The sequence below is a fragment of the Thermanaeromonas toyohensis ToBE genome, assembly GCF_900176005.1.
Classification (GTDB): Bacteria; Bacillota; DSM-521; order Neomoorellales; family Neomoorellaceae; genus Thermanaeromonas; species Thermanaeromonas toyohensis.
In genome coordinates, this window is the sequence record NZ_LT838272.1 from 229174 (window position 1) to 286844 (window position 57671).

Consider the following 57671-nt stretch of genomic DNA (forward strand, 5'->3'; position numbering starts at 1 on the left):
CTACCTAGGTATAGGGATAACTATACTTTTACGTGCTCATACCCTTATGCCTACTTTTCCCTGGATAGTGGGGGGAACTTTTCTGGCCTTTAGCCTTTACCGTTTGTACTTTATCTGGCGATATTTCCGTTCTTGGAAAATGTTGAGGAGGGATGAACGGTGACCCCCGTGTCCATCCATCCTTTAGGCGCATTACTAGCTTTGATTTTTGTGGTTAGCATGAGCTCCCTCCTTTGGTGGATGCTCCATTTACCTCCTGTGGTACCTTATGAGGTAGCTCGTATAACAAGCGAAGTGCAGGCTATACGCCGCATACTAGTACCCGTGGTAGATACTGATTATTCCCGGCGGGCTATTGAGCTGGCCACCCGCTTAGGAGCAGAACAGAAAGCGGAAATAGTGCTCCTTTATGTTTTAGAAGTACCTTTTACCCTCCCCCTGGGTGCTGCCCTTCCCGGGGCGGAAGAAAAGGCGCACCATATACTGAAGCAGGCTCAAGAGATAGTAGCTTTCCACCATTTGCCTTATCGTTCGCGTATCATGCGGGCCCGCACAGCAGGTAGCGGGATCCTAGAGGCTGTAAAAGAGGAAGAAGCCGATATGGTAGTGATGGGGGTCCGGCCACCGCGGGGGGAACACATTCCTTTAACCCGCACGCCCGAATGGCTTCTTAAATATGCCAACTGCGAGGTTGTGATCGATAAATTACCTGCTTAAGGAGGAGAAAAGGATAGGTATGCGCGTTCTTATAGTAGGTTGTAGCCGTTTAGGGAGCCGTTTAGCCAGGATTTTGGCGAACTCTGGTCATCAAGTAACTGTGATCGATTCTAAAGCGGAGGCGTTAGAAAGATTGGGTCCAGATTTCCCGGGGGAGATGGTTAAAGGCGTAGGTATAGATCTGGGCGTGCTAGAAGAAGCTAATATTTCCCAAGCGGATGTGGTTATCGCTACCACCGATAAGGACAGCACCAACCTGGTAGTGGCGGAGATAGCCCATGAGAAGTACAAGATACCTCGGGTGGTGGCCCGCCTTTATGATCCGGAAGCTGCGGAAGTTTATCGAAAAAAAGGGTTAGCTATCTTCTGCCCTACTACCGCAGGAGTAGAGTATATCTTGAGCTTAATAGGAGATCAATCCCAAGGAGGCAAGGCTTAAGATGTACATGATTGTCGCAGGCGGAGGGAAAGTAGGCTATAATTTAACCCTTACCTTGCTTAAGAACGGGCACGAAGTTACCCTTATAGAGAAAGATTCCCAGCGCTGCCGCTGGCTAGAGGATCATCTGGGAGATATAGTGGTACATGGCGATGCTACTGAGGTAGGTACTTTAGAGGCAGCCGGGGCTAAGCGAGCTAGTATACTGGCTGCGGTCACCGGTTCGGATGAGGATAACATCCTTATCTGCCGCTTGGCCCAGGACATTTTTGGGATACGGCGAGTCATAGGCCGCGTTAATTATCCCCAAAATGAGGACACCTTCCGCCTTTTAGGGATAAATAACCTGGTTAACAGTACTCGTCTGATATATCACCTTATGTTGCAAGAAGTAAATATATGCGGGCTAGTACCTTTGCTCACCTTAAAAGGCGGCGAATTTGAGTTCGTGGATGTAAGGCTCGCTCCAGGAGCTCCTGCTGCCCATGTAGCTATCAAGAATCTTATTCTGCCCGAACGCTCCTTACTTTTAGCAGTTTTGAGGGAGGATGAGCTCATTTTTCCCAGGGGTGATGTGGTTTTGCAGCCCGGTGACCACATTATAGCCATTACGGTGACTAGCGAAGCCGAGGCCTTACGGCGGGCTTTGGTGGGCGAGGTTGAAGAGTAAAATATACTACGGCAGGTAACGCCTGGCACCCAGGTAGCCCTGGGCAAAGAGGGGCTCCGAGAGATAGCTTATGACTACGCCCTGGCGGGAGCGGGAGTTGATAAACTTATCATCGCCAAGGTATATGCCTACGTGGGTAGGAACTGAACCCGAGCCTTCGGTGTTGAAAAAGACCAAATCTCCAGGGCGAAGCTCTGCCCTTTCTACCTTCAGGCCCACCTCAAATTGCTGGTCGGCATCCCGGGGAAGCTTAATGCCGTTTATAAAGTAGGAGATGTAGGTTAACCCCGAACAGTCGATACCATAAACACTTACGCCGCCCCAGAGGTAAGGTGCACCCAGCAATTTTTCTGCTGTTTTCACCACGTCAAGGCCGCTCCGCTGATCTGTAGGTCTTCCTTGAGGCCAGATCTCCACATCCTGTCTCAATAGCCAAGCTGTTTTACGGCCAGGAATCCAGACTTCTACCCAGCCCGGCTTCTGGCTTACTAGGGGGAGATCTGTACCCAGCACAGCTTCCCCCATCACGGGTGCCGTGGTCGTCGACTCCTGATAAAGCTTGGTTAAGGGGACAGCGACAACCGCTAGTTGTTTTCCTCCTGGGGGTATATCTTCTATCACTTCGCCGGCTTTAAGCCACCCGATATACCCATCCGGTACCTGGCCTTTGAGCCACTGGCTGTTTCCTTTAGATAATACCTTAACTTCATCGCCCAGGAGGGCCTGGGTAACTAGTTCTGCCTCGGTGTTAGCTTCAGCGCGAACGTCGGCCACCGCGATCCCCACATAATAGCCTTTGGCTTGGGGAACAGGCCGTTCCTTCCTTGGGTTTTCCAAAAGTAAAGGCGGCAGCCTTAGCGCTTTATTATACCCTAAAAAGTAACCTCCCGCTAAGGCGACCGCCACAAGTAAGATGAATAAACTTAAAGGACGGCGTGCCAATATTGTTTATCACCTCATTATTAGAATACCCAAACGGAGCGGTCGGCTTCCTCTCTAACCCATTTTGCTCCTTTATAGCCTTTTGGTAGGTGGCTCGCTTACCCCTAAGTGTTCTTCTAGGTTTTTTGAGGGCAGGTGGGGCTTAGTGGAAGATGCTTTTAAGCGTCACCTTTGCCTTGGGCTTAAGCGTTACACTTTGGGCAGGCAGGCCAGGCCTTGCTCAAGCATCTCTTGAGTGTATTCTACGTCCTGGAGCTTGCCAGCAAAATAGTCTTCGTAGGCGCTTAAGTCAAAATGGCCATGCCCGCTTAGGCCGAAGAGGATAGTTTTAGTTTCCCCAGTTTCCTTACATTTCATCGCTTCATCTATGGCAGCCTTGACAGCGTGGGCGCTTTCTGGGGCAGGAAGGATCCCTTCCTGCTGGGCGAAGAGGACAGCGGCAGCGAAGACCTCATTTTGATGATAAGCTTGGGCTTTAATTAACCCATCGGCATAAAGGCGGCTTACCAGGGGCGCTGCCCCGTGGTAGCGCAAGCCTCCAGCATGGATACCAGGCGGGACGAAGGAATGGCCTAGGGTATACATCTCAAGCAGTGGGGTCAACCCCACGGTATCGCCGTAATCATAGGCTAGCTTACCTTTGGTCAAGGTGGGGCAGGCGGCGGGCTCGACAGCTATAACTTTTACTTTTTTGCCTGCAAACACATCCATAAGGAAGGGGAAGGAGAGTCCGGCGAAGTTGCTGCCCCCGCCGTGGCAGCCGATCACTACATCAGGATAGAGGCCTTCTTGCTTAAACTGCTCCTTGGCCTCCAGGCCTATGATGGTCTGGTGGAGAAGGACGTGGTTTAATACGCTCCCTAAGGAATAATTGGTATCTCTATGAGTGGCAGCATCCTCTACAGCTTCGCTTATGGCTATACCCAAGCTCCCCAAGCAGTCTGGGTCCTGGGCTAAGATTTTGCGGCCAGCCTCTGTACGGTTGCTGGGGCTGGGTATGACCTCGGCACCATACACTTGCATAAAAGAGCGCCGGTAGGGCTTTTGCTGGTAACTTATCTTTACCATATAAACTGTGCAATCTAGGCCGAAGAAACGACAGGCTATACTTAAAGCTGTACCCCACTGCCCAGCTCCGGTCTCGGTGGTCAGGCGCTTTATGCCCGCCTGGCGGTTGTAAAAGGCTTGGGCTAGGGAAGTGTTCAATTTATGGCTTCCAGCAGGGCTTGTACCCTCATACTTGTAAAATATTTTGGCCGGTGTCTCCAAAAACTGCTCCAGCCGCCGGGCCCGACGCAAGGGTGTAGGCCGCCAGAGGGCGTATAGATTTAGGACTTCTTCGGGGATGTCTATCCACCTCTGGGTGCTCATCTCTTGCTCGATAAGGGTTTCCGGGAAAATGACGGCTAGTTCTTCGGGTTTAATAGGCTTTCCTGTAGCGGGGTTTAAAGGCGGCGCAGGTCTTTTAGGGAGGTCCGCCTGGATGTTGTACCACTTGCGGGGTATTAAGTTTTGGCTCATCTCCTCTAGGCTCTCCTCTCTCTTAAGAAGTTGACCGATAATTTCATTTTACTTTAGCTTTTAAGCCATGTCTATTATTTTTATGGTAAAATTAAAGGGCTGGCAAATCACTAAAGGTAAGCGTTAGCGGCCGAATTTCTAAAAATGAGTAGAAAGGTGGGGAGAAAGTAGTTGGAATAACGAAGAAAAGGATTATAATAGCGGTAGGGTTGCTGCTCGTTCTAGGCTTTATTCTATCCGCAAAGCTTGTCTGGCCGGCTACCCGGTTGCTTTACGAGATAAAACGAGCCGAGCACGTGGATATTGTAATATATGGTGGAGGATTGGCGGCCTGCGCTGCCGCTTGGAAAGCCGCCTCATTTGCCTCTGATAAGCGTGTAGCGCTGGTGGTGCCCTATATAGCGCGGCAGTACGGCGGTTTAGCTACAGTAGGGGGGCAGAATTTCTGGGATGTGCGTTATTGGTCCCGGGATGGCCGGCTACCTCAGGGTGGAAGCTTTGCTCATTGGTTTTATCATACAGGGCCCTTTTACAGCCCTGCCGAGCTGGCGAAGCTTATAGCTAAAGAATTAGAGAAGCTACCTAATCTTGTAACCCTTTGGGGCCTAGACATCACGGCCGTATATGCCGATGCTAAAGGGGAACGGCTTAGGGCTTTAGCCCTCCGCTCCCTGGAACGGGGCCCGGAAGGGTATGTGCACTGGAAGGGCAAGGAGAAGTTACTTAAGGCCAAGCAATTTATCGATGCTTCTGAAGATGGCCGTTTGAGTTTCTTAAGCGGTAGCGGTGTGACCGTAGGCCGTGCTGATTGGCCTGCCGTTTTACTGCCAGAGGTAGAGGACCCTCTAGGTACTTCCGCTTCTAGGTGGAAGGAAGAGGCGGCAGGTTACTTGCTACCAGAAAAGCTGGGATTTCCCCGAAACTGGATAGAACTTTTTACTAAAGACGCAGTAGGGAGGGTTTTTAGGGAAAGGATTTTACAGTTAGGGGGGTATCAGGAGCTTTCTCCTAGTATTTCTCCAGGTAAGACTAACAGGGTAGCTCGCCAGCAAGCTGCTACCTTAATGTTTAAGGTAAAGGGTGTGCGGCCTGGGCTTTATAAAGATATGGTTTTTATCCGGAGCCCGCAGGGTGTGTGGGGTGCTTATGGAGGCCTACGTACCTACAGGGAGAATCCAGTAGTCACCCACTTCAACAAAACCTATGGCCCTCAGGGTTTTGCCCTTAAGCCCTTAAATGCTGCCCAGGACGGCCGGGATAGCCCTGAATGGTGGGTTAACAGTTTACTTATCTTTAATGTGGACGGTCGGGCCCACTTCCGGGACCGAGGAAGCAGCCGTTATCCCCTAGACAAGCTACCCGGTACCCTGGAAACCGATGAGGCCTGGGTGGCAGCAAGGCAACTTCTCCTTAAGCCCGACTTTATACACGCCTTACGGCAGTTTCCGGGATTTGAAGAAGCGGATCTGGTGAAAGATTCTACTGGGCAGCCGGTTACAGGCGATATCCTTTACCTCCGGGAGACTGTGCACCAGCTCCGGCGAGGAGGGGGGGTAGGCAAGGAGGCTGGGGATGGCGATTATGCAGTTACTGCCCTAGAAGTTTACTTGGCTGGGCGGGGACCGGGAGAGGGAGCAGATGCTGATAATTATGTAAACCGTATAGGTTTAGGGTTTTATTGGCTGGACATAAATGGCTACCGTTTTGAGGACTTGCAAGGGGAGGATGGGGCTTTCCGCTGGCCCGTAATTTCTTACTTACGCCCCGATTTTGGGCAGAGCTTGCCCGGTTCAACGGCGCGGCCGGAAAATCCAGTGTACCTACCCTTTGAAGCTATCTTGAGCCCTCGTTTTAGTAACCTCCTGGTACCGGGGGTAGCTGCAAGCATTTCTTCCCTGGCCTGGGCTGAGCTAAGGGTTCTGCCCAACCAGGCTGTGCTGGGTGATGCGGCCGGGGTCGCGGCAGCTTATGCTGTAGAGCAGGGTATAGATCCTGCTACTTGGGGACCTGGGGAGATAGACGAGATACGGAGAATCTTAGTGGAAAAATATGGGGCGCGGGTAGACAAGGAGTTTCTTTAGGCTAAGGCAGGTAAAGGATGCTAAAGACCCCTAACAGCAGAAAAGGCAGGTGAAAATATCTTAAAGCATGGCTGAGATAAAACCCTTCCGGGGGTGGCGGTATTCTCCTGGGGTTGGTCCCCTGGACCGTTTAGTAACCCCACCTTATGATGTTATTGATGCGGCTGCCCAAGAAGAGTATTATCGCCGTCACCCTTATAACATTATCCGCTTAGAATACGGCAAGGTTTACCCCGAGGATACAGAAGAAAATAACCGTTATACCCGGGCTGCTGCCTATTTTAAGGCCTGGCGGGAAGATAAAGTGCTGGTACCCGAGGACCAGCCTGCTTTATATCTTTATGAGCAGGAGTTTACCATTAAGGGATCTAGGCTTACACGTACCGGGCTTATTTGCCGGGTTAAACTGGAGCCCTATAAGAAAGGGATAATATTGCCCCATGAAGAGACCCTCCCCCGGCATAAGGCGGATCGCTTAGCTTTGCTTAGGGCCTGCGAGGCCAATTTTAGCCCTATCTTTGGGCTTTATATGGATCCGGAAAGGCAAGTGGAGGAAGTTTTGCGCAGAGCCTTAACTTATGATGGGGGCATCCGAAGGCCAGATGTAGAGTTTACAGATGAAGACGGCCAGGTTCACCGCCTGTGGGTGATTATGGATCCTTGGGTTTTAAATCAGGTCGAAGAGCTCCTGGCTCCTAAGCGTATTTTCATAGCTGATGGTCATCACCGTTATGAAACAGCCCTGGCCTATCAAAGGGAGAGGAGGGAACAGGAAGGCTTCTCCACAGGCGAGCGTCCTTATGATTATGTATTGATGACCTTAGTTAATCTTTACGATCCTGGGCTCGTGATCTTACCTACCCATCGCCTGGTCCGCAACCTAGAAAATTTGGATGAAGACAGTTTACTGGAAGGAATTAAAGAACATTTTACCATAGAGCCTTTCTCCTTAGCTCCCGACTACAGCAATTTTAGCGAGTTCCTAAAGAAAATGGAGGAGAAGGGGGGGCTCCTACCCGAAGGGGTCGCCGAAGAAAAGCTTTTTAAGTCCCCATGCTTTATGCCCCATGGCCATGCCTTCGGTCTTTACTGTGGTGAGGGCCGTCTCTATCTTCTTACGCTGCGGGAGGAAGGAGACCTTTCTTCTCTCATGCCCCCAGGACCTTCGCTAGCTTGGAAGGGATTAGATGTATCGGTTCTCCACTGCCTTATTTTGGAAAAACTTTTAGGTATCGGTGGGGTGGAACGAGCCGAGGAGAAACATTTAGCCTATACCCGTGAAGAAGAAGGGGCCTTGCGGGCTGTGGATAGCGGAGAGTACCAGTTGGCTTTCTTCTTAAATCCCACGCGGGTAGAGGAAGTCAAACTTGTGGCCGAAGCTGGCGAGAAGATGCCTCAAAAGTCCACCTATTTTTACCCTAAGCTCATTACTGGGCTGGTGATTAATAGCCTGGAGGAATAAAGAAGGGAAAAACCTCCTTTTGCCGAATAGCTAAGGGAGGGCTGCTATTCGGAAGGGAGGTTTTTATAATTTATGCCCAAGAAATTTATGGCTAAGGGGAAAGATTGGCTATTTACCTTTATCCTTGGAGCTGCGTTAATGGCTTTCTTATTTGCTTTTCTTTTAGGAAGGCCTGCCCCGGCCTTGGCCAGAGAGGGGGACTCTTTCTGGCCCCTGCTCTTTGAAGTCCGAGAGCTAATAGAGAAACACTATGCCGGCGAGATAGACCCTTATGCCCTGGAAGAAGGAGCTATTCAGGGGATGCTAGAAAGCTTAAGGGATCCTTATAGCGAATATTTTAGCCCTCAGAAGATAAAGCTTTACCAGAAAGCTTTGGAACAGGAGTATTCAGGGGTAGGCCTGGTCTTACAAGAGGAAGGAGGGATCTTTACCATTGTAGGAATTATCCCTTCTTCTCCGGCGGCAAGGCAGGGTTTAAGGCCAGGAGGGGTGCTTCTTAAAATTGATGGTCAACCTGTACAGGGGCGCACCCTAGAGGAAGTGAAAGGGCTTTTACAAGGAGAAGTAGGTACCGAGGTGCTCTTGGAGATAGCCTGGCCTTGGGAAGGGGTACCCAGAACCTTTACTTTAAAACGCGAGTTTTTGCGTCAGCAGGTAGTTAGAGCTCAGGCTTTAGATGGCCAGCTCGGATACCTAGGCTTAACTTCCTTTACCACTTGGATGCCAGAGGAAGCTGCCCGGGCTCTGGATTATTTTAAGGCTTCTGGGGTTAAGGGGATAATACTGGACCTCCGAGGCAATTCCGGTGGGTACCTGCAGGCCGCTGTAGAAGTAGCCTCCCTCTTCTTACCTCCGGGAGCTCCAGTGGCCCAGGTAGTAAATAAGGCTGGCCAGGTGGAGATATTACGCTCGGCTGGTCCAGGATTGGATTTACCTCTGGTGGTCCTGGTGGACAAGGATACGGCTAGCGCAGCGGAGCTTTTGGCTGGTGCCTTGCAGGATGCTGGTTTAGCTTATCTCGTAGGCACCCGTACCTATGGTAAAGGTAGTATCCAGAGTATTATACCTTTAAGCAACGGCGGGGCTTTAAAACTTACTACTGGCCATTATCTTACCCCGGCGGGCCGGGAGATCGAGGCCCAGGGGCTTAAGCCTGATAAGGAGATAGAAGACCGTGAGGAGCAATTTAGATATGCCCGGGATTTGTTACTCAAGCAGGAAAGACCCGCGGCGTAAAAAGGGATGATCCTTAGTAAGACTTGCCATGGGGGAAGATATAGGGACTTCCTAGCATAGGGTTTTTGTGTGTGGCTCAGGAGGTTCGGCCTTCCTGCGTTATTGAGCTGGAAAGGCGGAAGAGGCAGCATGTGATTTTAAGGGACAAATTAGCTGTAAAAGATTTAAGGTTGCGTAAAATTATTGCGATTTCTGTCCGGCTTATGATAAATTGTTGTAAGGATTTATTTCTCCTGGAGGTGAGAATCCCAGGTGGCTGAAGTAACATTGACTATAGACGGACAACAAATTACTGTACCAGAGGGCGTTACAGTCTTAGAAGCGGCGAGAAGGGCAGGGATTTTTATTCCCACCCTCTGCCAGGACGACCGGCTTTCCCCTTGGGGTGGTTGCCGGCTTTGCGTAGTAGAGATCAAGGGTATGCGTGGTCTACCTGCTTCCTGCGTAACAATGGTGGCCGAGGGCATGGTGGTAGAGACAGCTTCTCCGGCTGTGATTGAAGCCCGAAAGGAGATACTTTCCCTTCTACTTGCTAACCATCCCCAGGATTGCTTGACCTGTAGTAGGAATGGTGACTGCCGCCTGCAGGATTATGCTTACCTGTATGGAGTGCGGGGAGGGGAATACGAAGGGGAACGGCATACGTATCCCCTGGAAGAGGACAACCCCTTCTTTATCCGGGATATGAACAAATGCATCCTGTGCGGCAAGTGTGTACGGGCCTGCGCGGAGGTGCAAGGCAGGAGTGCTATAGATTTTGCTTATCGGGGCTTTAATACCCGGGTGGTCCCGGCCCTGGATGTCACTTTAAGAGAATCCGGAGATTGTGTGTTTTGTGGGAATTGTGTGCAGGTTTGTCCGGTAGGTGCCCTTATTGAGAAGGAGCGCCTCTGGCAGGGGCGCGAATGGGAGTTTAGAAAGGTGCGTAGTATTTGTTCCTACTGCGGTGTAGGATGCAATATAACCTTGTATGTTAAGGACGGCCGGGTGGTCAAGATTACGGGGTATGAGAACCCTGAGGTGAATAACGGGTGGCTATGTGTCAAGGGCCGCTTTGGCTTCGATTATATCCACAGCCCAGATAGGCTCACTCGTCCCTTAATCCGAGAAGGAGAGAGGGGTTCCGGTCGTTTCCGGGAAGCAAGTTGGGAAGAAGCCTTAAGCTTGGTAGCAGAGAAGCTTAAAGGGATAAAGGAATATTATGGACCTGATGCCTTAGGCTTCTTGTGCTCGGCTAAGTGCACCAACGAAGAGAATTATCTTTTGCAGAAGTTAGCCCGGGGGGTGTTGGGCACTAATAACGTTGATCATTGTGCCCGTCTCTGACACTCCTCTACGGTTGCCGGTCTGGCAACCGCCTTTGGTAGCGGGGCTATGACCAATTCCATAGCGGATATAGCCCAGGCTGATTGCATCTTTATCATTGGTAGCAACACCACGGAGAATCACCCGGTTATCGCCCTTAAGGTCAAGGAAGCTGTCCGCCGGGGGGCCAAACTTATAGTTGCGGATCCCCGGTATATAGAGCTGGTAGATTGGGCTTACTTGTGGCTCAGGCAAAGGCCGGGTACAGATCTCGCCCTTCTTAATGGTCTTTTGCATGTTATTGTGAAAGAAGGGCTCTATGACCAGAAATTTATCGGGGAGCGGACAGAAGGCTTTGAGGAGGTAAAGGTAGCTTTAGAGGAATATACTCCAGAGAAAGTAGAAGAGGTTACTGGCGTCCCAGCCCAGGATATTATCGAGGCGGCCAGGACTTATGCGCGGGGCCCACGTTCCAGCATACTTTACGCCATGGGCATTACCCAGCATGTGACCGGTACAGCTAATGTGATGGCCCTGGCCAATCTGGCCATGGCTTGTGGGCATATAGGTAAGGAAGGTAGCGGAGTTAATCCTTTACGTGGGCAGAATAATGTCCAGGGCGCCTGCGATATGGGGGGGTTACCCAACGTTTTGCCCGGCTACCAGCCAGTGACGGATGCCGAGGTTCGCCGGAAATTCGCCTCAGCCTGGGGGGTAGAGGAGCTTCCGGCTGAACCAGGGCTTACAGTGGTAGAGATGATGCGGGCAGCAGAGGAAGGGCGGCTCAAAGGGATGTATATCCTGGGTGAAAATCCAGTCTTGACGGATCCCGATGTATCCCATGTAGAGAAAGCCCTACGGAATCTAGAGTTCCTCGTGGTCCAGGATATATTCCTGACGGAGACAGCCCGCTTGGCGGATGTTGTTTTGCCTGGAGCAGCCTTTGCTGAGAAAGAAGGGACCGTGACCAATACAGAGCGGCGGGTGCAACTTATGCACAAGGCAGTTGAGCCGCCAGGAGAGGCTAGGGCTGATTGGGTTATTTTATGCGAGATCCTAAAGCGGCTAGGAAGTCAGGACCAGTATTCATCACCAGAAGATGTGATGCGGGAGATAGCCCAGCTCACCCCTAGCTATGCCGGTATAACTTATGGGCGGTTGGAAGAAAAAGGACTACAGTGGCCGGTACCCTCTCCAGATCATCCCGGCACGCCCATTTTGCATAAAGAAAGGTTCACCAGGGGAAAGGGCCGCTTCCACGTGGTACATTTCCGGCCGCCGGCCGAAGAGCCGGATGAAGAATATCCCTTCTTGTTTACTACGGGCCGTCTCCTTTATCACTATCATACGGTTATCTCCCGGAAGGCTAAAGGCTTAGAGGAAATATGCCCTGAACCCGAGGTGGAGATAAACACAGCGGATGCTCTTTCTTTAGAGATACGGGAGGGCGAAATGGTAGAGTTAATTTCCCGCCGCGGGCGGGTGAAAGTTCGAGCCAGAGTGACTGAACGTGTGCCTAAAGGGGTAGTGTTCATGAGCTTCCACTTCTGGGAGGCAGCTGCTAACCTCTTGACCATAGCTGCCTTAGACCCGGTGGCCAAGATACCTGAATATAAAGCTTGTGCTGTGAAAGTAAGAAAGCTAGCCTAAAGGCGAAAAGAAATTTAATGTAGGAGAAAAATAGGTTTTAAAGTGAAGAGATAGTTTAAAAAAAGGAGCCTTGGGGTGGATGAAGGAGGCCCCCTATAGCGACCTGGTAGTTACCCTCTTTGAACGAGGGGAGGCGCGAAAGGCCGAGGATGCTGTTATTGCTGAATTCCCTTTAGAAGTCATAATTAACGGCCAAAGCCTGGTGAACCTCCTATGTACCCCTACAGATATGGAGGATTTGGTGGTAGGATTCCTATATTCTGAAGGGATCATTGGAGATCTTAGGGATATAACAGAACTTAAAATAACAGGAAACCGGGCTGAAGCAAGAATAAAGGGCGAGTTAAAGGATAACAGTAGCGGGGTGGCTTGGCTCACTTCCGGCTGCGGGCATTACATTACCTGGCGGGGAAGGCAGGAGGACTGCATCTACGAAGTTAAAGTGGATTCTCCCCTAAAAGTTTCGGCTGCTGCCCTTACCCAGCTTGTAATGGGGCTGGAGATAAAGGGTACTTTGTACCATAAGACTAGAGGGGCCCATGGTGCAGCCCTGGCTTCCCCCAACAAGGGGATCTTGATATTACGGGAAGATATAGGTCGGCATAATGCCGTGGATAAGGTGGTGGGCTGTGCCTTGCGGCAAGGAATAGAGACTTCTGATAAGCTCCTCCTGACTACTGGGCGTATTTCCTCGGAGATACTTTACAAAGTAGCCAGGATGCGGTTCCCCTTTGTAGTCTCCCTGTCAGTGCCCAGCGATTATGCTGTATGGCTGGCTGACCTTTTGAGGATCACCATTGTGGGATTTGTGCGCGGGAAAAGGTTTAAGGTTTATAGCCATGCGTGGCGGGTGCTTTAAAGGATTTAGAAAAAAGGGACAACGCGAGGAGCTTAGGGCCGACCAGGCTGGAACCTGCTATGCTGGCTTTATAGTGTAGGTATGGGCAAGCCCTTGGGGAGAAGAAAGTAGGAGGTGACAAAAATTTGAGCAATTGCAACTGCCATCAGGAAGAAGGTAAGAGGGAGGCTTTGGAGAGGGCTTTTGAGCGTTACGCAGGACAGCGGGGGGCCCTCATTCCTTTGCTCCAGGAGGCACAAGAAATTTACGGGTATCTCCCGGCGGAGGTCCTGCGAGAAATAGCTCGACGCTTAAAAATCCCCTTTAGCCAAGTTTTTGGGGTAGCTACCTTCTATGCCCAGTTTCATCTTAAACCCCGTGGCCGTAATGTTATCCGCATCTGTCAAGGTACGGCTTGCCATGTTCGAGGTGCCTCACGGGTGTTCGAGGCTGTATCTCAAGCTTTAGGTGTGGGACGTAACGAAACTACCCCTGACCTGCGTTTCACCTTAGAGACGGTGGCTTGTCTAGGCTCCTGCGGGCTGGCACCGGTGATGATGATAAACGAGGATACCTACGGGAGACTAACCCCCGAAAAAGTATCCGGAATTCTAGAGAAATACAAATAGGTAAAGTTGGAGAACACCATGCGCATTAACGCAGGGATGCTCATTTTAGATGTCTAATGTGGAGGATTTACCGCTAGTGTTGTGTTGGGTTGCGGGAGGGGATAAAGGTGAGAAGCTTGGCTGAATGGCGTGCCTCTATACAGGAAGCGCGTTTAAAGCAAAAACTTAAGCCTAGGTTGACTGTGGGACTGGGCACCTGTGGTATAGCAGCTGGGGGGGAAAAGGTCCTTACGAGTATCAGAGAGGAAGCCCAGCGGCGAGGATTAGATTTAGATGTAGGGTTCACCTCTTGTGTGGGTATGTGTTACGCCGAGCCCATTGTGGAGGTGGCCTTACCGGGTAAACCTCGGGTTTTTTATGGTGATATTTCCCCAGCTAAAGTGGGCAAGCTCCTGGAGGTTCATGTGGGTTCTGGCCAGCCAGTCGAAGAATGGGCTCTGATTCAGGTTACGGATGGGGCAGAGCCTTATCCAGGTATACCCCGCATGGAGGATAGCCTTTACTTTCGCCAGCAAGTGAGGGTGGTCACTTCCCGGCTAGGACTTACGGACCCGGAAAGCTTAGAGGAATATATAGCTACAGGTGGGTATGAGGCGCTAGAGAAGGTCTTAAGCCAGATGACCCCGGAACAGGTTATCGAAGAAATTAAGATTTCGGGTTTAAGGGGGCGGGGAGGGGCTGGATTCCCTACCGGCCTTAAGTGGAGCTTTACCCGTAATGCGCCGGGAGATAAAAAGTATGTAGTATGTAATGCGGACGAGGGGGATCCGGGGGCCTTCATGGATCGGAGCGTTTTAGAAGGGGATCCCTTCTCGGTCATTGAAGGTATGACCATTGCGGCTTACGCTATTGGTGCTGATGAGGGATATATTTACTGCCGGGCTGAATATCCCCTGGCCCTTAAACGGTTACGAGGAGCTATTTCTAAAGCTAGAGCCCACGGCCTCCTGGGCGATAATATTTTAGATTCCGGTTTTAGCTTCCATCTCCATATTAAGGCTGGAGCGGGGGCTTTTGTCTGCGGAGAAGAAACGGCCCTTCTGGCCTCCATAGAGGGTCGGCGGGGGATGCCCAGAGTGCGGCCTCCTTTCCCAGCCCAAAAAGGGCTCTGGGGTAAGCCCACTAACATCAATAATGTGGAGACCTACGCCAACGTGCCTTTTATCATCCGGCGGGGTGGGAATTGGTTTGCCTCCATGGGCACGGAGAAAAGCAAGGGTACCAAGGTTTTTTGCTTGACTGGAAAGGTAAAGAAGACCGGCCTTATTGAAGTGCCCATGGGTATTACCCTACGGGAAGTAATCTTCGGGATAGCCGGAGGTATCCAGGAAGACAGGAAATTTAAAGCCGTGCAGATAGGCGGCCCATCTGGAGGATGCTTGCCTGAGGAGAAGCTTGACCTCCAGGTGGATTATGAATCCTTGACTGCCGCGGGCGCCATTATGGGCTCTGGCGGTATGGTGGTCATGGATGAAAATACCTGTATGGTGGATGTGGCCCGCTTTTTCTTAAACTTTACCCAGGCGGAATCCTGCGGCAAGTGTACCCCATGCCGCGAAGGGACAAAGAGGATGCTAGAGATCTTAACCCGTATATGCGAAGGCCGAGGCCGGATGGAAGATTTGGATACTTTAGAGCGTCTTGCGCGGGTGATCAAGAATACAGCCCTGTGTGGATTAGGGCAAACCTGCCCTAATCCCATACTTTCTACCCTTCAGTATTTCCGCCACGAGTATGAGGCCCATATTAGGGATAAGCGCTGTCCAGCCCATGTGTGCCAGGCCTTATTGGTCTTCTCCATCTTAGAAGATAAATGTACTGGCTGCGGTGCTTGCCGGGTAGCTTGCCCGGTGGGCGCTATAAATGGTGAGCGGAAGCAACCCCACCATATTGATACTTCTCGTTGTATCAAATGCGGAAGCTGCTTAGAAAAGTGCAAGTTTGGGGCTGTGGTGAAAGTATAAAGAAAAGTATACAGTGGTGACAGGTATTGGGGGAAAGGCAGGAAAGCACAGGGGAGGCAGAGTGCTAACAAAGAGGTTAAATAAAAATATCGGGCAAAAGATATGGGTCAAAAATAGGCGGGGGTAACCGATTTTTAACCTCCGCCTATTTTTTGCCGGCAGGGGAAGAAAAGGAAAAAACGAAAATTTAATATTACCTTGTATTACCCATGTTACATCTCTGTAACATAGTAATCTTACAAAGGGGAGGGCTGGTTGTGGCTGAAATAGCCTTTATTGCTCCTTATGAAGATTTGGCTCACGTAGCCCGTCAGGTGAGCCAAGAGTTGGGATTGGAATTGGATATATATGTAGCACGGATGGAAGAGGGAGTTAAAGCTGCCCAGGAGGCAGCGCGGAAGGGTTGCCAGGTGGTGGTGAGTCGCGGCGTAACAGCTTGGCTTATCCAACAGTCAGGCCTGGATCTACCAGTGGTAGATGTCCCTATCGGTGGCTATGATATCCTGCGGGCCTATTACCAGGCTAAACAGTTCGGCGGGCCTATCGGGATTGTAGATATTCCCGATGTCATCCAGGGCCTGGAAAGCCTAGAGAATATATTAGGGGAGACTTTCATCAAATATACCCTTAAGGATCAGGGGGAAGATATCCGGCGGGGGATCCAGGCTGTAAAAGAGGCTGGAGCGGAAGTGGTCATAGGTAAAATCGCCATGGCCAAGGAAGCCCGCAACTTTGGCCTTAACAGTGTCATAATAACTTCGGGCAAGGAGACAGTATACCAGGCCTTAAAGGAAGCCCAGCGGGTTCTTCAGGTACGCCAGCAGGAAAAGCGGCGTTCAGAGCAGTTAAAAGCAATACTAGACTTTACCTATGATGGAATTCTCGCCTTAGATGAAGAGGGCCGTATTACTGTATTTAATCCAGTGGCAGAGAAATTATCAGGTTGGCGGGCTGAGGAGGCCATTGGCCGGCCTGTGACCGAAGTTATTCCCGAAGGAAAATTTCACCTTCTTCTCCAAACGGGCAAACCTGAGCTAGGCGAGATTTTGGAAATCGGCAACACCAGGGTCGTGGCCAATATGGTACCTATAGTGGTGGACGGGAGGACAGTGGGTGTAGTTACTACTTTTCAGAACATAAGTAGCTTCCAAAACTTAGAGCATAAGGTACGGCGCATGTTATCTGGCCGAGGGCATGTAGCCAAATATACCTTTCAAGATATTTTGGGTCAGAGCCCGGCCCTTTTGGAAGCTGTGTGCCTGGCCAAAGAATACGCGGCTACTAATTCTACAGTTCTGATTTATGGGGAGACAGGTACTGGGAAAGAGATGTTCGCCCATGCCTTGCATCTAGCTAGCCCCCGCCGGCAGGGACCCTTTGTGGCTGTAAACTGTGCAGCCCTACCCGAGAATCTCCTGGAAAGCGAGCTTTTCGGCTACGTAGAGGGCGCCTTTACCGGGGCGCGTAAAGGGGGGAAACCGGGCCTTTTTGAGCTAGCTCATAGAGGGACCATTTTCTTAGATGAAATTGGAGAAATGTCTCCACGCTTGCAAGCGCGGGTCCTGCGGGTTTTGGAAGAAGGGGAGATTATGCGGCTGGGTGATGATCGCGTAATTCCTGTAGATGTGCGGGTTATCGCTGCCACCCACCGGGATCTCAAGGCTATGGTCCGTGAGCAGGCCTTCCGGGAGGATTTGTATTACCGGATTAATGTGCTGAATCTTACTTTGCCTCCTTTAAGGGAACGGGGGACAGATATTCTCCTCCTTGCCCAGCATTTTCTAGAGGAATTTTGTCGCAGTTTAAAAAGGCCAGTGGCAAGACTTACTCCAGAGGCTTGCCGGGAGCTTTTGCTTTATCCTTGGCCGGGGAATATTAGAGAGCTACGTAATACTATGGAGCGCCTGGCCCTAAGATGCCATGGCGGTGAGATCGGGGCTAAAGAAATACTTCAAGCGCTGGAGCTGGAAACTGGGAAGAAAATGAAGGAGAACGGAGGTACGGAAAAGGATGAAGGGGGTTCACAGCCTATAAAGAGTAGCTCTTGCTCAGGGCATGTGTTTTTGACTGCACAGGTAAAAAAAGTAGAGCGCGGGTTAATTGAGAGGGTACTTTGGGAAACAGGGGGAAACAAAGCGGAAGCTGCCCGTCGGCTAGGTATAAGCCGGACCACTTTATGGAGGAAATTAAAGAAGGGTTAAATAATTAGCTTCGCTTTAACTGTTACTAGAAGTTTTAGTAAAAACCCTTCGGGCATAAGAAAGAAGCTAAACCGGCCGCAACTTTAGCTGCGGGGCTAAAAGAGGGATAAAAAGAGGGATAGATTATAGATTATTGTAACGTTACATCGATGTATCTTCCGTTGCAATAATGTAACAAAAGACTTCTCCAGTTTATTGGCAAGTTTACTTTGCTTTTTAGGCCGAAGCCTTGTTTTTCTTACCGGTTTTGGCTTTAGGACTATAAGGGAATAAAAAGCTATAGATCTGGCACATTTCTTGCATAGATCCTTATGGATAGAGATGACTATGGTTACGGAGAGATACGAATTTAGGAACAAATACGAAGTAAGCAGATACGCAAGATGCCAGGAAAAGGACGGGACTGTAAAATTTTAGAAGGGAGGATAGCCTTGGCTTTAAAGAATCTCCCTGTAGTCCCTTCAGCTCCACCCGGGACTATGGCCTTAAAGCCGGTGGCGGCTACTTGGCGCGAAAGATATCCCCGGATAATCCGGGAACGTTGTAACGCTTGCGGTGAGTGCTTGTACTTTTGCCCGGAGGGAGCTTTAAGGCTAAAGGAGCATGAATTGGAAATAAACTTGGATTTTTGTAAGGGTTGTGGCATTTGTGCCCATGAATGTAAGAAGGATGCTCTGCATATGGTAGCTGAATATACAGGGCCCAAGGGATTGCTGGGATAAAGGTATAGGGGAAGGGAGAAAAGAATAGATGCGGCAGCTCCTAGATGGGAACGAAGCTACTGCTATGGCGGCGCGGCTTGTGCGAGTGGAAGTTCTTGCTTCTTACCCTATCACTCCAGCCGCACCAGCCATGGAACGGATCACCCGTTTTATTGCCGAAGGGACTCTTCAGGCTAAGTTCATCCGGGTAGAATCTGATCACAGCGCCTTGGCTGCCGCTGTAGGCGCAGCCCTGGCAGGTGCCAGACCCCTGGTTATCACCAACTCCCAGGGTTTAGCCTATATGAGCGAGGTATTATACCATGCCTCGGGGCTCAGGCTGCCCATAGTTATGGCTGTAGTGAACCGGGGCTTAGCAGCACCCCATACCCGTTTTCCTGATCATGGAGATGCGGTAGCCCAGGAAGCTTGTGGGTGGATACAGCTCTTTTGTGAGAACAATCAAGAGGTTCTAGATACTTTAATCCAAGCTTATCGCCTAGCGGAGGATGAACGGGTGAGACTCCCGGTAATGGTGCATTATGAAAGCTATATTCAGTCCCATACCCGCGAAGTAGTGGAGGTTCCGGCTGCAGAAGATGTAGATAAATTTTTACCTTTATACCGCCGGCCGGCTCTAGATGTTAATAACCCGCAAGCAGTAAATGTAGTCACCGGGCCCGACTTGTATATGGACTATAAGTACCAGCAGGATAAGGCCCTACAGGATGCTGCGGGAGTGCTTCGTGAGCTAGATCTTGCTTATGCTGAATTAACTGGCCGGAGCTGGGGGGGAACGTTAAAGGGTTACCAGTTGGAAGGTGCACTGCATATCTTCGTTACCATGGGATCGCTAGCCAGCACATGCCGCGAAGCGGTAGATGTTCTACGGGGAGAGGGTTTACCAGTGGGGCTGTTAAAGGTACGGGCCTTCCGCCCCTTCCCCAGGGAGGAAGTGCGGTTCCTTTTAAGGGAGGCTCGCTCGGTAACGGTTTTGGATAAAAACATTGTTTACGGTTCGGGAGGAGCCTTGGCTAGGGAGGTGCGGGCTTCTCTGTACGGGCTAGCCCCAGGACCTTCTGTCTATAGTTACATTGCCGGTCTCGGTGGCCGGGATGTAACTTTAGAAGATGTAATCCGCATCTACAAGAGAGTAGAGGAAAAAGTTAAAGCCAACCAGGAACCTGTATCCTACGAGTGGTATGGAATAGAGTAACAGGAGGTAGCTTAAAGTGGATTTATTTACAGGGGGACATATGGGTTGCCGCGGATGCGGGGCGGCTATTGCTGTGCGCCAGGCTATGGAGGCCCTGGGTCCGCGTACTATTATTGTGATACCCGCCTCTTGTATGGCCACTATAGGGGGGTCAGGGTTAAAGACCGCCTGGCGTATCCCCTTCTACCATTCCCTTTTTGAGTGCGCTCCAGCGGTGGCTTCTGGTATCCGGGCGGCTTTAGAGGTGCAGGGAATAAAGGGGGTAAACGTGGTTTCTTGGGCGGGAGATGCCGGGACGGCGGACATCGGATTTCAATCCTTAACTGGTGCTGCTGAACGGGAGGAGGATATAATACACGTCTGCTACGATAACGAAAGTTATATGAATACTGGCGGCCAGGCAGGGGGGACTACACCCTTTAGGGCTTGGACTCCTGATACGCCTTCCGGCAAGACGACACGGCATAAGGATATGCTGGCCATCATGGCTGCCCACCGGCCAGCCTATCTAGCTACGGCTTCTATCGCCTATCCGCAAGATTTCATAGACAAACTCAAACGGGCTAAAGAAATCAAAGGTTTCCGTTATATTCACGTCCTGGCTCCCTGCTACCGTGGCTGGGGAATAAAGGAAGAGGAGACGGTAGAAATGGCTAGGCTAGCGGTGGAATGCGGTCTCTGGGAACTATACGAAATTAGGGCGGGGGAGCGACGGGTCACCGTAATCCCGGAGCGCCGGGTACCAGTGCGGGAATACCTCCTCAGGCAGCAACGCTTCCGTACTCTTAGTGAAGAGGATTTAGCTTTCTTCCAGGTAGAGGCAGGCTTTTTAACCAACTTGTCAGGAGGGGAAGGTGCTCTTTAACCTCCATCCCTATAGTTGCAAAAGTCTACCTCAAAGTTAGTGGATAACACCGGAGGCTCTTTTTAAGGGAGGCAGGAGGATGATAGAAATACGTTTTCACGGCCGTTATGGCCAGCCAGTTACACCTTGGGCCATGGCCATAGCGGAGAAGGCCTTAAAACAGGGATATTATGTTCAGGTGTTTGAAAACTTCGGTGCTTTCCGTCCGGGAGCGCCCTTGCATACTACGGTTAGAATCAGCGATACTTTCATTTACACTCGTTCCTCGAATAAGACTACACCCGATATAGTAGTGGTGCTGGATAACAGCCTTTTTAACGTTGTCGATGTTACCCAGGGGCTTAAAAAAGGAGGAGTAGTAATAGCTGCTGGGCTGTCCCAAGAAGTAGCCGGGATGGGGGGTTATAGATTCCTTTCGTTAGAATTACCTCCCGGTGCAGAGCTTAAAGAGCGCGAGGCGAGTTTATGGCAGGCTTTAGCCGGACTGTTAACTTGTAACATGTGGTGAGGCTTCAGGCTATGCATTTCATCCACCGTATATTAGCTGTAGCTGCTGGCCGGGAAAAGGTAGAAAGCGGCGAAGTTATTAAGGTACCAGTAGATCTAGCTTTGGGGCATGACGGGACAGCGGAGAAGGTGCTCACCCATTGGCCTCCGGGTGGTAAGGTAAGCATCCCCCAAAAGACTGTGTTTACTTTAGATCATCTTTTACCGGCCCCTACTGTAGAAGCGCGGGAGTTGCACAGGCGTCTTCTAGAGTTTGGACGGGAACAAAATATATATGTATTAGCCCGAGGTGAAGGAGTTCTTCATCAGGTAGTAGCGGAACAATTTACTCCCCGGCGGGGATGGATAATAGCCGGTGCTGATGGCCATGTAGCTACGTCCGGGGCTTTTGGCGCCTTAGCCTTTACCGTTAAACCCGAAGAATTAGTAGAAGTGCTTTTAACCGGTAACCTGTTAGTACGGGTACCTCCGGTATATACGGTAGAAGTTGGGGGCCGCCTGCCAGCGGGGGTAACAGCACGGGATTTAGCCCTAGAAGTATTGAGGAATTTAGACCGCGAAAGAATCCAAGGGGCGGCTTTGGTCTTTCAAGGAGAAGGGGTGTGGACTTTAAGTACCGCTAGCCAGATGGCTTTATGTAACCTTATAGGGGAAACAGGTGCAACGACGGGGTTAGTGATACCACCAGAAGAAGTAGAGGTGGGAAGGGAGCCTGAACTGAAGGTAGAGGTGAGCAACCTTAAGCCCCTAGTAGCTTGCCCACCTTCCCCTTTTAACGTACGGCCCTTGGAAGAACTCGAGGGGTTGCCCATTAGCCAGGGGGTAGTAGGTGGGTGCTCCAGTGGACGGCTGGAAGATATAAGGGAATTGCTCTTAGGACTTGCTGGACATACAGTGCATAAGAATGTAACCCTTCTAGTTACTCCGGCTTCTCGGGAGATTTTAACTACTATGGAAAGGGAGGGTTTGACCCAAATTTTACGGGAGCAAGGTGCCCTAATACTTCCACCGGGTTGCGGACCGTGTCCGGGTAAGCATTTAGGGCTTTTAGCTCCAGGAGATCGGGTTTTGGCTGCTACAGTACGGAATACTCCTGGTCGTATGGGTGCTAGTACGGCAGAGATCTACTTGGCTTCTCCCCGGGCGGTAGGAGCAGCGGCTGCCGTAGGGTACCTCGTTAGTCCAGGGTAGCAAAAGATTAGCTTATTGTGCCTACAGGGTATGAGCTCTGGTGAAAGGGTTCATCGGTCCAGGGGGTAAAAGGCTTAACCTGTTCAAGGGTTCATCCCAATAGTGAAGGTAAGGTTAAAGCAAGGAGGTGAGGAGGGGAATTTTAGAGAGAAGGGGGTTTTACGGTTTAATAGGTTGCTTGGTTTTTAAAGTAAATTTTTTAAGGTAAATTTTAATCTAAACATTAAGGAGGGACTTTATAGAGGATGTCGGTGCCTGTAATTTCTTTGTTAGCCCTGATTTTTGTAATTGTTATTAGCTGTATTTTTCCTCTGAATATCGGCGCCATGTCCCTGGGATTATCCCTTCTTGTGGGGCATTATCTAGGTGGTGTTAAAATAGCCGAGATAATCAAAGGGTACCCCACGAATATATTCTTGATGCTAGCTGGTACTACGTATTTATTCGCCTTAGCCCAGGTGAATGGTACTTTAGAAAAAATTGTTAAGTACGCTATAAAGGGTGTACGGGGTAATGTAGCTATCCTTCCCATTATCTTTTTCTTCCTCGCCTTTGCCCTTTCCTCCATGGGCCCAGGCCAAATAACCATTGCTGCCTTGATGGCACCCATGGCCATGCTTTTGGCGGAGGAAGTAGGTATCAGCCCCTTGCTTATGGCCATTGTAGTGGGAAACGGTGGGCAGGCTGGCGCTATGTCGCCTATCGCTCCGGCGGGGGTTATAACGGCAGGGTTAACTAGCAAGATGGGCCTTTCTGGAGTAAGCGGTGTCTTGTGGCTAAACCAGCTCCTGGGGCACTTTATTGTATCTGTGTTAGCTTACATCATTTATGGAGGGCTAAAACTATGGAAGGCTAAAGATACCGGCGAGCGGCAGGTCCTGGCTAACTTAGAGATCGAGCCCTTTACCCGCAACCAGTGGATAACCTTCATAGCCATTTTAGTGTTCGTTATAGGCGCCCTCTTCTTTAAGATGGATGTAGGACTGGGCGGCTTCCTTATCGGTACTATCCTCGCTCTATTTAAGATAGCTGATGAAGGTAAAGCCATTAAGCAAATGCCCTGGGGTACCATCTTATTTGTATGCGGCGTTACGGTGCTTATCGAGCTGATGAAGAATATCGGTGGTATGGATCTTTTTGCCGGAATTATAGCTAGTGTTTCCACACCCTTCACCCTTACCTTAGTCACGGGTTTCCTGGCTGCGCTGATCTCTGCTTACGCTAGCACTATAGGTGTTATTTTACCAGCTTTCATCCCTATGGCTCCCATGTTGCTACAGAAGGTCGGGGCCCCTTCTACAGAGCTCATACCCTTGCTCTCTACTATTGTGGTTTGCGGCTTCCTTACCGATCTTAGCCCCCTTTCTACCACTGGCGCTATCTTTTACGCCAATGCGGGCGAGAAGACCAACAAGCAAAAGCTCTTCCGGGATATGCTTATCTGGGGCTTATCCATGTCAGTAGTGGGAGCGGTGATAAGCTGGCTAGCCTTTACAGTCTTGCGGTTGCCGTAAAAAGTTAAAGATGCGCCGGGGAAAAAGAAAACTGGCTTGGGCAAACTTAAAGGTAGTAGTCTGCGCTGTGGAGAGAATTCCACAGCGTTTTTTTAATTTATTTTCCCCTGGTCTCAAAACGGAGCACTATCCGTGGCCGCTTAAGATTCGCCTTAGGTTCGGAGGGCGTTCCTGAGGGAATATAAAGAGAATGAGAACAGGAAGGGTCAATTTTCGGAGGTAACGCCTGGGGAGAAATTGGGCTTCCCGTAGGTGGTGCTGGAGGTGCTTCCGGGAGAGGAGGTATTTTTGGCGGTCTAGGTGGGGCAGGTGGATATAGAGGTAGCGGCTGAGTTCCGGGAAGAGGAGGGCGCTCAGGCGGATGCCTCGGGGCATGTACTATGGTTAGGCTGTTTAGTATCATCTCTTCCTCACACCTTAGCTTCCCTTCCCGGTAAGTCCGTCGGCGGATCTCTGCCCGGGGGATATATGCAGAAACCTCATGGGGCCAAGGGAGGCTAAATTTTCTTGTCATCTTCATCACTACGTGGCCTATTCTAATCTTTATTTCATCATAGGTAAAATGGCCCATTTTTCTCCCCCTTATTTATTGTATGCTTATTTAACTTAAGCTTCCCCCTAAAGCCTTGATCACTCCCTGGCCTTCTGTTACAATATACCTGGCTTAAGGGCTGCTCCATGTGTGAGAGGGGCTATTTTTTTGCCCTTAAGTTTCCCGAAGGAGGGGAAGAAGTGACCCAAAAGTATGATGTTATAGTTGTGGGTGCCGGGCCTGCCGGTATATTCGCGGCATTGGAGATGGTAAGATATGGGAGCGGCCTGAAAGTGCTAGTCCTGGAGAAAGGCCATGACTTGGAGCGGCGGCATTGCCCGTCTAAAGAGGGGGGGGTAGCCTGCCGCCATTGTTCACCCTGTTCTATGGTCTCCGGGTGGGGTGGTGCAGGAGCCTTCAGCGACGGTAAGCTTACCCTATCCCCTGAAGTGGGCGGCTGGCTAAGTGAGTATATACCGGAAAGGGAAGTAGAGTGTCTTATTGACTATGTAGATGGTATCTACCGTTCCTTTGGGGCACCGGAGAAAGTGTACGGTGGGCCGGAAGATGAGCGGATCGCTGAAATACAGAGGAAGGCAATACTTGCTGATCTTAAGCTCATTCCAGCTCCCATACGCCATCTGGGTACTGGGCGCACCCAGGAGATCCTCAAGGCCATGAAAGATTATCTCCTGGAAAAAGGGGTGGAAATAAGAACTGAGGAACCGGTAGAAGAGATCCTTATTACCGAAGGCAGACGCATAAGAGGTGTGGTTACTAGGGCCGGTGAGGAGATAACGGCCCGTTATGTTGTACTTGCGCCAGGTCGACAGGGAGCGGATTGGCTGAGGAAGGTGGCTAACCGGTTAGGATTGGAACTGGCTGTCAATCCCGTGGATGTAGGTGTCAGGGTGGAAGTTCCGGCTGTGGTTATGGAACATCTAACTGATGTCATTTATGAATCGAAATTTATCTTTTATTCCCGAAAATTTGATGACCGTGTACGTACCTTTTGTATGAATCCCCATGGTGAGGTGGTATTAGAAAACAACGAAGGGCTGGTGACAGTTAACGGCCACTCCTATGCTGACAAAAAAACCGATAACACTAACTTCGCTCTTCTAGTAAGTAAAACTTTCACTGAGCCCTTTAAAGAGCCCATCGCTTACGGCCGCTATATAGCCGGGCTGGCTAACCTCTTGGGAGGAGGGGTATTGGTACAGCGGTTAGGGGATCTCCTCTCTGGTCGGCGCACTACCCATGACCGCTTAAGCAAGGGGTTGGTAACTCCTACCCTCAAAGAAGCTACCCCGGGAGATCTCTCCTTGGTCTTTCCTTATCGTCATTTGACTGCTATAGTAGAAATGCTGGAAGCCATGGACAAAATAGCTCCAGGAGTTTATTCTCGCCATACCCTTTTATATGGGGTTGAGGTCAAGTTTTACTCCTCGCGCCTTAAATTGAACTCCAACCTCATGACAGAGGTAGAAGGATTGTATGCTATAGGCGATGGGGCAGGGGTGACGCGGGGTTTGGCCCAGGCTTCCGCGGCCGGGGTGATAGCTGCGCGGGACATTTTGGCTAGGGAAGGCAAGGGCTAAGGTAAATTTAAAAAGGCGGTGAAATTTATGCCAGCAGTGGTTCTTGTTGGCGCCCAGTGGGGTGACGAGGGTAAGGGAAAGATTACCGATTATCTAGCCGAAAAGGCCGACCTGGTGGTACGCTACCAGGGGGGGAGCAATGCCGGGCATACCGTGAAGGTAGGAGAGGAGGAGTTTAAACTACACCTAGTACCTTCTGGGATCCTTTATCCAGGAAAAATCTGCATCATTGGGAACGGCGTAGTAGTGGATCCCCAAGTATTGGTGGCCGAACTAGAAGGCCTTGAGCGCCGCGGCATTGATACCTCTGGCTTACGCTTAAGTTACCGTGCCCATGTAATTTTACCTTATCATAAAAGATTAGACGAGGTGGAGGAAGAGCGGCGTGGAGCTGGGCGCCTGGGTACTACCCGGCGGGGTATAGGGCCAGCTTATGTAGATAAGGCAGCTCGTATGGGTATCCGAGTCATCGATCTTTTGGATCCAGAAGAATTTCGGGAAAAGCTGGCCTTTAATCTTAAGGAAAAAAATGAGCTTTTTATCAAGGTTTACGGCTGTTCCCCTTATTCCCTAGAGGAAATCCTGGAAGAATACTTAGGGTATGCGGAACGTCTGCGGCCCTTGGTGGCTGATACGGGGCGTTTAATAAACCAGGCCTTACGGGAAGGTAAGAAAGTGCTTTTTGAAGGTGCCCAGGGGACGCTCCTAGATCTAGACCAAGGCACTTACCCCTATGTTACTTCCTCCTATCCTGTGGCTGGTGGTGCTTGTATAGGAGCAGGGGTGGGGCCTAAAGCTATAGATGCTGTTATAGGAGTGGTCAAGGCTTATACTACCCGGGTGGGGGAGGGGCCCTTCCCTTCAGAGGCTAAAGATAATGCTAGCGAATACTTACGCCGACGGGGAGCAGAATATGGGACTACCACTGGACGGCCCAGGAGATGTGGGTGGTTGGATACTGTTATCTTGCGCCATGCTGTAGAAGTTAATGGTCTTACTGGGATAGCTTTGACCAAACTAGATGTACTTACTGGCTTAGATGTGGTGCGGATTTGTACAGGTTACCAGTATGGAGGCGAGGTATTATACGATTTCCCGGCCAGTCTTAAAGTCTTGCAAAAGTGTGAGCCTATTTACGAAGAACTTCCGGGATGGCAAGAAGATATAACCCAAGCGCATACCCTGGAAGAGCTTCCTCCTGCCTGCCGGGCTTATATTAGACGGGTGGAGGAATTAGTAGGAGTACCGATAAAGCTTATAGCTGTAGGGCCCCGGCGTGATCAGACTATAGCGGTTACTAATATTTTTGGCCAGGAAGGTTAGAAACAAATTGAGCTTAAAATCTCTCAAGGTGGTATTAGGGAATCCCGGAGGGCTACGGGATTCTTTTTTTGGAATTTATACAATTGCATTGGGCAAGATAGAAGGATATAATTAAATCATCAGGTGGTCAGGCCAACACAAAGGGGGGCGGGCCTTGGTAAGGCAAGAGTTAGTGGATACCTTTTGCCGGCAGGCGGAAGCTATGGGTGCTACTACCTTAAGGGTAGCGGATACCCAGGAAATGATAAAGCAAATTTTAGAGTTTTTACAACCCCGGGGTAAAAGGGTGGCTATCGCTATCTCGCCCTTTCTAGAAGAGATAAACCTGGGAGCTATCCTAAAAGAGGCCGGTTTTGAGGTGGAGACTGGGGGGCAAGGCTTTGCCAGAGAAGCAGATACTGGGATGGTGGAATTCGACTTAGGAATAGCCGAGACAGGAACCCTAGTCCATGATGCTACTGATCTCTGTAAACGGTTAGCCTCCATGCTCCCACTCAATTGTATAGCAGTGCTTTCGGCTAAGCGAATTGTTCCCGATATGGCCCAAGCCTTGGATTTTTACTTGGAACATGGGCCGTGGCCTGGTTACTTAGCTTTCGTGACAGGGCCCAGCCGTACTGCCGATATTGAACGGAGCCTGACCATCGGTGTTCACGGGCCGGAAAATCTTTTAATAGTGATACTGGAAGGTAAAGCTTCTAAGGAAGGTGGGGGGAACAATGCCGGAGGCTCCGTTTAAAGTAAGAGTCAAGCAGGCTCTTCTTAACCCTAGTTTAAGGGGTGCCCTGGAACGCTTTGCAGAAGCTTATGTGTTAGCACGCGAGCAGGTGTTTGCTGGTCGGGACTTTGAGGGGTTAAGGTCGAAGATAGCCACCCTCAAATCCACAGCAGCCCTTCATTTAGAGGAGCTAGGAGAGGAATTCGCCCGGCAGGTTACCTCCCGTGGCGGTAAGGTATTTTTCGCTAAGGATGCGGCTTCGGCGCGAGAATATATATTGAAGGTGGTTAAGGAGCACGGAATTACTCAGGTAGTGAAATCTAAATCCTTTGCTACAGAAGAGATACAATTAAACGAGTACTTAGCCCGCCATGGTATCGTTTGCTATGAAACGGATCTAGCTGAGTGGATCCTTCAACTCATGCCAGGCGAACGCCCGTCCCACATGGTAATGCCGGCTATCCATTTGCCTAAGGAAGAAGTAGCCCGGGTTTTTAGCCGTCACTTAGGTCGACCGGTGGAACCAGATATTAAAACTATGGTGCGCATTGCCCGGGAGGAACTCCGGGATAAATTTTTGACAGCTGGGTTGGGCATAAGCGGTGCCAACATAGCGGTAGCGGAAACAGGTACCCTTATTCTTCTGACCAATGAAGGAAACGCTCGCCTGGCTACCACTCTCCCTCCTGTACACATTGCAGTAGTAGGTTATGAAAAACTTGTGCCGCGGATGAAGGATGTAATTCCTATTCTGGAGGCCCTACCTAGAAGCGGCACCGCGCAACCCATAACGAGTTATGTTACCATGATCACTGGACCGGTACCAGTCGAAGGCTCTGGAGAGGGTGCCCTTAAAGAGTTACATGTGGTTTTGTTAGACAATGGCCGGCTTAAGATGGCTAGGGACCCCGTCTTCCGGGAAGCCCTCCAGTGTATACGGTGTGCGGCCTGTACCAATGTTTGTCCTGTGTTTCAGCTCGTGAGCGGCCAGGTATATGGTTTTGTTTATTCCGGTGGTATAGGAAGCATCTTAACAGCTTTTTTCCATTCCCTTGCCCAAGCAGCGGAACCCCAAAGTCTTTGTATCGGTTGCAGGCGGTGTACTGAGGTATGCCCGGCCAAAATTAACATCCCTGATTTAGTGTTGGAGCTACGGAAAAGGATAGCAAGGGAACAGGGCTTACCTTTTTCTTACCGCCTGGCCTTGCGTGGTGTTGTAGCCAGGCCTAAACTCATGCGGGGTTTCCTCACTTTAGGGAAAGAGCTACAGCGGCCGATCACTGGTGGTCACCCTTACATTCGAAACTTACCCAGACCTTTTAAGGTTTGGACCGAAGGAAGGAGCCTACCAGCCCTAAACCTTCGTCCCTTGCGTGAGCGTATAAAGGATTTAGAACAGCCCCCTATACATCCGCATTTTAGAGCAGCCTTTTATGCTGGCTGTGTTATCGACTTTATCTATCCTGAGATCGGGGAAGCGGTCTTTAAAGTATTGCAGGGGGCAGGAGTTGAGGTAAGCTTTCCTGTAGACCAGGCCTGCTGTGGAATTCCCGCTATCTATGCCGGGGACGTGGAGACAGCTTTAAGACTTGCCCGCTGGAATATTGCTGCCTTAGAGGAAGCTTCTGCAGACGTAGTGATCACAGCCTGTCCCACCTGTGCTGTGGCTTTGAAATATAAATTTCCTCATCTTCTTTCTGCTGATCCGGGCTGGTATGAACGGGCTTTGGCCCTAGCGGCGAGGGTTAAGGACTTTAACGAAGTCGTGCAAGAGATGGAAATAGCTTTCCCTTTGTCCTCTCAAGGGAAAAAGGTAAAGGTTACTTATCACGATTCCTGCCATTATAAGCGCCATCTGGGATTAGCTCAGGTAGCCCGGGAGGTTTTAAGACGTCACCAAGGACTAGAACTGGTAGAGATGGAGGAGAGCGATCGCTGTTGCGGATTCGGGGGTTCGTATACCCTTAAATATCCAGAAATAAGCCATGCTTTGCTAGAACGCAAGCTTCAACGGATTTTAGAAAGCGGGGCTAGCATAGTGGTTGCTGATTGCCCAGGTTGTCTAGTACAGCTCCGTGGAGGCCTGGATAAGGCTTCTAGGCCTATCCAAGCCAAACATACAGCCGAAATTTTAGTAGCTGGGCAGGATCTATGGTGAAAAAGCGCGAATACATGATTAAGAAGCCGGGGCCAGGGGGTGAGGCGAGCTTGAAGCTTAGACCTATTAGGACCCGGAAGATCTATGAAGAGATAGTAAATCAAATTAAGGAACTTATCGGAGAGGGGAATTTAAAACCGGGCGACCGATTGCCTTCAGAACGTGAATTGGCTGAACGTCTACATGTGAGCCGGGCGTCGGTACGTGAGGCTTTAAGCGCCCTGGCCGCTATGGGAGTCATCACCATCCGGCCAGGGGAAGGGACTTTCGTCCAGGCGGTAAAAAATGGGGCCATAGTAGAACCTTTAGCTATAGCCCTCCTTCTGGACCGGCAAGCCACGCTGGATTTGTTGGAAGCCAGGGAGATCTTGGAAACTGAGACGGCAGCTTTAGCTGCACGGCGAGCCTGCCCGGAAGAAATAGAGAGGCTAGAGGAGCTCATAAAAGAGATGGAGACTGAGCTAGAAGAGGGGCGCCTGGGAGAAGAGACGGATGTACGTTTTCATCTTGCCATAGCAGAAGCAGCCCGCAACAATGTTTTGTGCCGCTTGATGTATACTGTTTCCGACACCATACGCCAGGTATTGCGGAGTAGCCGCCAGCGGCTTTACCAGACTCCTGGAAATGCAGAAAAATTATACACCCAGCATAAAGCTATTTATCAAGCCATAGCCTCGCGCGATGTGAGGGGAGCCCGCCGCGCTATGGCCGAGCATCTTAAATTTGTGGCCCGGGAGCTTAAAAAGGAGTAAATTTAAGATGGGAGACCTAATCCATATAGATCTTTTTGGGGATAGCCTTTTCTGGGAAAGGATGTGGCAAGAGGCTAGGGCGAAGAGCCTCTATGGTCGACGGCGTCCCGGTAGAGACCGGGAGGAATACTGGAACCGCCGGGCAGCAAGCTTTGCTAGCCATTCCCAAAGTAGGGAAGCCCAGCAGCGCGTAGCTAATGTTCTGCATTTTTTAGGACATCACGATGGCCTAGATCGAGAGGCAGAAGTGCTAGATATAGGATGCGGCCCTGGGGCCTATGCCTTGGTCTTGGCTCGTAGGGTAAAACGGGTGGTGGCCCTGGATCCTTCCCCGGAAATGCTTTCTATTCTAAAGAGCCGGATGCAAGCGGAAGGCTTAAGCAACATTGAGCCCGTCCAGCTTACCTGGGAGGAAGTAGATTTAGATCGCTTGGGTTGGCGGAGGCGTTTCCAGGTAGTCCTGGCCCTTATGAGCCCAGGGGTCCATGACCCAGCTACTTTAAGGAAAATGATAGAGGCTTGCCATGGGGTATGCCTTCTGGGGGGGCACGTCCGGCAAGAGGAAGAGGCTCGCCGGGTCCTTTGGCATAAGCTTATAGGGGGTGAGATGCCTCCTGTTCCTCCAGAGGTCTTCTATATTTTTCATCTTCTTTATTCTTGGGGTTATCTTCCTTCCTTGCAGTTGGAACGACGGCCTATCTTAAGGGAAATAGAGGTAGAAGAGGCTATACAAGAGCTAGAGAATTTCTTTTACCCATATATAGAGCTTAACCATACTTCCCGTAAAGTTATTGTAGATTATGTACTTTCCCATGCTGTTGAAGGTAGGTATATTCAAAAGAGAGAATTTATAGCAGCCTACCTATGTTGGAACGTTAATGAGGTAAGGGAATAAAAATAAGGGAGTAAATAATAAGAGCGTCAAAGCAAGGAAAGGCTTTTAAGCGAGGAGGTTTGTAATTCAAATGAGCGAGAAAAAGGTTATTAGCACCTCCCAGGCCCCGAAAGCCATAGGCCCTTACTCCCAGGCCATCCGGGTGGGTAATTTTATTTTTACTTCTGGACAGATACCCCTCGATCCGGCTACAGGAGAGATTGTGCCTGGCGGTGCTAAAGAACAAACACGGCAGGTCTTAGAAAATTTAAAGGCTATACTTGCTGCGGCTGGAGCTACCTTACAGGATGTAGTTAAAACTACCCTTTACATTAAGGATATGGCCGATTTTAAGGCTATTAATGAAGTGTACGCCCAGTACTTTCCCGAAAATCCTCCAGCCCGGTCGTGCATAGAAGCCGCCCGGCTACCGCGGGATGTGTTAGTAGAAATTGAAGCAGTAGCGGTAGTAGGCGAATAAGAGGGCCCCTTGGGATATCATTTCCCCAGCCAATAGAAGGGCTCCGGCGCTAAAGATAACCCCACCTCCTGCCCATTTCACTCTGCAGCCTTTCTCTTGCCAGACCCTTTCTCCAGCCCCGGCAGAGACAAAGGGGTGAAGGTAAATGGACCTACAGGAGGTACGTGAAAAAGCGCGAGAGGTTCTTAAAGGTATCTGCAGGGTATGTGTCGTATGTGATGGCCGGAATTGCCCCACCGGGGTACCGGGAATAGGAGGTGCAGGTACTGGCGAAGGTTTCCGTCGGAATATAGCTTCCTTGGCCAGATGGAAATTAAACTTACGGGTTTTACACCCCAGGAAAATTCAGGATACCACCTTTGAGCTTTTTGGCCATAAACTATCTTTTCCTATATTAGGAGGAGCCATAGCAGGAGCTAAAGTAAATTTTGGTGGACGGCTAGATGAAAGGGAAATAGCTCGAGCCCTGGTTTTAGGAGCCAAGGCTGCGGGAACGGTGGCGTTAACAGGCGATGGTCCGGATCCAGAAGTTTTTGCTGCTGGTTTGGCTGCCATTAGGGAAGCCGACGGCTGGGGTATCCCAGTTATCAAGCCCAGGTCTAATAAGGAAATTATAAAACGCATTCGAGAGGCGGAAAAGACAGGTGCTCTAGCCGTGGCTATTGATGTGGATGCGGCAGGTCTGTTCAATATGACGAGGGTTGGCCAGGTGGTGGAACCCAAAACAGCGGAAGATATTATAGAGATTGCTCGTTCCACTTCTCTACCCCTAATTTTAAAAGGTATCATGACTGTGGCCGATGCCAAGGTGGCTTTGGCTAGTGGCGCGGTAGGTATAGTGGTATCCAATCATGGAGGCCGGGCTTTAGATCATACCCTGGGGACAGCGGATGTATTACCGGGTATAGCTGCCGCTGTCAAGGGGAGGCTCATGGTTTTGGTTGATGGGGGCATTCGTTCAGGGGTAGATGTGCTTAAAATGCTCGCTTTAGGGGCGGACGCAGTGCTGGTAGGGCGACCTTTATTTATTGCTGCCTGTGGAGGAGGACCTCAAGGAGTTAAGATGCAGTTGGAAGCCTTAGCTCAAGAGTTAACGGTAGCTATGCGCCTTACAGGGTGTGGAGCATTGCAAGATATTTCTTCTGAAGTTATATGTAATGTTATGTAAGAACTTGTAGGGCTTTATTATTTGAAAAACCTAAGAGAAGCTCTTTTTGCGTCCTGGTAAAATAGTACTTGTGGAGACCAACTTATTACGTGTGGAGGAGAAGCGGAGGGAAAGCGTAGAAGCTCCTTAGAGGCCTGATTAAATGTAGTTTAACTAGGGCTCGAACTTAAAAAAACAAAAAATGGAAAGTCTAGAGCCTCCGGACTCGGCTCTATGTCAATAGTTGTGGGATCAGATTTTGGGGGCAACATCCTAGGAAGATTTTTTTGATGAAATGAATGCGATTTCTGAAGCCGAAACTTAAGCGTTTAAGCATTTTGCTTAAGGTATTTTTACCTTCTATATAGCCATTAGTGTACCGGCGACCTTGCTGGGTATATCTTACCAGGTTTAATATTTCTGACCTCCAAGACTTGATAGTACGGGCCCATATCCGTCCCTCTGCATTTTCAGCGCATTCTGCATTTATAAACCAACGGCTCAAAGCAGCTTTTGCCTCTTCTACCCGGTCCATCCTTAGAATTTGCCTTAAGTCTTCCTTTAGCTGGTATAATTCATAGAGGGACGGGTATTTATCTTTAATTTTTTCTAATGCCTCTTGCTGTCTGGGAGTAAGTCTCTCTTTAGCTTTAATCAGAGGAAACCGGGGTATCTTCTCTTTGCTCGCTTCTTGCTCTATCCTTCTTGCCTCATCTAAACGACGGTTAGCATCCTGGATCACATGAAAAGGGTCTACTATTATCTTGGCTGAAGGAAATATTGCTTTGATTAACTTACGCCAAGAGTCTTTCATGTCAATTACTACCGCCTCTACTTTGACCCCAGCTTTCTTGAGCTCTTCTAGGTAAGCCTTTATAGTTGCCGTTCTCACATCCTCTAAAATAGTCAAAGGCCTCTTGTCCGGTTCCAACCTCCCTACCATGCATACAAAATCGTTCCCAGTAAAGGATAGCTCATCTAAGGTTAACACTATAGGTTCTTGAGTATCATCAAAAGGAAGATTAGGCTGGACATACTTGTCCACTAATCTTATAACCCTAGTGGGGGTAAGGTTTAACATTTGAGCCGCATAAGTAAAGCTCATCCTCTGGGCATAATAAACTACTGTCTGCACCCCTAATTTTGTAAATCTGGCCCAGGGGCTGGTACCCGGAGGACGAAGGGTATAAGTCTTGCCACAACGGTAACACTTATACCGTACGGGAACCCACAATAGAATGACCCATCTACTGTATAAGAAGGCATGGCGAATTCTTCTTTCTTTCGGCTTCTGGTTCTCCTTTAAGAAGCCATGCCTGTGTAATTTGCCTTCGTTGCATACAGGGCATACCTCTGGAGGGTCTACGGTTACCTTTAACACAATATCTCCTGGGTCTTGGGGTTCTTCTAAAATGGGCTGTAGTATTTTCTCAAAATTCTCTTGCTCTTCGAGGGTGAACGTGCTAATCTTGTGCATGGGGGCACTCCTCTCTTGAAAGGGTTTTGGATTGCTAATATTCATTTGGATGTCGCCCCCGTCCTTTTCCTCCTACAACCAAAATCTACCTTCCCACTCGCTTAATTCCATCTACCCCTATCCCACACTTTTTATTATAGAGCCTCCGGACTCTTGACAAAGGCTTATTGAACTACTAAAATAGAAAATGCACGGGCGGAAGTAGCTCAGGGGTAGAGCATCGGCTTCCCAAGCCGAGGGTCGCGGGTTCGAATCCCGTTTTCCGCTCCAGCCTTGAAAAAACTAGCCTCCAACGGGCTAACCCTCCCAAAAAAGTCCGTAGTTCTGGGGAGGGTTTTATTATTATAAAAACGCCTTTTATTTTGCCCTGTAAGCCCACGAAAAAGGCCGGGGGAATCTGTACTCCCGGCCATTTTGCACCGCTTGCAGGGCCTTGCAGAAGGCGGTTTTTACTGGCTATCCTGTGGAGCATGTATGTTACCGAAGGGCCTGACGGGCACCTGAATAAACTTCTCCCCTGGGACAGCAGCCGCCCGCACAATTCTGTCCATCTTTAAAGCCACTTCGCTGTCAAAATATCTCTCTCCACATTGCTGGCACACATGAGCGGGTACGCCCTCGATAATTACCAGACGGCCTTTCCACCACCTCTCTACGTTAACCTTCTCCAGAACTGTTAGTCCGCCACAGGCTAAACATTCGCTCACTGCATTCGCCTCCTCGTCCTTTCATCAATCCATTTGGGCTCTTCGGGATAGTACGGTCAAAACCGCATACCACATGCAGAGGTTTTCCATCCGGTGTCCTGCCCAGCACCAGGCAGCTCGCCCCGCGCGGATCTTCCGGGTATTCCTCAATGACCTCAAAACCGTTATTATAAGCAGCGTACCCGAAGGGTCAAAAGCGTAAACTGCATGATTACGTGGAATTTCATGTTGCGCTCCTCTTCGTTAGCTGTTAAAATCGCTGTGGGTTTAAGGCCACAAGCCCTGCGAGCCACGCCCGCTTAGCGGCCTTGCTCTTCGTCGGGCATATAGGCGAGCAGATCACCAGGCTGGCAATTGAGGAATCTACAATGGCTGTTTAGCTCTTTGATACAATTTTACCACAAATATGTGGAAACACAGGGGGTCTCGGGTACCCCAGGCAGAGGAAACCTTAGGTGGGGGAATCCTGATGTTATCTTTATTTACCGGGTACTTATTGATTTTTCTAGCTAGGGTAACAGATGTAACCCTGGCCACCTTGCGGGTACTTTTTGTGGTTCGCGGGAAACGCTTTTACGCTGCTGGCCTAGGGTTTATAGAGGTAATAATCTGGGTGGCCAGCTTAAAATTTGTCATGGAGCACCTTACGGATCCTATAAGCGTTATTTTTTATGCTTTAGGTTTTGCCACTGGGAATATTGTAGGAAGCTATATTGAAGAAAAGGTGGCTTTAGGGCAGGTGTCCGTACAGATCATAACTTTACATAAGCCTCTGGAACTAGTCCAACACTTAAGGGATGCGGGCTACGGGGTTACAGTCACCCAAGGGTATGGGAAGGAAGGGATACACCCTATCTTGCACTTAAGTCTTCCTCGCCGGCGCTTAGCAGAGCTCCAAGAGTTTTTAGGACATTGGGATGCCCAAGCCTTTGTGGTAGTCCAAGAGATAAAAAATATGTGCGGGGGCTTTTATGGATGCCGGAAAAATGGGAAATGAAGGAAAGCATCAGAAGGCTTCTCGAAGAAAAAGGAGAGGAGAAAAGATACGATGAACATAAAAAGAAGGCTTAAGGGTAAAAGTATAATTCCGTGGCTTTTCTTGACCTTTCTAACCCTGCTGGCCTATAACTTATTTCCTCGTGATCGCGGAATAGCAGGTCTCTTGCTAGAGGGCAAAGTCCACCAAGTTATAGACGGCGATACCATTATGGTAATTCTAGCTGATGGCCGGGAAGAGAAAGTGCGCTTTATCGGTGTTAATACCCCAGAAATTAGTGGCCAAGTCCAACCTTATGGGTTGGAGGCGAAAGCCTATACAAAGAAGCGTCTGGATGGTCGGCGTATTTACCTTGAATTGGATACAGCCGAGCGGGATAAATACGGTCGCCTGCTCGCCTATGTCTGGCTGGAACGGCCCCAAAATAAATCACTGCCTGAGATACGCGCTAAAATGTTCAATGCAGAGCTGTTACTGGAAGGCTATGCCCAGGTTATGACTGTCCCTCCTAATGTTAAGTACGCTGAAATCTTTAAACAATTAGAAAAGGAGGCCCGTAACGCGAGAAAGGGGTTGTGGGGTTTATAAGGCCATCTTGGGAACAATAAATATAAAAACGCCTAAAGTGATGGAGGTACCCGGGGTGGCCGAAGGTCATCACATAGAGTCTGCCCTTTTTGTTATATTTGGTGCCACAGGGGATCTGGCTCGGCGCAAGCTTTTTCCTGCCCTTTATAACCTTTCAGCAGAAGGCATTTTACCTTCCGGAGTAGCCATAGTAGGAGTGGGGCGTCGCCCCTTTGATTTGGCTTACTTTCGAGAAAAATTTATCCTACCTGCTCTTCTGGATAATTCCCGCTTGGCAGGAAATTTACTTCATAATTTTTCTTCTTTTGCCCAGCGTTGCTATTATTTTTCCCTAGACCTGCGGGATTCTTCGCGCTACAGGGAGCTTAAAAATTTTTTGGACCAGCTGGACTGGGAATGGGGGGTCCAAGGGAATCGTGTTTTCTACTTGGCTTTAGCGCCAGAACTCTTCGGTCCTGTAGTGGCCAATCTTAAGGAACAGGGGTTCCTCGACAAAGGACCTCGTAGCTGGAAAAGGGTTTTGGTGGAGAAACCCTTTGGTTGGGACTTAGATTCAGCCCGGGCTTTAAACCGGGAGCTGACCCAAGCTTTTCCGGAAGAAGATATTTACCGTATCGACCATTATTTAGGTAAAGAGATGATCCAGAACATTATGGTCATAAGGTTTGCCAATGCCTTTTTCGAGCCGGTATGGAATAACAAATATATCGATCACATTCAAATTACTTCCAGCGAAAAAATAGGGGTAGGGGAGCGCGCAGCTTATTACGATAGGGCTGGGGCTTTAAGGGATATGTTACAGAATCATATGCTCCAACTTGTAGCCCTTATAGCCATGGAACCTCCGGTTGGATTAGATGCGCAGGCCATCCGCCTGGAAAAGGCCAAGGTCTTCCGTTCCTTGCAACCTTTTACGAGAGAAAGGATCCTTCAAGACATAGTCCGGGGCCAATACGGGCCCGGCTATATTGACGGAGAACCCGTCCCAGGATACCGGGAAGAAGCTGGAATCCCTGCCGATTCCGTCACCGAAACTTTTTTGGCCGTGAAGCTTTTTGTAAACACCTTTCGCTGGGCCGGGGTGCCTTTTTACCTGCGGACCGGTAAACGCCTTCCGGCCAAAGTAACAGAAATTATAATCCAGTTTAAGCCCCTACCAGAAATTCTCTATTTTAAGGAATACGGTGAGCTCTTGCCCAATGTCTTAGTTATTCGCGTGCAACCCCTAGAAGGTATTTTTGTGCAGCTTAATGCCAAGCGGCCGGGTACAAATAACTATATCGTGCCCATAAGATTAGATTTTTGTCAGAACTGCGGGGTAGGTACCAACTCTCCCGAGGCTTATGAACGTCTACTCTATGATGCTTTGCGTGGGGACGCCACTCTTTTTACTGGATGGGAGGAGGTGGAGTATGCATGGAAATTTGTGGATCCTATAGCCCAGGCTTGGGCGACTATCCCTGTGCACTTCCCCAATTATGCTGCCGGGGAATGGGGCCCGCCCGAAGCTCGGGTTCTTATAGAGCGGGACGGGCGGCGCTGGTGGGAAAGCCCCGCGTATATGATGTATCCTGGCCCATTTACCCAGGTATGCCAGTATATAAAGGGGAGCCGAGCCGGCAACCCCGGTTAGAAATAATTAGGGATTACCCGTCTGGTGCTAGGGAGACTCGCCTTATCTTGCCTAGCCACACAGGTACCCACCTGGATGCCCCGGCGCATTTTCTTCCAGGGGGTAAGACCATAGAGCAGGTAGACCTTAACTTATTACTGGGGAAATGCCAGGTGGCGGACTTAACTGGTATAGAAGAGAAAATAGAAGCAGAGAACCTCTGGAGTTTAGATATCAAAGCAGGGGAGTTTCTCCTTTTTAAAACCCGCAATTCCTACCAGGACGTTTTTGACCCTTGTTTTGTTTACCTAAGCGAATCTGCCGCTCGGTATTTAGTAGAAAGAAAGGTACGAGGGATAGGATGGGATGCTCTAGGTATTGAACGCGCTCAACCTGAGCACCCTAGCCACAAGATACTTCTGGAACAAGGCATTGTTATTCTGGAAGGATTACGGCTTAAGGAAGTAGAACCTGGAGAATACGGTTTGGTAGCTTTGCCCTTGCCAGTATGGGGGGCTGAGGCAGCGCCTGTCAGGGTAGTTCTTTTGGAGGGATGTATAGTTCTATCTTAAGCTCCTTATTCTTGGCGGCTAAAGGACCAGGTTCCCCAGGCTCCTAAGGCCAAAACCAGGAGGATTAAAATTAACAGGTCAGTTTTTAGATCGTAGCGCACTAGAAAGGCCAGAATCCGGGGATCAGCATTACGGTAGACCAAAAGCCGCAAGGCATCTACACCATAGGTTAAGGGGTCCAGGCGCATGAGGAAGGCCATCCAGACAGGGACGCTTTGTATAGGGAACATAGCTCCGCTTAAAAAATAGAGGGGCATAATCAAGAAGTTCATGATCATCTGGAAGCCTTCCATAGTTTCCATGTAACTGGCGATGGCTATGCCAAAGGAAGTGAGGGCCAGGGAAATTAAAAAGAGGGTAGCTAGAAGTTGGACGACGGCAGTAAAATTAAGCGAGACCTGGGCCAGGGGGGCCAGAAGAAGAAGGATGGTAGCTTGAACCATGGCCATTGTGCTTCCCCCTAAGGCTTTACCGATGGCTGTGGCCCAGCGGGGAACCGGGGCTACCAATACTTCCTTTAGAAACCCGAATTCCCTATCCCAAATAATGGAGATACCAGAGAAGATGGAAGTAAACAGCACGGACATAGCGAGGATCCCTGGGTACATGAACTGCAGGTAACTAATATTTAATCCTGGAGGTGCCCCCCGGAAACCCATGGCGGAAGAAATACCTTGTCCCACAATAAGAAAGTAGATCAGAGGTTGTCCCAACATTCCGATGATACGGCTACGCTCTCTTAATAAGCGCAAGATATCCCGGTACCAAATGGTGTAGATAGCACGTAAAGCAGCGGGCATAAGAGTAAAATTTATTACCTCCCCATTTCTAAATATCTTGCTCTGGATAAGAGCGTACCTTATCAAGTTAAACGGCTAAGAAGCCTTTATCGCCGTACTGGCCTACGGTGAGAGCTTAACCGCATACGTTCCACTGCTGAAGCTTCTTCTTCGCGGATAGCGCGCCCGGTGAGCTTCAAAAATACGTCATCCAGGGTAGGGCGCCGGAGGTGGATACTTTTGATTTGACCTCCCAGGTCACCTGCCAACCGGGGAATAAAGCTGGCCCCATCGCTCACTTCTACTCGTAATCCTTCCGGGCTATGCTGGACTTTAAGGTTATATTTGTGCGTAATAAGAGGTGCGAGATCCACCCCATCCAAAGGAACCACTGTCAATATATCTCCGCCTACCCAGCGTTTCAAATTGTCCGGAGTATCTAGAGCCTGGATGCGACCGTAATCAATAATAGCAATTCTATCGCAGTTTTCAGCTTCATCCATGTAGTGGGTGGTCATAAAAATAGTAAGGCCCTTTTCCTCTCGTAGTTTCCGGAGGTGTTCCCAAATGGCTGTACGGGTTTGGGGATCCAGACCCAAAGTGGGCTCATCTAGGAAAAGCACCCGGGGATAGTGGAGTAAGCCCCGCGCGATTTCCAGTCGGCGGCGCATACCTCCTGAGAAAGTGCGTACAGTATCCCTTTGTCTTTCCGCCAGCCCCACCATTTCCAGTACTTCCTGCATCCGCTTTTTTAATACCGGCCGGGGTAGGCCATAAAGGAGGCCGTGGAGGTAAAGGTTCTGGGCGGCTGTCAAACGGTCATCCAGGGAGCTATCTTGAAAGACTATTCCCAGGGAACGCCTGACCGCATCAGGTTCGCGTAAGATATCGTATCCCGCTAGGCGAGCTTGACCGCTGGTTGGTCGCAGCAAGGTACATAAAATTCTTATGGTGGTGGATTTACCTGCGCCATTAGGCCCTAAGAAACCGAAGATCTCTCCTTCTTCTACTACAAAGGATATCCCATCTACTGCTATCACCTGACCGAAGACCTTTCTTAAGTTTTCCACTTCAATGATGGGTGTCATGGTGTCCCCTCCAAACTTATTACCATTATAGCTCTACTACCTTAAGGGGGACAATAAAAAATAATACCCCCGGAAACTCCGGGGGCACGAAGCTTTTTGGGTTTGCGCTGAAGGGTCACCCCTCGCCTGGCTCTGGCGAGTCAAGAACTTAGTTGTCACCAAAGAAGAGCAGGACAAGGATCAGGAAGAGAATGAAGGCAAACCGATTATCGAAAAGAAGGTTAGCCATTTAATTTCACTCCTTTCGGGTCTTTTCATTACCATAATATGCTGGCTCTTTGGAAGGGTGATGAAGAATATGGGGGCGCCAAAGTAAGCTTAAAGGGTTAAACCTGCCACCAGGGAAACAAGCCTGTATAAAAACAAGAGGGAGGGGTTTAATCCCCTCCCTTTTTACCATAGGGCTTAACCTAGATTATGCACTGCGGTAGAGTTTGGTAAGGACGAACTCTTTATGGCCCAAGGCTTCAGCTTTGGTGAAACGGCCGTTCAGGGTGCGGAAGAATTCTTCTAGGATTTTACTTCCTGCTTCTTCAAGGTTCATTTCTCGGCGTAAGATGCCGCTTAAGTCTACATCTATATGCTCGCTCATGGTGGAAACAGTGATCGGGTTGGCCGAGATCTTTATAACAGGAATAATGGGATGGCCTACGATGTTACCTTGGCCGGTGGTAAAGAAATGGAGAACCGAGCCGCCAGCAGCAAAGAGGGTAATAGCTTCCGCTGCAGCAGAAGAGGTCTCCATATACCATAACCCCTTACCCTGGGGAGCTTCTGCAGGTTGAAGTACACCTTGGATGAGGGAGCGCTTACCTATTTTTTGGATGTTGCCCAGAGCTTTTTCTTCAATGGTGGTCAGGCCCCCGGCTATGTTGCCTTCGGTAGGTTGGGAACCTATGAGGTCTACACCCTGGGATATAATAAATTCGTTATAAGAGGTAAAACTCCGCATGAATTGTTCCCTGATTTCCGGGGTGGCGCAGCGCTCGGCTACCAGGTGTTCACCTCCTGTAAGTTCAGAGGTTTCCCCAAAGAGGACCGTGGCGCCCATATCCACCAGCCGGTCCACAGCGTTCCCCAAGGCCGGGTTTGAAGCCAGCCCGGAGGTGGTATCGGATTCCCCACACTTGATGCTCACTACTAGCTCTGAAACATCGCATTCTTCTTTCTTAAGTTCGGTAGCGTATTGTACATATTCCACAGCCTTACGAGCAGCCATTTCTATAACCTTAAGATCTCCATAACGCTCAATGGCAAAACCGGTTACGGGTTTTTGAGTTGCTGCGATCCCTTCTACTACGCGGTTGGTCCACTTAGGTTCTATCCCTATAACTATACAGGCGGCTACATTAGGATTGGATCCGGTCCCTATCAAAGTGCGGAAGAAGAGCTCCAGGTCTTCTCCAAATTGCAACCGGCCATAAGGATGGGGGAGGGCTATGGTTCCTTCTACTATTTTAGCTACTCCTTCGGCAGCAGCATTAGAAAGATCATCCAAAGGGAGAATTACTACATGGTTCCGGATACCTACTCGGCCGTTCTCCCTACGGTAGCCTAAAAATTTAGTTTCTGGCATATCTTTACCACCTCGCGGTTTTAAGGTTATGCACATGCACGTGTTCGCCCCGGGCTATTGTATCTGTTGCCCGGCCAATAGGTTGACCATATTTGATCACCATTTCACCTTTAGCTATGTCCTGGAGGGCGATCTTGTGGCCGAGCGGAATGTTACTTTTAGCTTGGAGTTCAATGATGCTATCATCCTCCATGACCCAGCCAGTTACCCTTTCGCCAGCTTGGATATCCGCTACGGCTACGCCTACGGTATCCGCCTTGGCGTGTACAAAAAACTTTTCCACTGTGTAAAGTTCCCCCTCTCCCAGGTATATGAGGTCAGTGGTAATACCACTTCTATTGTAGGACTAGCTAAGCTTACCTGTCAAGGTACAATGCGAAAAGATGGGGAAATTGTTGCCTGGCCTAAAGAAGAGATCTTTTTCATATGGATTTAAGGCGGGGGGAAAATGGGCATGCCAAGTAGAGTAATTAGGCTTAGCTTGTGGGTCGGGTTGGGGGTAGTAGCTTTAGGTATGTTTATCACTATGCGTATGGCTTGGCAGGGGTACCGGGAACGCAAAGCGGTTCAGGCCCTTTCCTGGGCTCTGGCCAACCAGGTGGTGGTAGTGGATCCTGGGCATGGTGGGATCGATGCCGGTGCCCGGGGGCCGGGAGGCACGTTGGAGGCAGATATAGTATTAGCTATAAGCCAAAACTTGGCGGGGTTTTTAAGGCAAGGTGGGGCCCGGGTTTTCCTTACCCGCCAGGATGCCCAGGCCCCGGAGGGGGAAAGCGGGGATGATCTGGTAGAGAGGGTGCGGCTGGCCCAGAAGGTGGGAGCGGACGTTTTTATATCAGTTCATGCCAATGCTTTTAATGACCGGGAGTACGGGGCTCAGGTGTTTTTTAACCCCGGCTCTAAGGAAGGAGAAAGGCTGGCGGTGGCTATCCAGGAGGAGATCCGCCGGTTATTAAAAAATACCGAGCGAGAAGCTTTAGGTTTAGATGCTTTTGTGCTCCGCAACCTCAATATTCCGGCGGTAATTGTGGAGGTGGGTTTCCTTACTAATCCACAGGAAGAGAAACTTTTAAGGAACCCAGATTACCAGCGTAGAATGGCCTTCGCCATTTATTTAGGGATCGCGAAGTATTTAGCCGAGAGAAAACGGTAACTACTAAATTCATGCTCTATGTGGTAAAGTATACCTAAAGAAAGGATTACATTAAAACTTAAGCGGTAGGTCATATTAAAAGGGGTGGTAGATGTGGGCAGATTGCTGGAAGTGGTTTTCTTACCTCACCCGCCTATTATGGTACCGGAGGTGGGGGGAGAGGAACTGGCTAAAATTGCTTCCACTGTAGCTTCTACTAGGGAGCTAGCCCGCGAGGTAGCCCGGCTAGGCCCAGAGGTGATCATCATTATATCCCCCCATGGCCCGGTTTTCCGGGAAGCTGTAGGTTTGTGGGCTACGCGCAAGTTACAAGGGGACTTATCTTCCTTCCGTGCTCCTAGAGTTAAGTTTCAGTACGCGTTGGACCTAGAATTAACCCGGGATATTGCAGCCGCGGCCAGCCAAGGAGGAGTCCCGGTTGTTTTGTTAGATGAAGAGAGCAGCAAGCGTTATGGCCTTATTCCAGAGTTGGATCACGGGATGATGGTGCCCCTTTACTTTCTACGGGAGGCGGGGGTGGAGGTACCCTTGGTAGCCATGGGCATGGCCTTTATGGAACGGGAGAAACTATATGCTTTCGGGGCAGTCCTCGCCCGGGCAGTTAAGGCCAGCTCCCGCCGGGCCGTGCTCGTAGCCAGCGGCGATCTATCCCACCGCCTGATCCCGGGCGCACCGGCCGGCTACGATCCCCAGGGAGAAATTTTTGATCGCCGGGTAAAGGAATTGCTTTCGAGCTTAGATGTGGCTGGGCTTTTGGCCTTACCAGAAGATCTAGCTGAACGAGCTGGGGAATGCGGACTCCGCTCCTTTATTATGGGCTTAGGAGCTTTGGACGGATACCGGGTAGAGGGTGAGGTTCTTTCTTATGAAGGACCCTTTGGCGTGGGGTACTTAGTGGCTAGGTTCTTGCCTAGAGAGGAAGACCCCCAGCGTAGTTTGCTCAAAAAAGAAGAGCTAAAACCCGGGGTTTCCGAACTGCCTTTTCCGGTGCGCCTGGCTAAGGAAAGCCTAGAGCATTACTTGCATACCGGACGTATTTTACCTGTTCCTAAGGATCTGCCACCAGATATGGCACGCCGCGCTGGGGTGTTTGTATCTATAAAAAAATTTGGCCAGCTCCGGGGATGTATAGGAACCGTCAGCCCTACTCGTTCTAATATTGCCGAAGAGATTATTTACAATGCTTTGAGCGCTGGGCTGGAAGATCCCCGTTTTCCGCCAGTCAAGGTTGAAGAACTACCCTATCTTGAATATTCGGTCGACGTGCTGGAGGAACCGGAGCCTGTAAATAGTCTAGAAGAGCTTAATCCGCGGGTGTATGGAGTGATCGTCTCTAGCGGCCTTAAGAAAGGTTTGCTTTTGCCTGATCTAGAGGGGATAGATACAGCGGAAGAGCAGGTGGCTATTGCCAAACGTAAAGCAGGTATAGGGCCTGACGAACCTTGCCGTCTCGAACGCTTCCGGGTTACTCGGTATCGCTAGAGAACCTTGGCCTAAAGGACGTTGGTATTTTCGACTTCCGGAGCCTGGTGAGCTATGCCAGATGGTAAGTAATACCAGAGATCAGAGATGCATGAAATAAACGAGGGAGAGCGTTTTTGGGCAGACAATGAAAGGGGGAAGTTAATTAAGCAAGGAGGAAACGGGATGCGGGAAGCCAAGTATTATGTTAAGTTAGAGGAGGATAAGGTAGAGTGCCGCCTTTGCCCCCATACTTGCCGGCTAGGTCCTGGGCGTCGGGGGATCTGCCGTGTACGGGAAAACCGGGAAGGAAGGCTTTTTACCCGCAACTATGGTCTTTGTTCCTCCCTAGCCTTGGACCCTATCGAAAAAAAGCCCTTATATCACTTTTACCCCGGGCACTTTATTCTTTCAGCAGGGACAGTAGGGTGCAACTTTGGCTGCGAGTTTTGCCAGAACTGGGAGATAGCCCACGGTGAACCGGAAGTAGTAGAGATTACCCCCGGGTATCTAGTGGAGGAAGCTAAACGCTTAAAGAGTGTGGGTCTGGCCTATACTTACTCTGAACCCATCGTATGGTTTGAATTTGTATTGGATACCGCCCGGATGGCGCGGGAGGCGGGGCTAAAGAATGTCTTAGTTACCAACGGTTTTATCCGACCAGAGCCTTTGAAAGAGCTTTTACCTGTTATCGATGCTTTAAACATCGATGTGAAGGGGTTCAGTAGAGAGTTTTATCGCCATATAGTCCACGGGGATTACCAGCCGGTGCTACGTACAGCAGTACAGGCTAAGGAAGCCGGATGCCACGTGGAGATTACTACTTTACTGGTCACCGGTTTAAATGATAAATTGGATGAGCTGGAAGAACTGGTAAAATGGATACTGGCGGAGCTGGGGAAGGATACACCCCTTCATTTTTCCCGTTATTTTCCCCGCTATAAATTAAAACAGCCCCCTACTCCCCTAGAGACTATGCAGCGCGCCTGGGAGATGGCCTGCCGTTACCTTAATTATGTTTATTTAGGCAATGTGGAAGCCCCTCAAGCCAATAATACTTACTGTCCCCAGTGCGGGAATCTAGTGATAAGGCGGCAGGGTTATAGGGTTTCTTTTCCGGGCCTTGTAACTCCCGGCTACTGCCGCCAGTGCGGTAGTCAAATCGCCATTATAATGTAAACTTACTACAGAGCTTACTGCCTTATTAATAAACTCGTCATCTTAAGTCTAAAAGTCGTAAAATCCTAATTCTAAAGGTCTAAATCTAAATTAGCTCTAAATCTAGATTATGCTATCTCGCTTCTCTACCCGACTAAAGTCTTGTGATCTGTGCTGCTTCTTGTTCTTGTAAGGGCAGAGGGCTGGGCCACCCGTAAGTAACACTTTATCCAGTTCGCACTGGCCGTCCCGGCCAAAGGTGCATGGGCAATCGCAGATTACGAAAGGCATAATTTAATTTCCCCCTCTCCTTTATTTTTCCCTGGGACATGGGAGAGATAAGCTATGTCTTTAAATTTGAGCACCCTTAAAAAACGGATAAGTAACGCTGTAGAAACTTATAAGAATGAGATCATCCAGTTGGCGGAAGAAATCTTTGATCACCCAGAGGTGGGACAGCAGGAATTCTTCGCCTCCCGCCTTTTGACCCAGACCTTAGCTAAATATGGGTTTGAGGTGCTTTATCCTTTACCTAAACTCCCTACCGGTTTCCAGGCTGTCCTAAAGTGCCCTAGCCCAGGCCCTCGGGTGGCTTTACTTGCTGAGTATGATGCCCTTCCCGAGCTGGGCCATGCTTGTGGCCACAACCTTATTGGGGCGGCAGTTGTAGGTGCGGGCCTAGCCTTGGCCGCTGTAAAAGAAGAGTTAAGGGGTGAGGTTTTAATCTTTGGGACTCCTGCGGAGGAGAGCAACGGAGGGAAGGTGGTACTGGTAGAAGAAGGGGCCTTTCAGGGGGTGGATGCAGCCCTGATTTTTCATCCTGGGGATGCTAATATTATGGAAGTGTCTTCTCTAGCCTTGGAAGCCTTAGAATTTATTTTTGAGGGTCGGGCGGCCCATGCTTCTTCCAGTCCAGAAGAGGGGATCAATGCTCTGGAGGCCCTTATTCAATTTTTTAACAATATAAATAGCCTCCGTCCCTACCTCAAAGGGCAAACCCATATCAACGGGATCATTACAGAGGGAGGCGTAACCCCTAATATAATCCCCGAGCGGGCCGTAGCCCGCTTTTATATCCGGGCTGAAAACCATAAGGCCCTAAAGGAAGTCCTCCAGCGGGTAGAAAATTGTGCCCGCGGGGCAGCCCTGGCTACAGGATGTAGCGTTGCTTGGCGCAACTATGAATTTTCCTATGATGCTATGGTTACTAATAAAGCTTTGGCCGGTGCCTTTAAGGAGAATCTGCGGGCCCTGGGGGTAACAGAGTTTGGCCCTCCTCGCCGTAGCAGGGGTTCCCTGGATATGGGCAACGTTAGCCGGGTAGTACCTGCTATACATCCTTATCTGGCTTTAGGGAGCGGGAGGCTTATACCTCACACCCGGGAGTTTGCCCGCGCGGCCCGTGGAGAAGCCGGAAGGAACTTGGTGATGCTCGCGGCTAAAGCCCTAGCTTGGACAGCAGCAGATGTGCTCCTAGATGGAGAACTCTTAACCCGTATACAAGAGGAGTTTAGCCTGGGGCTGTTAAAGGAAGGGGGCCCCTGATGTATAGCGCGGCCTTTAACGAAGGGTGGAGGCAGAGGCTAGGACCAGAATATGAAGATTTTATCCAGGCCTTGAAAAAAAGGACGGGGCAAGGTTTACGGGTAAATACCCTTAAGCTAAAGCCAGAGGAGTTCTTACGGATAAGTCCCTTCCCGTTAAAGGAGGTACCCTGGTGCCCGGAAGGTTGGGTAATCTTGGAAGGAGAAGAAAGGGCTGGCCGGCATCCCTTCCACGCAGCGGGCCTGTACTATCTTCAAGATCCTTCAACCATGGCGGCTGCCGGGCTTCTAAATCCCCAGCCCGGCGAGTGGGTACTGGATTTGTGCGCAGCACCCGGGGGGAAGGCCAGCCACTTGGCGGCTAGGATGGAGAATAAGGGAGTGTTAGTGGCCAATGAGGTGAACCCCCGGCGGGCCAGTGTGCTGGCCTTTAATCTCGAACGGTTGGGGGTAACCAATGCCATAATTTTAAATGAAAGACCGGAAACCTTGGCTGCCAGGTGGGCAGGTCTCTTTGACCGGGTACTGGTGGATGCCCCATGTTCAGGAGAGGCGATCTTGGCCCGGGATCCAGGGGCTTTTCGAGCCTGGAGCAGAAGTCTTTTGCAAAGATTCGCCCGGCGCCAGCTTAACCTTTTACACCAAGCTGCTTGCCTAGTAAGGCCGGGTGGGTGGCTCCTTTATGCTACCTGCACTTTCTCCCCCGAAGAGAATGAAGGAGTAATAGCCCGTTTTTTAAAGGCTCGGCCCGATTTTGTCTTGGTAGACCCTCCCCGCCATCCCCTTTTTGCACCCGGCCGGCCGGACTGGATAGAGGGGGGAGACCCGAGCTTGAGGTGGGCGGTGCGCTTGTGGCCCCATCTAGGCCCTGGGCACGGCCATTTCTATGCTTTGCTTAAGCGCCAGGGTGAAGGATACTTAGACCGCCCCCGAAATCGATCTCATATTTCGCCTGAAGCAGAACGGCTATACGAAGAATTTTGCCGGGAAAATTTAAAGGAGATCCCGGCCACCGAAGGTCTTCTAGAGGAGGGTGGTCGTATCTACCAAGTACCTTTACCGCCTGAAATGTGGCGGGGACTTAAAGTGGTACGGCCTGGATGGTGGCTGGGGCGGGTGTACAAAGGCTGCTTTCAGCCGGACCATGCCTTAGCTTTAGGGATAAAGGCTGAGAAGGCTTTGCGGGTACGGGATCTGTCCTTAGATAGCGCAGAACTCAAGGCTTATCTCCGGGGTGAATTTTTAGAGGAAGCCCCAGCGGATAGGCTAGCGGGGCAGTCACTTTACAAGGGGAGACTTTATAGGAGTAAATACCAGAGTGAAACTTTAGAGGGAAATAAAGGGAAAGAATGGGTATTGGTAACAGTTGAAGGATTCCCTCTGGGATGGGCCCGGGCCGGGGGCGGTGGGCTAAAAAGCCTTTACCCGCGTCACTTCCGGGCCGCCTGGGGATAACTTTGGATTTACTAGCAGGCTGCCGGGGGATAACTTTAGGATACCTCTCCTAAAGGAGGGCACGAGGACATGAAAAGGTATTATGTTTTATTAGTGTTGGCCAGCTTCATAGGCTTGGCCTTTATTTTTTTCTGGCTTGTCCTTTTCCCCCTTCCTTCTGCTCGAACGCCTTATGAAGCACGAGCCTTAGCAGTGTGGTCTGCATCCGGAGAGGAAATAGTTCAAATGCTTAAGAAGATTATAGAGGGGGAAGCAGGCGGGATTGAAGTTTTTAAAACCCAAGGTGACTTGGCTCCATTACCTGGCCAGGAGGTAGTAATAGGAGTGAATCTTTCCAAAGATCGAGGGGTTCTAGGTCTTTTTTCCTCAGCTTCCTACTCACCCCAACTTCTAGCTTACCTGGCCATCCTGCCCATGGAGGAGATTAAGATATTGAAGTTAGAACCTGGTCGGGAAGGGGTCCTGGTCCGGGAAGTCCTGGATGAAAGGTTCGGGGCTTATTTTTATACCTCTTTCTATGCCCTTTATCTTTACCAGGAAGGCGCTTGGCAAGAGGTGTGGCGTAAGGTCATAAAGAACGACGAACGGTGGCCAAAAAAGTGGGTAGGCCGGGGGGAGGGGTGGGAAGGTATTAAAGATAAAGTAGATGTGGAATTTAGCTGGGAAGGAGGCCGTCTCATGGCTCGGACCCAAGAATCTAGGGTTTTCTGGGAAGGGCCACGTCCAGATGCCCCGGCTACCTACACCAGAGAAAGGGCTCTAGCCCGGGTATATAGATGGGAGCCGAGTTGGGGAGCCTTGGTCCTGGCTCAAGGAAAAATAAAGAGGCTCACAGCCCTAAAAGGGCAAGAAGGCAACCGGTATATAGAGAGAGGCCAGCTTAAGCCCGGCGAAAAGGTGGCTATCCTGGATGAGGAGGAGGCTTGGGGTTGGGTACCCCACGTGGGGGAGGCCTCCCAACTTTATCGTGTGAAGACGGCAGCCGGCCATGTAGGTTATGTCTCTAAGGAAGATGTGGAAATATATGAGAATTTTTTAGGACCCAGGTAAAAATTTTTCTTGCATTTTTATGCAAACTAGGCGTATAATTATACAGCAACCTTCCACCTCGAGGTGTTTTAATATGGTTAAAGTAGGTATTATAGGAGCTACAGGTTATACAGGGGCGGAACTGGTGCGGCTAGCTTCTCGTCACCCCCGGGTGGAACTGGTGGCCCTCACCTCCCAAACCTTCTCTGGGCAAGAAATGGCCCGGGTCTACCCTTCCCTTTATGGGTTTTGTTCCCATACTTGCAAGAATTTTTCCCCGGAGGAGGTGCTTTCCCAGGCAGAGGTAGTTTTTCTGGCCCTGCCCCATGGCCACGCCGTACCCATAGCCGAAGAGGCCCTCCGCCGGGGGGTCCGGGTTATCGACTTGGGGGCTGACTTACGCTTTCGGGACGTACGGGTTTATGAAGAGTGGTACGGGATTAAGCATCCTAACCCTGAATTGGCTGCCCGGGCGGTTTACGGGCTACCCGAGATACACCGGGAGGAGATCGCTTCTGCCCAGGTGGTGGCCAATCCAGGATGCTATCCTACTAGTGTGATTTTAGCCCTGGCACCCCTTATCAAGGGAGGTTATGGGGAATTAGAGAGCATCGTTATCGATGCCAAGTCCGGTGTCTCAGGTGCTGGGAGGAAAACAGAGATAGCTTACCTTTTTACCGAATGTAACGAAAACCTGCACCCTTACGGTGTAGCCCGGCATCGCCACACCCCGGAGATCGAGCAAGAGTTGAGCTTAATTGCTGGGCAAGAAGTGAGGGTTTCCTTTACCCCGCATTTGGTCCCTATTACCCGGGGAATCCTCAGTACTATTTATGTAAACCTTAAGGTACAAGTTTCGGAGGAAGAGCTCCGCCAGGTGTACGAGGAGTTCTACCGGGAAGCCCCCTTTGTAAAACTTCTGCCCCCAGGTCTTTGGCCGCATACCCGTTGGGTTTATGGTAGCAACTTCTGCCATATTAATTTTACTTTAGACCGGCGCACAGGGCGGCTGATTTTGGCCTCTGCCATCGATAATTTGACTAAAGGAGCCTCTGGCCAGGCCCTCCAAAATCTTAATCTTATGTTCGGGTGGCCTGAAGCCTTGGGCCTTGATTATCCTGGCCTTTCCCCTTAAAGCTTTTGGTAAAAATTTTCCTTAGGAGGGGATTTACCTTAATGGAATGGGAGATTATACCCGGCGGGGTAACTGCTCCCCGGGGTTTCCGGGCGGCAGGTGTTTACGCTGGGTTAAAAAAGGCTAACCGCGGTAAAAAGGATTTAGCCTTAATTGTAAGCGATACCTTAGCAGCAGCGGCTGCGGTGTATACTACCAATAAAGTACAGGCTGCTCCTTTAAAGGTTACCCGCGAGCATTTGGCTTCCGGCTGGGCACGGGCCATTGTGGTGAACAGCGGGAATGCCAATGCTTGTACTGGAGAACAGGGCTTGAAGGATGCCCGGAGAATGGCGGAGATAACTGCGGAAGCCCTGGGCTGTCGCCCGCAAGAAGTAGTGGTAGCTTCTACAGGTGTTATAGGTGTACCCCTTCCCATGGATAAAATCGAAGCCGGCATCCGCCAAGCAGCCCAAGAATTATCCAAAGAGGGGAGCCGGGCGGCAGCGGAGGCTATCCTTACCACTGACCTGCGAGTAAAAGAGATCGCCTTGCGCTTTAGTATCAGAGGTCGGCCGGTGGTGATAGGGGGCATAGCCAAGGGCTCCGGCATGATCCATCCCAACCTAGCTACTATGCTCGCTTTTTTTACTACCGATGCGAGTCTTGACCCAGAACAGTTGCAGAAGGCTTTAAGTTTAGCTGTGGACAATACCTTTAACCTTATTACGGTAGATGGCGATACCAGCACCAATGATATGGTAGTAGCCTTGGCCAACGGCCAGTCCGGGGTTGGACCTACCAGCGAAGAAGAATATAAGTTATTTACTTCAGTCTTGGAGTATGCCTGTCGGTACCTGGCCCGGCTTATCGCCCGGGATGGAGAGGGAGCCACCCGACTTATTGAGGTAGAAGTACGAGGTGCCCACACCTTTATGGATGCCCGTAAGATAGCCCGAGCTATAGCCAGCTCTAATCTAGTAAAAAGCGCCGTCTTCGGTGCTGATGCCAACTGGGGACGTATTTTATGCGCTGCAGGCTACGCAGGTGCTGAGCTAGACCCAGAACGGGTGGATATTTTTATTGAAAGCGCTGCCGGTCGCGAGCAGCTAGCAGCAAGGGGACAAATGGTTCCCTTTGATGAAGCCAAAGCCAGCGCCATACTTGCGGCTGAAGAGATAAGGATTATTGTAGACCTTAATCTGGGGATGGCTACAGCCGTAGCTTATGGCTGTGACCTGACTTACGATTATGTTAAAATTAACGCTTCTTACCGAACCTAGAGGAGGAAGGACTTATAGAAGCAGGAAGACGGGGGTAAAGAGTTCAAAGGGAATAGAGGTGAGGGAGAGGAGGGGATCCGATTTGGAGCTTTCTGCTTTAGAAAAAACAAGTATCCTCATTGAAGCTTTACCTTATATCCGCGAGTTTTACGGGAAGACGGTAGTCATAAAATATGGTGGCCATGCCATGCAGAGCTGCGAACTTAAAAGGGCTGTGATGCAGGATGTGGTCCTCATGCACCTGGTGGGCATGCGGCCGGTGTTAGTGCACGGCGGGGGGCCGGAGATAACCCAGATGATGGAAAGGTTGGGGAAAAAGCCGGAGTTTATACAAGGACAACGGGTGACTGATGCGGAAACTATGGAAATTGTAGAGATGGTCTTGGTAGGTAAGATCAATAAAGAAATCGTGGCGGAGATAAACCGTCTGGGAGGCAGGGCTGTGGGTTTATGTGGTAAGGACGGGATGCTTATTGAAGCTGAAAAGCAGAGCGGGGATGTGGAGCTGGGGTTTGTAGGCCAGGTACGTAGGATAAATCCGGGTATTATAGAAACCCTTATAGCAGAGGGCTATATACCTGTAGTGGCTCCTATAGGGGTAGGACCAGAGGGTGAAAGCTATAACATAAATGCTGATTATGTGGCTGGGGAACTAGCCGCTGCTCTAAAGGCCCATAAACTAGTGCTCCTTACAGACGTAGAGGGAATATTAGCCGATAAAAAGGATCCCTCTTCCCTCCTTTCGGCGGTAGAGGTAACTAGAGTACCTGAGCTCATTGAGGCAGGGATAATCTCAGGGGGTATGATCCCCAAAGTACAGTGCTGCATTCGGGCCTTGGAAGGTGGTGTGGCCCGTACCCATATCATTGATGGCCGGGTACCCCACTCTATTTTGCTGGAGATTTTCACCGACAAAGGTATCGGCACTATGGTGGTTCCTTAAAAGGGGCTAGGTGCTCCAACACCTAGAACGAAATGGGCGGCCAACACGTCTTGGTGGTTACTAGGGTCTAAATTATATAGGCCTAGAACGGAGGGGTTATATGACTAACGCTGAAATCATTGATCTAGGTAGCCAATATGTGATGCATACCTATAACCGTTATCCAATAGCCCTGGTACGCGGGCAAGGAACTAAAGTTTGGGATGCGGAGGGTCGTGAGTATTTAGATTTTGTTGCCGGGCTGGCAGTTAATTCCTTAGGCCATTGCCATCCCCGGGTGGTAGAGGCCATCCGGGAGCAGGCAGGAAGAATTCTGCACTGCTCCAACCTCTATTGGATAGCCCCCCAGGTGGAGCTGGCCAGAATCTTGGTGGAGCATTCTGGGCTAGGCAAGGCTTTTTTTTGTAATAGCGGGGCCGAGGCCGTGGAGGCAGCTATAAAGCTGGCTAGGAAATATGCCAAGGTGCATAAAGGCGAAAACTGTTTCGAGATAATTACCATGCACCGTTCTTTTCACGGCCGTACTTTAGGGGCACTAGCGGCCACCGCCCAGGAGAAATTCCACCGGGGTTTTGAGCCTTTGCCACCCGGCTTCCGGTATGTTCCCTTTAACAATTTGGAAGCTTTAAAGGAGGCTATCACCCCGGAGACTTGCGCTGTAATGCTGGAGCCGGTTCAAGGTGAAGGGGGGGTTTATCCGGCAGATAAGGAATACCTGCGGGCGGTAAGGGAATTATGCGACGAAAAGGGTATATTACTTATCTTCGATGAGATCCAGTGTGGATTAGGCCGTACCGGCTACCTTTTCGCTTACCAGTATTATGGGGTGTACCCAGACATATTAACCTTAGCCAAGGCCCTGGCCGGGGGTGTTCCCATCGGTGCCATGCTGGCTAAGGAGGAGGTAGCCCAAGCCTTTAGCCCAGGAGACCACGCTTCTACCTTCGGAGGCAACCCCTTGGCCGCTGCTTGTGGGGTAGCAGCCTTCCGTACTCTACTTGAGGAGGGGTTAGTGGAGAACGCTAGGAAACAGGGGGCGTATTTAATAGAGCGCTTGCGCGCCCTGGCTACTGAATTTCCTAAAGTGTTGGATGTGCGCGGGCGAGGCCTTCTGGTGGGCCTGGAAATTGACGGCCCAGCTGATGAAATAGCTCTAGCTTGTCTTAAGGAGGGCCTTCTTATTAATGCTGTCCACGGCCGGATCTTGCGTTTTCTGCCCCCGCTTTCCGTAAAACAAGAAGAGATCGATAAAGCCCTGGAGATCCTCCGGAAAGCCCTAAAGGAATGCTTAGGGTAAATTCTTCTGGGAAAGCTAGCCTTTTGCGAACAAAGGCCAAGGCTTTGGGCGTGATTTGATAAAGAAGGCTTAAGCTTTTTTCCCTTGCTTGATCTGGAAGGGAAAAGTAAAATAGATTAAAAATGTAAGGAAAGGAGAGTAACAGGTTGAAGGAACAGGCCCCCTCCCTTAAAGGTCGCGATTTCATTTGCTTAAAGCATTTTACCACCCAAGAGATCTATTACCTCCTAGATTTAGCTATTGATCTTAAACTTAAGCAGAAGCGCCGGGAACCCCATCCTTTACTAGCGGGGAAAACCCTGGCCATGATTTTTACGAAACCTTCCACCCGCACCCGGGTTTCCTTTGAAGTAGCTATGTACCAGCTCGGCGGGCAGGCCCTTTACCTTAGCAAGAATGAACTGCAGCTGGGCCGGGGAGAGACCATCGCTGACACTGCCCGGGTCCTTTCCCGCTATGTAGATGGTATTTTAATCCGCACTTATGCCCATGAGGAAGTGGAAGAGCTAGCCCGGTACGCTACAGTACCGGTCATAAATGGATTAACCGATTTCCTCCACCCTACCCAGGTCCTGGCTGACCTTTTGACCATCCGCGAATGGAAGGGGAAGCTTAGAGGCCTTAACCTGACCTATATCGGGGATGGGAACAACGTAGCCCATTCCCTTATGTACGGCGGTGCCCGGGTGGGCTTAAATATTACCATCGCCTGCCCCGCGGGATATGAGCCGCTACCCCAGGTGGTAGAAGAGGCCAGACGCATAGCTGCTAATAACGGGAGCCATATTACGGTGACCAACGACCCTAAGGAAGCTGCTGTTGGAGCAGACATCTTGTATACCGATGTGTGGGCCAGCATGGGACAGGAAGCAGAGGCAGAGAAGCGCCGGCAGGCCTTTAAAGGGTTCCAACTCAACAGTGATCTCCTTAAGATCGCTCGACCGGACGCCATGGTTTTGCATTGCCTCCCTGCCCACCGGGGGGAAGAGATAACAGATGAAGTAATCGATGGGCCCCAATCTGCGGTTTGGGATGAGGCAGAAAACAGGTTACATGCCCATAAGGCGATTCTGGCTGCTTTGCTTTAGTTTAGCTACAAGCATTTCCAGTTGGTGGCTTTCTTTTTAAGTCTTTTATTTAAGGAGGCTTTTTGTTCATGCCTGAGAAGGTAGTGCTGGCTTATTCCGGCGGTTTGGATACTTCTATAATAATTCCTTGGCTCAAAGAGACTTATGGGTATGAGGTTATCGCGGTGACTGTAGATTTAGGTCAGGGCGAGGAACTGGCTCCCCTGGAAGAAAAGGCCTTAAAAAGCGGGGCCAGCAAGATATATATCCTAGATAAAAAACGGGAATTTGTGGAAGATTTTATCTGGCCCACCCTTAAGGCAGGAGCCATTTATGAGGGTAAATACCTGCTGGGAACCTCCTTCGCCCGGCCCCTTATTGCCAAGTGCCTGGTGGAGATCGCGGAAAAGGAAGGGGCCACCGCTGTGGCCCACGGGGCTACGGGAAAGGGTAATGATCAGGTGCGCTTCGAACTTAGCGTTAAGGCCTTAAATCCGGAGCTTAAGGTCATTGCACCCTGGCGCTTATGGTCCATCCGCTCCCGGGAAGAGGCCATTGACTATGCAGCAGCGCGGGGGATACCGGTGCCGGTAGGGAAGGATCGGCCCTACAGTATGGACCGGAATCTCTGGCATTTAAGCCATGAAGGGGCCGACCTGGAAGACCCCTGGAACGAGCCTAAAGAAGATCTCTATCAAATCATTACCCCGCCGGAGAAGGCGCCAGACAAGCCCACCTATATTACCCTCGATTTTGAGAAGGGAGTACCAGTAGCTGTGGATGGAGAGCGCCTAGATCCTGTGGCCCTGGTGGAAAGGGTAAATGAGGTGGCGGCAGCCAACGGGGTAGGTATTGTAGATATGGTCGAAAACCGGCTGGTGGGTTTAAAATCCCGGGGGGTTTATGAGTGCCCGGGAGGGACGGTGCTGTATATAGCCCACCGAGAGCTGGAACATCTCACCCTTGATCGCCAGACCATGCATTTTAAAGAAATAGTGTCCTCAAAGTATGCCGAACTGGTCTATGACGGCAATTGGTATTCGCCCTTGAAGAAGGCCCTGGACGCCTTTGTAGACAGTACCCAGGAGACAGTCACCGGCACTGTCCGGCTAAAGCTCTATAAAGGAAATTGTACTCCTGCTGGTGTGCGCTCGCCCTACTCCCTGTACAGTGAAGAGCTGGTTACTTTCGGTGCCGGCAGAGATTATGACCATAAGGATGCTACGGGCTTTATTAACCTCTTCGGCTTGCCTTTAAAGGTGCGCGCCCAGATGGAAATAAGGACAGGTTTAAGGGGGAAGAGGGATCAGTGGGAATGAAACTATGGGGTGGGCGTTTCCGTAAAGATACGGCTAAAATAGTGGAGGAATTTCATTCCTCCCTTTCTTTTGATCACCGGCTTTACCGTCAGGATATCCAGGGCTCCATAGCCCATGCCCGCATGCTGGCTGCTGTGGGCCTTCTTACCGTGGATGAGGCTCAAGAGATCATAGAGGGCCTTAAGGGGATTTTAAAGGATATCGAAGCTGGCCGGCT

General features: G+C 50.2%; 57 protein-coding genes and 1 tRNA gene (2 of these 58 only partly in view). 47 read left to right on the forward strand and 11 right to left on the reverse strand.

The window, feature by feature from the left end; all coding sequences use genetic code 11:
* The 4 genes in view from B9A14_RS01215 to B9A14_RS01230 are tightly spaced (at most 19 nt apart) and all read left to right on the forward strand, a layout consistent with a single transcriptional unit that may run on beyond the window.
* Positions 1-163, forward strand: the 3' portion of a protein-coding gene (locus B9A14_RS01215) for a hypothetical protein (protein WP_084663243.1). 56 nt of this gene lie to the left of the window's left edge; 163 of the gene's 219 nt are visible here — the last part of the coding sequence; its start codon lies beyond the left edge, outside the window; the stop codon is at positions 161-163.
* Positions 160-717: a universal stress protein gene (locus B9A14_RS01220; RefSeq protein ID WP_084663245.1), complete on the forward strand. Its 558-nt coding sequence runs from the start codon at positions 160-162 to the stop codon at positions 715-717. Before B9A14_RS01215 ends, B9A14_RS01220 begins: the two co-directional genes overlap by 4 nt.
* A 19-nt stretch (positions 718-736) precedes the next feature.
* Positions 737-1156 carry a potassium channel family protein gene (locus B9A14_RS01225; RefSeq protein WP_084663247.1) on the forward strand — a complete coding sequence of 140 codons (420 nt, stop codon included), beginning with the start codon at positions 737-739 and terminating at the stop codon, positions 1154-1156.
* 1 nt (position 1157) lies between these two features.
* Positions 1158-1826: a potassium channel family protein gene (locus B9A14_RS01230; protein ID WP_084663249.1), complete on the forward strand. Its 669-nt coding sequence runs from the start codon at positions 1158-1160 to the stop codon at positions 1824-1826.
* A 6-nt stretch (positions 1827-1832) separates the two neighbouring features.
* Here the strand turns inward: B9A14_RS01230 and B9A14_RS01235 are convergent, their stop codons facing one another.
* Both B9A14_RS01235 and B9A14_RS01240 read right to left on the reverse strand, forming a co-directional pair.
* Positions 1833-2768 (reverse strand): C40 family peptidase, encoded by a 936-nt coding sequence (locus B9A14_RS01235; protein ID WP_084663251.1) that lies wholly within the window; start codon positions 2766-2768, stop codon positions 1833-1835.
* A gap of 189 nt (positions 2769-2957) precedes the next feature.
* Positions 2958-4289 carry a TrpB-like pyridoxal phosphate-dependent enzyme gene (locus tag B9A14_RS01240; protein WP_084663253.1) on the reverse strand — a complete coding sequence of 444 codons (1332 nt, stop codon included), beginning with the start codon at positions 4287-4289 and terminating at the stop codon, positions 2958-2960.
* Positions 4290-4498: 209 nt separating this feature from the next.
* Between B9A14_RS01240 and B9A14_RS17325 the strand changes: the two genes are divergently transcribed.
* The 25 genes from B9A14_RS17325 (at position 4499) to B9A14_RS01360 (ending at position 33256) form a co-directional block, all read left to right on the forward strand.
* Entirely contained in the window at positions 4499-6370 is a 1872-nt protein-coding gene (locus B9A14_RS17325) for an FAD-dependent oxidoreductase (RefSeq protein ID WP_084663255.1), read from the forward strand.
* A gap of 67 nt (positions 6371-6437) precedes the next feature.
* Entirely contained in the window at positions 6438-7832 is a 1395-nt protein-coding gene (locus B9A14_RS01250; protein WP_084663257.1) for a DUF1015 domain-containing protein, read from the forward strand.
* A gap of 72 nt (positions 7833-7904) precedes the next feature.
* Positions 7905-9068, forward strand: coding sequence for a S41 family peptidase (locus B9A14_RS01255; RefSeq protein WP_084663259.1), 1164 nt, complete (start codon positions 7905-7907; stop codon positions 9066-9068).
* A 71-nt stretch (positions 9069-9139) separates the two neighbouring features.
* On the forward strand, positions 9140-9328 hold the full coding sequence (locus B9A14_RS01260) for a hypothetical protein (RefSeq protein WP_157109729.1): 189 nt from the start codon (positions 9140-9142) through the stop codon (positions 9326-9328).
* Complete coding sequence (gene fdhF, locus B9A14_RS01265; RefSeq protein WP_084663263.1) at positions 9321-12023, forward strand: formate dehydrogenase subunit alpha; 2703 nt, start codon at positions 9321-9323, stop codon at positions 12021-12023. Before B9A14_RS01260 ends, fdhF begins: the two co-directional genes overlap by 8 nt.
* A 79-nt stretch (positions 12024-12102) precedes the next feature.
* Positions 12103-12882, forward strand: a complete 780-nt coding sequence (fdhD, locus tag B9A14_RS01270; protein WP_084663265.1) for a formate dehydrogenase accessory sulfurtransferase FdhD — start codon at positions 12103-12105, stop codon at positions 12880-12882.
* Positions 12883-13007: 125 nt separating this feature from the next.
* Positions 13008-13490: an NADH-quinone oxidoreductase subunit NuoE gene (gene nuoE, locus B9A14_RS01275; RefSeq protein WP_084663267.1), complete on the forward strand. Its 483-nt coding sequence runs from the start codon at positions 13008-13010 to the stop codon at positions 13488-13490.
* Between the two features lie 107 nt (positions 13491-13597).
* Positions 13598-15454 (forward strand): NADH-quinone oxidoreductase subunit NuoF, encoded by a 1857-nt coding sequence (gene nuoF, locus B9A14_RS01280; RefSeq protein WP_084663269.1) that lies wholly within the window; start codon positions 13598-13600, stop codon positions 15452-15454.
* Positions 15455-15711: 257 nt separating this feature from the next.
* Complete coding sequence (locus tag B9A14_RS01285; RefSeq protein ID WP_084663271.1) at positions 15712-17655, forward strand: sigma 54-interacting transcriptional regulator; 1944 nt, start codon at positions 15712-15714, stop codon at positions 17653-17655.
* Between the two features lie 383 nt (positions 17656-18038).
* On the forward strand, positions 18039-18377 hold the full coding sequence (locus B9A14_RS01290) for a 4Fe-4S binding protein (protein WP_197686542.1): 339 nt from the start codon (positions 18039-18041) through the stop codon (positions 18375-18377).
* 28 nt (positions 18378-18405) lie between these two features.
* On the forward strand, positions 18406-19572 hold the full coding sequence (locus B9A14_RS01295; RefSeq protein ID WP_084663273.1) for a transketolase C-terminal domain-containing protein: 1167 nt from the start codon (positions 18406-18408) through the stop codon (positions 19570-19572).
* A 40-nt stretch (positions 19573-19612) separates the two neighbouring features.
* Positions 19613-20437: a thiamine pyrophosphate-dependent enzyme gene (locus B9A14_RS01300; protein WP_084666989.1), complete on the forward strand. Its 825-nt coding sequence runs from the start codon at positions 19613-19615 to the stop codon at positions 20435-20437.
* Positions 20438-20516: 79 nt separating this feature from the next.
* Positions 20517-20945: a 2-oxoacid:acceptor oxidoreductase family protein gene (locus B9A14_RS01305; protein WP_084663275.1), complete on the forward strand. Its 429-nt coding sequence runs from the start codon at positions 20517-20519 to the stop codon at positions 20943-20945.
* Positions 20939-22135, forward strand: coding sequence for an aconitase family protein (locus tag B9A14_RS01310; protein ID WP_172839006.1), 1197 nt, complete (start codon positions 20939-20941; stop codon positions 22133-22135). The genes B9A14_RS01305 and B9A14_RS01310 overlap by 7 nt, the downstream gene beginning before the upstream one ends.
* Before the next feature lie 127 nt (positions 22136-22262).
* The gene (locus B9A14_RS18175; protein WP_157110015.1) at positions 22263-22343 is read left to right on the forward strand and encodes a hypothetical protein; all 81 of its coding nucleotides are present in this window, start codon (positions 22263-22265) and stop codon (positions 22341-22343) included.
* Positions 22344-22380: 37 nt separating this feature from the next.
* Positions 22381-23649 (forward strand): SLC13 family permease, encoded by a 1269-nt coding sequence (locus B9A14_RS01315; RefSeq protein WP_084663279.1) that lies wholly within the window; start codon positions 22381-22383, stop codon positions 23647-23649.
* Between the two features lie 300 nt (positions 23650-23949).
* Complete coding sequence (locus B9A14_RS01320; protein WP_084663281.1) at positions 23950-24150, forward strand: hypothetical protein; 201 nt, start codon at positions 23950-23952, stop codon at positions 24148-24150.
* A gap of 231 nt (positions 24151-24381) precedes the next feature.
* Positions 24382-25782 (forward strand): NAD(P)/FAD-dependent oxidoreductase, encoded by a 1401-nt coding sequence (locus B9A14_RS01325; protein ID WP_084666990.1) that lies wholly within the window; start codon positions 24382-24384, stop codon positions 25780-25782.
* Between the two features lie 27 nt (positions 25783-25809).
* On the forward strand, positions 25810-27105 hold the full coding sequence (locus B9A14_RS01330) for an adenylosuccinate synthase (protein WP_084663283.1): 1296 nt from the start codon (positions 25810-25812) through the stop codon (positions 27103-27105).
* 154 nt (positions 27106-27259) lie between these two features.
* Positions 27260-27844 (forward strand): LutC/YkgG family protein, encoded by a 585-nt coding sequence (locus tag B9A14_RS01335; protein WP_084663285.1) that lies wholly within the window; start codon positions 27260-27262, stop codon positions 27842-27844.
* Positions 27825-29981 (forward strand): L-lactate dehydrogenase (quinone) large subunit LdhH, encoded by a 2157-nt coding sequence (gene ldhH, locus B9A14_RS01340; protein ID WP_084663287.1) that lies wholly within the window; start codon positions 27825-27827, stop codon positions 29979-29981. The genes B9A14_RS01335 and ldhH overlap by 20 nt, the downstream gene beginning before the upstream one ends.
* Positions 29982-30031: 50 nt before the next feature.
* Positions 30032-30733 carry a FadR/GntR family transcriptional regulator gene (locus B9A14_RS01345; RefSeq protein WP_084666991.1) on the forward strand — a complete coding sequence of 234 codons (702 nt, stop codon included), beginning with the start codon at positions 30032-30034 and terminating at the stop codon, positions 30731-30733.
* Between the two features lie 7 nt (positions 30734-30740).
* Complete coding sequence (locus B9A14_RS01350; RefSeq protein ID WP_084663289.1) at positions 30741-31628, forward strand: class I SAM-dependent methyltransferase; 888 nt, start codon at positions 30741-30743, stop codon at positions 31626-31628.
* A 70-nt stretch (positions 31629-31698) separates the two neighbouring features.
* Positions 31699-32088 carry a RidA family protein gene (locus B9A14_RS01355; RefSeq protein ID WP_084663291.1) on the forward strand — a complete coding sequence of 130 codons (390 nt, stop codon included), beginning with the start codon at positions 31699-31701 and terminating at the stop codon, positions 32086-32088.
* A 145-nt stretch (positions 32089-32233) separates the two neighbouring features.
* Complete coding sequence (locus B9A14_RS01360; protein ID WP_084663293.1) at positions 32234-33256, forward strand: alpha-hydroxy-acid oxidizing protein; 1023 nt, start codon at positions 32234-32236, stop codon at positions 33254-33256.
* Positions 33257-33467: 211 nt separating this feature from the next.
* Here the strand turns inward: B9A14_RS01360 and B9A14_RS01365 are convergent, their stop codons facing one another.
* On the reverse strand, positions 33468-34712 hold the full coding sequence (locus tag B9A14_RS01365) for an ISL3 family transposase (protein WP_172839007.1): 1245 nt from the start codon (positions 34710-34712) through the stop codon (positions 33468-33470).
* Between the two features lie 195 nt (positions 34713-34907).
* Between B9A14_RS01365 and B9A14_RS01370 the strand changes: the two genes are divergently transcribed.
* Positions 34908-34982: transfer RNA gene (locus B9A14_RS01370), tRNA-Gly, on the forward strand.
* Positions 34983-35161: 179 nt separating this feature from the next.
* Here B9A14_RS01370 and B9A14_RS01375 read toward each other — a convergent pair.
* From B9A14_RS01375 to B9A14_RS18185, 3 genes are all read right to left on the reverse strand, one after another.
* Positions 35162-35419, reverse strand: a complete 258-nt coding sequence (locus B9A14_RS01375) for a type II toxin-antitoxin system MqsA family antitoxin (RefSeq protein ID WP_084663297.1) — start codon at positions 35417-35419, stop codon at positions 35162-35164.
* On the reverse strand, positions 35370-35570 hold the full coding sequence (locus B9A14_RS18180; RefSeq protein WP_231967983.1) for a DUF4258 domain-containing protein: 201 nt from the start codon (positions 35568-35570) through the stop codon (positions 35370-35372). Before B9A14_RS18180 ends, B9A14_RS01375 begins: the two co-directional genes overlap by 50 nt.
* A 148-nt stretch (positions 35571-35718) precedes the next feature.
* Positions 35719-35808, reverse strand: a complete 90-nt coding sequence (locus tag B9A14_RS18185; protein ID WP_157110016.1) for a helix-turn-helix domain-containing protein — start codon at positions 35806-35808, stop codon at positions 35719-35721.
* 80 nt (positions 35809-35888) lie between these two features.
* On the opposite strand from B9A14_RS18185, the gene B9A14_RS01380 reads away from it, so the two are divergent.
* The 4 genes from B9A14_RS01380 to B9A14_RS01395 are packed head-to-tail and all read left to right on the forward strand — an operon-like array spanning position 35889 to position 39188.
* Positions 35889-36416 (forward strand): DUF2179 domain-containing protein, encoded by a 528-nt coding sequence (locus B9A14_RS01380; RefSeq protein ID WP_084663299.1) that lies wholly within the window; start codon positions 35889-35891, stop codon positions 36414-36416.
* Positions 36417-36467: 51 nt separating this feature from the next.
* Positions 36468-37004, forward strand: coding sequence for a thermonuclease family protein (locus B9A14_RS01385; RefSeq protein WP_084663301.1), 537 nt, complete (start codon positions 36468-36470; stop codon positions 37002-37004).
* 40 nt (positions 37005-37044) lie between these two features.
* Positions 37045-38637, forward strand: a complete 1593-nt coding sequence (zwf, locus tag B9A14_RS01390; protein WP_084666992.1) for a glucose-6-phosphate dehydrogenase — start codon at positions 37045-37047, stop codon at positions 38635-38637.
* Positions 38595-39188: a cyclase family protein gene (locus B9A14_RS01395; RefSeq protein WP_084663303.1), complete on the forward strand. Its 594-nt coding sequence runs from the start codon at positions 38595-38597 to the stop codon at positions 39186-39188. The genes zwf and B9A14_RS01395 overlap by 43 nt, the downstream gene beginning before the upstream one ends.
* A gap of 5 nt (positions 39189-39193) precedes the next feature.
* Here the strand turns inward: B9A14_RS01395 and B9A14_RS01400 are convergent, their stop codons facing one another.
* From B9A14_RS01400 to B9A14_RS01415, 4 genes are all read right to left on the reverse strand, one after another.
* The gene (locus B9A14_RS01400) at positions 39194-39988 is read right to left on the reverse strand and encodes an ABC transporter permease (protein ID WP_084663305.1); all 795 of its coding nucleotides are present in this window, start codon (positions 39986-39988) and stop codon (positions 39194-39196) included.
* 86 nt (positions 39989-40074) lie between these two features.
* Complete coding sequence (locus B9A14_RS01405) at positions 40075-41055, reverse strand: ATP-binding cassette domain-containing protein (RefSeq protein WP_084663307.1); 981 nt, start codon at positions 41053-41055, stop codon at positions 40075-40077.
* A gap of 415 nt (positions 41056-41470) precedes the next feature.
* Positions 41471-42631: a UxaA family hydrolase gene (locus tag B9A14_RS01410; RefSeq protein WP_084663309.1), complete on the reverse strand. Its 1161-nt coding sequence runs from the start codon at positions 42629-42631 to the stop codon at positions 41471-41473.
* Positions 42632-42635: 4 nt separating this feature from the next.
* Positions 42636-42914: a UxaA family hydrolase gene (locus B9A14_RS01415; protein ID WP_084663311.1), complete on the reverse strand. Its 279-nt coding sequence runs from the start codon at positions 42912-42914 to the stop codon at positions 42636-42638.
* A gap of 171 nt (positions 42915-43085) precedes the next feature.
* On the opposite strand from B9A14_RS01415, the gene B9A14_RS01420 reads away from it, so the two are divergent.
* The 3 genes from B9A14_RS01420 to amrS all read left to right on the forward strand — a co-directional run bounded on the left by B9A14_RS01420 (position 43086) and on the right by amrS (position 46424).
* A complete protein-coding gene (locus B9A14_RS01420) occupies positions 43086-43784 on the forward strand; it encodes an N-acetylmuramoyl-L-alanine amidase (protein WP_172839008.1) in 699 nt (232 codons plus the stop codon).
* 93 nt (positions 43785-43877) lie between these two features.
* The gene (amrA, locus tag B9A14_RS01425) at positions 43878-45266 is read left to right on the forward strand and encodes an AmmeMemoRadiSam system protein A (protein WP_157109732.1); all 1389 of its coding nucleotides are present in this window, start codon (positions 43878-43880) and stop codon (positions 45264-45266) included.
* 165 nt (positions 45267-45431) lie between these two features.
* On the forward strand, positions 45432-46424 hold the full coding sequence (gene amrS, locus B9A14_RS01430; RefSeq protein WP_084663315.1) for an AmmeMemoRadiSam system radical SAM enzyme: 993 nt from the start codon (positions 45432-45434) through the stop codon (positions 46422-46424).
* A gap of 102 nt (positions 46425-46526) precedes the next feature.
* On the opposite strand, the gene B9A14_RS16900 is transcribed toward amrS, so the two are convergent.
* Positions 46527-46694 carry a hypothetical protein gene (locus tag B9A14_RS16900; RefSeq protein WP_157109733.1) on the reverse strand — a complete coding sequence of 56 codons (168 nt, stop codon included), beginning with the start codon at positions 46692-46694 and terminating at the stop codon, positions 46527-46529.
* Between the two features lie 54 nt (positions 46695-46748).
* Between B9A14_RS16900 and B9A14_RS01435 the strand changes: the two genes are divergently transcribed.
* From B9A14_RS01435 to argH, 10 genes are all read left to right on the forward strand, one after another.
* Positions 46749-47948, forward strand: a complete 1200-nt coding sequence (locus B9A14_RS01435; RefSeq protein WP_084663317.1) for a M20 family metallopeptidase — start codon at positions 46749-46751, stop codon at positions 47946-47948.
* A complete protein-coding gene (locus B9A14_RS01440; RefSeq protein WP_084663319.1) occupies positions 47948-49402 on the forward strand; it encodes an RsmB/NOP family class I SAM-dependent RNA methyltransferase in 1455 nt (484 codons plus the stop codon). Before B9A14_RS01435 ends, B9A14_RS01440 begins: the two co-directional genes overlap by 1 nt.
* A gap of 69 nt (positions 49403-49471) precedes the next feature.
* Positions 49472-50452 carry an SH3 domain-containing protein gene (locus B9A14_RS01445; protein ID WP_084663321.1) on the forward strand — a complete coding sequence of 327 codons (981 nt, stop codon included), beginning with the start codon at positions 49472-49474 and terminating at the stop codon, positions 50450-50452.
* A gap of 73 nt (positions 50453-50525) precedes the next feature.
* On the forward strand, positions 50526-51566 hold the full coding sequence (gene argC / locus B9A14_RS01450) for an N-acetyl-gamma-glutamyl-phosphate reductase (RefSeq protein ID WP_084663323.1): 1041 nt from the start codon (positions 50526-50528) through the stop codon (positions 51564-51566).
* Positions 51567-51607: 41 nt separating this feature from the next.
* Complete coding sequence (gene argJ / locus B9A14_RS01455; protein ID WP_084663325.1) at positions 51608-52828, forward strand: bifunctional ornithine acetyltransferase/N-acetylglutamate synthase; 1221 nt, start codon at positions 51608-51610, stop codon at positions 52826-52828.
* An 82-nt stretch (positions 52829-52910) separates the two neighbouring features.
* Entirely contained in the window at positions 52911-53771 is an 861-nt protein-coding gene (gene argB, locus B9A14_RS01460; RefSeq protein WP_157109734.1) for an acetylglutamate kinase, read from the forward strand.
* A gap of 100 nt (positions 53772-53871) precedes the next feature.
* Positions 53872-55068: an acetylornithine transaminase gene (locus B9A14_RS01465; RefSeq protein WP_084663329.1), complete on the forward strand. Its 1197-nt coding sequence runs from the start codon at positions 53872-53874 to the stop codon at positions 55066-55068.
* A 146-nt stretch (positions 55069-55214) separates the two neighbouring features.
* A complete protein-coding gene (gene argF, locus B9A14_RS01470) occupies positions 55215-56156 on the forward strand; it encodes an ornithine carbamoyltransferase (RefSeq protein WP_084663331.1) in 942 nt (313 codons plus the stop codon).
* A gap of 68 nt (positions 56157-56224) precedes the next feature.
* A complete protein-coding gene (locus B9A14_RS01475) occupies positions 56225-57454 on the forward strand; it encodes an argininosuccinate synthase (RefSeq protein WP_084663333.1) in 1230 nt (409 codons plus the stop codon).
* Positions 57451-57671: the 5' portion of an argininosuccinate lyase gene (gene argH / locus B9A14_RS01480; RefSeq protein ID WP_084663335.1), read on the forward strand. Its footprint extends 1171 nt past the window's final position; 221 of the gene's 1392 nt are visible here — the first part of the coding sequence; it begins with the start codon at positions 57451-57453; its stop codon lies off the right edge, out of view. Before B9A14_RS01475 ends, argH begins: the two co-directional genes overlap by 4 nt.

What these genes read in the sequence shown, in the direction of transcription:
- B9A14_RS01410 (WP_084663309.1), bottom strand. Translation starts at nt 42,631, where the DNA reads ATGCCAGAAACTAAATTTTTAGGCTACCGTAGGGAGAACGGCCGAGTA.
- B9A14_RS01440 (WP_084663319.1), top strand. Translation starts at nt 47,948, where the DNA reads ATGTATAGCGCGGCCTTTAACGAAGGGTGGAGGCAGAGGCTAGGACCA.
- zwf (WP_084666992.1), top strand. Translation starts at nt 37,045, where the DNA reads ATGGAGGTACCCGGGGTGGCCGAAGGTCATCACATAGAGTCTGCCCTT.
- B9A14_RS01225 (WP_084663247.1), top strand. Translation starts at nt 737, where the DNA reads ATGCGCGTTCTTATAGTAGGTTGTAGCCGTTTAGGGAGCCGTTTAGCC.
- argJ (WP_084663325.1), top strand. Translation starts at nt 51,608, where the DNA reads ATGGAATGGGAGATTATACCCGGCGGGGTAACTGCTCCCCGGGGTTTC.
- B9A14_RS16900 (WP_157109733.1), bottom strand. Translation starts at nt 46,694, where the DNA reads ATGCCTTTCGTAATCTGCGATTGCCCATGCACCTTTGGCCGGGACGGC.
- argC (WP_084663323.1), top strand. Translation starts at nt 50,526, where the DNA reads ATGGTTAAAGTAGGTATTATAGGAGCTACAGGTTATACAGGGGCGGAA.
- B9A14_RS01250 (WP_084663257.1), top strand. Translation starts at nt 6,438, where the DNA reads ATGGCTGAGATAAAACCCTTCCGGGGGTGGCGGTATTCTCCTGGGGTT.
- B9A14_RS01230 (WP_084663249.1), top strand. Translation starts at nt 1,158, where the DNA reads ATGTACATGATTGTCGCAGGCGGAGGGAAAGTAGGCTATAATTTAACC.
- B9A14_RS01365 (WP_172839007.1), bottom strand. Translation starts at nt 34,712, where the DNA reads ATGCACAAGATTAGCACGTTCACCCTCGAAGAGCAAGAGAATTTTGAG.
- B9A14_RS01380 (WP_084663299.1), top strand. Translation starts at nt 35,889, where the DNA reads ATGTTATCTTTATTTACCGGGTACTTATTGATTTTTCTAGCTAGGGTA.
- ldhH (WP_084663287.1), top strand. Translation starts at nt 27,825, where the DNA reads ATGCCGGAGGCTCCGTTTAAAGTAAGAGTCAAGCAGGCTCTTCTTAAC.
- B9A14_RS01295 (WP_084663273.1), top strand. Translation starts at nt 18,406, where the DNA reads ATGCGGCAGCTCCTAGATGGGAACGAAGCTACTGCTATGGCGGCGCGG.
- B9A14_RS01290 (WP_197686542.1), top strand. Translation starts at nt 18,039, where the DNA reads ATGCCAGGAAAAGGACGGGACTGTAAAATTTTAGAAGGGAGGATAGCC.
- B9A14_RS01435 (WP_084663317.1), top strand. Translation starts at nt 46,749, where the DNA reads ATGTCTTTAAATTTGAGCACCCTTAAAAAACGGATAAGTAACGCTGTA.
- B9A14_RS01240 (WP_084663253.1), bottom strand. Translation starts at nt 4,289, where the DNA reads ATGAGCCAAAACTTAATACCCCGCAAGTGGTACAACATCCAGGCGGAC.
- B9A14_RS01465 (WP_084663329.1), top strand. Translation starts at nt 53,872, where the DNA reads ATGACTAACGCTGAAATCATTGATCTAGGTAGCCAATATGTGATGCAT.
- B9A14_RS01300 (WP_084666989.1), top strand. Translation starts at nt 19,613, where the DNA reads ATGGGTTGCCGCGGATGCGGGGCGGCTATTGCTGTGCGCCAGGCTATG.
- B9A14_RS01305 (WP_084663275.1), top strand. Translation starts at nt 20,517, where the DNA reads ATGATAGAAATACGTTTTCACGGCCGTTATGGCCAGCCAGTTACACCT.
- B9A14_RS01395 (WP_084663303.1), top strand. Translation starts at nt 38,595, where the DNA reads ATGCCAGTATATAAAGGGGAGCCGAGCCGGCAACCCCGGTTAGAAATA.
- B9A14_RS01475 (WP_084663333.1), top strand. Translation starts at nt 56,225, where the DNA reads ATGCCTGAGAAGGTAGTGCTGGCTTATTCCGGCGGTTTGGATACTTCT.
- B9A14_RS01405 (WP_084663307.1), bottom strand. Translation starts at nt 41,055, where the DNA reads ATGACACCCATCATTGAAGTGGAAAACTTAAGAAAGGTCTTCGGTCAG.
- B9A14_RS01315 (WP_084663279.1), top strand. Translation starts at nt 22,381, where the DNA reads ATGTCGGTGCCTGTAATTTCTTTGTTAGCCCTGATTTTTGTAATTGTT.
- B9A14_RS01330 (WP_084663283.1), top strand. Translation starts at nt 25,810, where the DNA reads ATGCCAGCAGTGGTTCTTGTTGGCGCCCAGTGGGGTGACGAGGGTAAG.
- B9A14_RS01445 (WP_084663321.1), top strand. Translation starts at nt 49,472, where the DNA reads ATGAAAAGGTATTATGTTTTATTAGTGTTGGCCAGCTTCATAGGCTTG.
- amrS (WP_084663315.1), top strand. Translation starts at nt 45,432, where the DNA reads ATGCGGGAAGCCAAGTATTATGTTAAGTTAGAGGAGGATAAGGTAGAG.
- B9A14_RS01355 (WP_084663291.1), top strand. Translation starts at nt 31,699, where the DNA reads ATGAGCGAGAAAAAGGTTATTAGCACCTCCCAGGCCCCGAAAGCCATA.
- B9A14_RS01420 (WP_172839008.1), top strand. Translation starts at nt 43,086, where the DNA reads ATGCCAAGTAGAGTAATTAGGCTTAGCTTGTGGGTCGGGTTGGGGGTA.
- B9A14_RS01385 (WP_084663301.1), top strand. Translation starts at nt 36,468, where the DNA reads ATGAACATAAAAAGAAGGCTTAAGGGTAAAAGTATAATTCCGTGGCTT.
- B9A14_RS01255 (WP_084663259.1), top strand. Translation starts at nt 7,905, where the DNA reads ATGCCCAAGAAATTTATGGCTAAGGGGAAAGATTGGCTATTTACCTTT.
- B9A14_RS01360 (WP_084663293.1), top strand. Translation starts at nt 32,234, where the DNA reads ATGGACCTACAGGAGGTACGTGAAAAAGCGCGAGAGGTTCTTAAAGGT.
- B9A14_RS01400 (WP_084663305.1), bottom strand. Translation starts at nt 39,988, where the DNA reads ATGCCCGCTGCTTTACGTGCTATCTACACCATTTGGTACCGGGATATC.
- B9A14_RS01350 (WP_084663289.1), top strand. Translation starts at nt 30,741, where the DNA reads ATGGGAGACCTAATCCATATAGATCTTTTTGGGGATAGCCTTTTCTGG.
- fdhD (WP_084663265.1), top strand. Translation starts at nt 12,103, where the DNA reads ATGAAGGAGGCCCCCTATAGCGACCTGGTAGTTACCCTCTTTGAACGA.